The organism is Burkholderia sp. BCC0398, assembly GCF_902833245.1.
GTDB classification, from domain to species: Bacteria; Pseudomonadota; Gammaproteobacteria; order Burkholderiales; family Burkholderiaceae; genus Burkholderia; species Burkholderia sola.
In genome coordinates this window covers 170597-214299 of sequence record NZ_CADFEM010000014.1, presented here as the reverse complement: position 1 = coordinate 214299, position 43703 = coordinate 170597, and the positions used below count along the sequence as shown (strand labels likewise).

Here is a 43703-nt window from a genome sequence, read left to right as displayed (position 1 = left end):
GCGACGTCCTGTTCGCCATGCTGCGCGACGGCACCATTTACCAACCCAAGTCAGCCCCTAACGCTTGACGAAACACATAGGGGCACCCCCCGGTCAGGCCGTCGCCGCGCGCACCGCGTCGGCGATCGTCTCCGCATGGCGCACCGCATCGGCCGCCTGCCGTGCTTCGACCATCACGCGCAGCACGGGCTCCGTGCCCGATGCGCGGATCAGCACGCGGCCGCTGCCGGCGAGCGCGGCTTCGGCGGCATCGATCGCCGCACGAATCGACGCGCTGCCCTTCCAGTCGGCACCCGGTTTCATCCGCACGTTGATCAGCTTCTGCGGGAACAGCGTGACGCCGTCGAGCACCTGCGCAAGGGTGCGGCCGCTGCGCTTGAGCGCGGCCAGCACGAGCAGCGCCGACACGATGCCGTCGCCGGTCGAGTGCCGGTCGAGCGACAGGATGTGGCCCGACCCTTCCGCGCCGAGCTGCCAGCCGTGCTCGCGCAACTGCTCGAGCACGTAGCGGTCGCCGACCGCCGCACGGACGAACTTCACGCCCTCGCGCTGCAGCGCGACTTCGACGGCAAGGTTCGTCATCAGCGTGCCGACCGCGCCTTCGACCTTGCCGTCGGTCGCGATCCGGTCCTTCACGAGCACGTAGAGCAGCTCGTCGCCGTTGTACAGGCGACCGGTCGCGTCCACGACCTGCAGACGATCGGCGTCGCCGTCGAGCGCGATGCCGAGATCGGCATGGTTCGCCCGCACCGCGCGCACCAGCGCGTCGGGCGCGGTCGCGCCGACGCCGTCGTTGATGTTGAAGCCGTTCGGCGCGACGCCGATCGGAATCACGTCAGCGCCGAGCTCGTGGAACACGTGCGGCGCGATCTGGTACGCGGCGCCGTGCGCACAATCGATCACGAGCTTCAGCCCGCGCAGGTCGAACGCGGCCGGGAACGTGCTCTTGCAGAACTCGATGTAGCGGCCGGCTGCGTCGTCGAGGCGGCGGGCCTTGCCGAGGCCGTCCGACGGCGCGCATTCGAGCGGCTTGTCGAGCCACGCTTCGATCGCGGCCTCGGTGTCGTCGGGCAGCTTGTTGCCGTCAGCCGAGAAAAACTTGATCCCGTTGTCGTGATACGGGTTGTGCGACGCGCTGATCACGACACCGGCCGACAGACGCAGCGCCCGCGTCAGATACGCGACGCCGGGCGTCGGCATCGGGCCGGCCAGCATCACGTCGACGCCGGCCGCCGAGAATCCGGCCTCGAGCGCGGCTTCGAGCATGTAGCCCGATACGCGCGTGTCCTTGCCGATCAACACGGTCGGACGCGAGCCCGCCGCGACGTCGGCCGAGCCGGCCAGTACCTTGCCGGCCGCATAGCCGAGGCGCAACACGAAGTCCGGCGTGATGGGCGCTTCGCCCACCGTGCCGCGAATGCCGTCCGTGCCGAAATATCGACGTCCCATGGGGTCCTTCCTCCTTCGTCTTTCGTCTTTCGTCTTTCTGACTTGCTTATCGTTGCCGCGCGGCTGCGCGCACGGCATTCCATACTTTCAGCGCATCGACCGTCGCCGCGACGTCGTGCACGCGCACGATCGCGGCGCCCCGCTCGACCGCGCATAACGCGGCCGCCACGCTCGCCGCGACGCGCTCCATCGGCGGCTTGCCTCCGATCACCGCGCCGAGCATCGACTTGCGCGACATGCCCGCGAGAATCGGATAAGCGCGCCCGTCGGGCCGCGCGGGCGCCGTGTCCGGCAACGCGGCCAGCAGCGCATAGTTGTCGTCGACGACCGCCTTGCCGAACCCGAAACCGGGATCGACGCAGATCCGCTCCGCCGCCACCCCCGCGTCGCGCAACGCCTGCGCGCGCGCGGCGAGGAAATCGCGCACGTCGGTCACGACGTCGCCGTAGCCGGGCTCGCCGACCTGCATCGTCTGCGGCTCGCCGAGCATGTGCATCGCGCACAGACCGCTATTGCCGTCGCGCACCGCGTCGATCGCGCCCGGCTGGCGGAACCCCCAGATATCGTTGATCAGGTCCGCGCCGGCGGCCAGCGCCGCGCGCATCACGGCCGGCTTGTACGTATCGATCGACAGCGGCACGTTCAACGGCCGCAGCGCCTCGACGAGCGGAATCACGCGCGCGAGCTCCTCGTCGAGCGGCACCGGCGGCGCGCCGGGGCGCGTCGATTCGCCGCCGATGTCGATGAGGTCCACGCCGTCGGCGATCATCCGCTCGGCCTGGCGCAGCGCATCGTCGCGCGCGAGGAAGCGGCCGCCGTCGGAGAACGAATCGGGCGTGGCGTTGAGGATGCCCATCACGAGCGGGCGTTCGAACGTCAGTTCGAAGCGGCCGCACCGGAGCGGCGCGGGAATGAACGGGGACACTGCGGAATCGGACACGAGCAACGGGCGTGGATGAATGCAAAACGGGCCGGTGTGAAGCCACACCAGCCCGTGAACGGTGCTAAAGCGGAGATTATGCCGCCGGCGTCGCCGGCGCCGGCGCGCTGCCGGGCTTGACCTCGGCACTGCCGCCGCCCGACGAATCGCCGCCGACAGCCGGCGAGCTCTTCGGTGAGCGCGGCGGACGGCCTTCCATGATGTCGTTGATCTGATCGGCGTCGATCGTCTCCCACTCCATCAGCGCGGCCGTCATCGCCTCGACCTTGTCGCGGTTCTCCTCGAGCAGGCGACGCGCGAGGTTGTACTGATCGTCCAGCACGCGGCGGATTTCCGAGTCGACCTTCTGCTGCGTCGCTTCCGAGATCGTGCGCGTGAAGCCGCGGCCGAACGGCGACGCATCGTTCTCGTCGTCGACGTAAACCATCGGCCCGAGCGCGTCGGTCATGCCGAACCGCGCAACCATCGCACGCGCGGTCTGCGTGGCCTTGTTGAAGTCGTCCGATGCGCCGGTGCTGACCAGGTTCATGAACAACTCTTCGGCCACCCGGCCACCGAACAGGATCGCGAGGCGGTCGAGCAGATAATCCTTCGAATACGTCTCGTTGTCATGCTCCGGCAGCTGCCACGTGACGCCCAGTGCGCGACCGCGCGGGATGATCGTGACCTTGTGCACCGGGTCGGCCTTCGGCAGCAGCTTCGCGATCACCGCGTGACCCGACTCGTGGTACGCGGTGGCACGCTTCGCTTCCTCGCGGATCACCGCCGACTTGCGCTCCGGACCCATGAAGATCTTGTCCTTCGCGTCCTCGAAATCCTGCATCTCGACGATGCGCTTGCCGCGACGGGCGGCGAACAGCGCAGCTTCGTTCACGAGGTTCGCGAGATCGGCGCCCGAGAAGCCCGGCGTGCCGCGTGCGATGACCGCCGCGTCGACGTCGTTCGCGATCGGCACCTTGCGCAGGTGCACGCGCATGATCTGCTCGCGGCCGCGGATGTCCGGCAGGCCGACATAGACCTGGCGGTCGAAACGGCCCGGACGCAGCAGCGCCTTGTCGAGCACGTCGGAACGGTTGGTCGCGGCGATCACGATCACGCCCGAGTTCGCCTCGAAGCCGTCCATCTCGACCAGCATCTGGTTCAGCGTCTGTTCGCGCTCGTCGTTGCCGCCGCCCATGCCGGCGCCGCGATGACGGCCGACCGCGTCGATTTCGTCGATGAACACGATGCACGGCGCATGCTTCTTCGCCTGCTCGAACATATCGCGCACACGGGCCGCGCCGACGCCGACGAACATTTCGACGAAGTCCGAACCCGAGATGCTGAAGAACGGCACCTTCGCTTCACCCGCGATCGCGCGGGCCAGCAGCGTCTTGCCGGTACCCGGCGGGCCGACCAGCAGCACGCCGCGCGGAATGCGGCCGCCCAGTTTCTGGAATTTCTGCGGATCGCGCAGGAAGTCGACGAGCTCGGACACTTCTTCCTTCGCTTCGTCGCAGCCCGCGACGTCGGAGAAGTTCACCGCGTTGTTGTTCTCGTCGATCAGCCGCGCACGCGATTTCCCGAACGAGAATGCGCCGCCTTTGCCGCCTCCCTGCATCTGCCTCATCATGTAGAACCAGAACACGATGATCAGGATCGTCGGCCCGAGGTAGTACAGCGCGGACATCAGCGCGTTCGGCTCGTCGTCGGCCTTGCCGCTGACCTGCACGCCGTACTTCATCAGATCGCCGACCATCCAGATGTCGCCGGGCGACACGATCTGGTATTTCTGGCCATCAGCCGGAGTGACGGTGAGGTTGCGCCCCTGAACGATGACGTTCTTGACCTTGCCGTTCTTGGCGTCGTCCATGAACTGCGAATAGGACACGCCTTCCTGGACGCGGGGCTTGTCGAACTGCTTGAACACCGTAAACAGCACCAGTGCGATCACCAGCCACACCGCTGCCTTCGAAAACATATTGTTGTTCAAAGCACCACTCCTTCACTCGTAGACGAGCGCCTACATTTTCCTTGCGGCGCCCCTCGGTCATTCTAATCCAGTCCGACCACCCCTGCCATAAGCATTGACAACCGCCGCGATAGCGCTTCGCTTGTCCGGCAAGGGCCGGAGCCCGTTTGCGGCATCGCGTTCCGCATCAGCGCGGATGCTTCAGCTGCCGACCCAAAATGAACGTTTCGGACGATTTGTCGCGGGATGCCTTGGGCTTGCGCGGCGCGACAACCTTAAACTGCTGTTTGAACTTCTCGACGATCTGGCTGTAGCCGCTGCCGTGAAAGCACTTCACGAGCAGCGCACCGTCCGGCTTCAGATGGTTCTGCGCGAATTCGAGCGCCAGATCGCAGAGATGCTCGATGCGCGCCGCGTCCGCCGAGGCCACGCCGGAGAGGTTGGGGGCCATGTCCGAAATAACAAGGTCCACCGCGCGGCCTTCGAGCACTTCCTCGAGCTGGTGGAGGACGTCGTCCTCGCGGAAGTCGCCCTGCAGGAAGTGGACGTCGGCGATCGGCTCCATCGGCAGGATGTCGAGCGCAACGATCGTGCCGTCGATGCCGCCTTCGCGCTCCGCGTCGCGCTTCCTGCCCTGCGCGAGCTTGTTGCGGGCATACTGGCTCCAGCTGCCCGGCGTGGCGCCAAGATCGACGATCACCTGGCCCGGACGGATCAGCTTGTCCTGCTCGTCGATTTCCTTCAGCTTGTACGCGGCGCGCGCGCGATAGCCCTCCCGCTGCGCCATTTTGACGTACGGGTCGTTGATGTGGTCGTGCAGCCAGTGCTGGTTGAAGCGGTTTTTTGCCATTCGAGAGAGAGATTGCTGCCCATTGCTTCGTGAAGCCGCGCTTTTAGCGGATAATACGCGTCTTCTTCGCGCGGCTGCGGCCCCTTTTCAGGCCCAAGCCGCGATTTTACGTGGTTTCGGCGCACGGCTGACGCGGTAACGTCCCGCGATCGCTTTTCAGTCAGCGCGCCCTTATTTAGATTTCGACATTTCCATGCCCGCCCTTTCGCTTTCTCCCGCCGAGCGCTCCGCGCTGCGCTCCCAGGCCCATGCGCTCAAGCCCGTCGTGCTGATCGGCGCCGAAGGGCTGACCGACGCCGTGCTGAAGGAAATCAAGGTGCACCTCGACGCGCACCAGCTGATCAAGATCCGCGTGTTCGGCGACGAACGCGACGAACGCATCGCGATCTACGACGAGATCTGCGACCGCCTGAACGCGGCGCCGATCCAGCACATCGGCAAGCTGCTGGTGATCTGGAAGCCCGAGGCCGCGGTGGCGGCCCCGTCCCGCGGCCGGCGTGCCGGCGCGCTGCCGAGCGCGGCCGAAGCCGTCGACGACAAGAAAGGCCGTGCACCGCGCACCGTCAAGGTCGTCAAGGTGTCGCCGAACGCGAGCCCCGTGCGCCGCCCGAGGCCGGTCAAGGTCACGGTGCGCGGCAACGAACGCGTGACGGCAGGCGGCACCGTGAAGCGCGCGAAAAAGCGCCAGGCCAGCACGAAGCGGCCGTTCCAGGACAAGTAAAACGCCCGTGCGGCACGGATTCCCGTGCCGCCCTGCCCGTCGTCGCGCAACGCGCGGCGGCGCGGCGCTCAGGCGTCGCGCGCCGGCAGACGCCAGACCAGCATCAGCCCCAGCACGCTTTCGACGAGATAGAACACGCTCGACACGCCGTGCAGCATCCCGAAGCGGCCCGCATACGGCGAATTCGCGATATCGGTGCCCGCATCCATCGCGGCCACCCGCAGCGCGTTCATGAACGGCTGCAGCGCAAAATACCCGACCAGCACGCACACGACCATCGCGGCGACGATCCAGCGGACGCGGCGATATTCGGTGCTGCCGCGCCGCACCTGCTGATTCGACAATGCGAGCAGCAGCACGCCGCACACGACGCCGAGGATCGCCTCGATGCGGAACAGCTGGGCGGCGACCGAACCGGCCGTCATCCGCTCCAGCGTCTTGAACAGGACAGGCGCGACCGCATACCCGATCGTCAGCAGGCTGCCGACCCACACGGCCGACAGCAGACGGAACACGCGATGCGGCATCACGTCGCCCCGCTTCAGATGTAGCTGACCGAGATGATCTCGTACTCGCGCACGCCGCTCGGCGCCTGCACGGCCGCGACGTCGCCTTCGGACTTGCCGATCAGCGCGCGCGCGATCGGCGAGCTGACCGAGATCAGGCCGTGATCGATATCGGCTTCGTCGTCGCCGACGATCTGATACTTGACGGTGTCGCCCGATTCGAGATCCTCGAGTTCGACCGTCGCGGCGAACACCACGCGGCCATCGGCGTCGAGCACCGTGGGATCGATGATTTGCGCGGCGGACAGCTTGGATTCGAGTTCCGCGATGCGGCCCTCGATAAAGCCCTGCTTTTCCTTCGCGGCGTCGTATTCGGCGTTTTCGGACAGATCGCCCTGTGCGCGGGCCTCCGCGATCGCGTTGATCACGGCCGGCCGCTCGACGGACTTGAGGCGCTGCAATTCATCGCGCAGTTGCTCTGCGCCACGCTTTGTCAACGGAATGGTGCTCATAAACGGCTCAATCGCTAAAAACGGCTATAAAAAAAATCACCGCGATTAAGCGCGCTTCCGATGCACTGGAAACACCGCCTAATCGCGGCACGTGTTGCTTCGACAGGTAACTGACTGCTTAGTTTAGGCGAGCGTGAAGACCTTGTAAATCATAGACTTCCAGATCCTTCAGGTAGCGCAAGCCTTCGACGGCCGCGCGCGCGCCCGACATCGTCGTGTAGTACGTGACCTTGTGCGCCTGCGCGCTCATGCGGATCGAACGCGAATCGGCGATCGCCTGGCGCGTCTCGTCGACCGTCGTGAACACGAGCGCGATCTCGCCGTTCTTGATCATGTCGACGATGTGCGGACGGCCGTCCTTCACCTTGTTCACGACCTTCACCGGCACGCCGGCCGCTTCGATCGCGGCAGCCGTGCCCTTGGTCGCGACGATCGGGTAACCGAGGTCGTGCAGCATGCGCGCGACTTCGACGGCCTTCGGCTTGTCGGCGTCCATCACGGTCAAGAGCACCGTGCCCGACTCCGGCAGGCGCGAACCGGCCGCGAGCTGCGACTTGAACAGCGCTTCGCCGAACGTCTGGCCGACGCCCATCACTTCGCCGGTCGAACGCATTTCAGGCCCGAGGACCGGATCGACGGTCGGGAACTTGACGAACGGGAACACCGCTTCCTTCACGCTGAAGTACGGCGGCTCGACTTCCTTCGTCACGCCCTGCTGCGCGAGCTTCTGGCCGACCATCGCGCGCGCCGCGATCTTCGCGAGCGGCAGGCTGGTCGCCTTCGACACGTACGGCACCGTGCGCGATGCGCGCGGGTTCACTTCGAGCACGTAGATGATGTCCTGCTTCGACCCGTCGGCCTGCGGCACCTGCTGGATCGCGAACTGCACGTTCATCAGGCCGACCACGTTCAGCGCCTTCGCCATCGCGCCCGTCTGGCGCTTCAGCTCGGCCACGGTTTCCTTCGACAGCGAGTACGGCGGCAGCGAGCATGCCGAGTCGCCCGAGTGGACGCCCGCCTGCTCGATGTGCTCCATCACGCCGCCGATGAACACCGCTTCGCCGTCGCAGATGCAGTCGACGTCGCACTCGATCGCGTCGTTCAGGAAGCGGTCGAGCAGCACCGGCGAATCGTTCGACACCTTCACGGCCTCGCGCATGTAGCGCTCGAGGTCGCGCGGCTCGTGGACGATTTCCATCGCGCGGCCGCCGAGCACGTACGACGGACGCACGACCAGCGGGTAGCCGATTTCGTCGGCCAGCGCGAGCGCTTCGTCTTCGGCGCGGGCGGTGCGGTTCGGCGGCTGGCGCAGGCCGAGGTCCTGCAGCAGCTTCTGGAACCGTTCGCGGTCTTCGGCCGCGTCGATCATGTCCGGCGACGTGCCGACGATCGGCACGCCGTGCGCCTCGAGGTCGAGCGCGAGCTTCAGCGGCGTCTGGCCGCCGTACTGGACGATCACGCCGACCGGCTTTTCCTTGTCGACGATCTCGAGGACGTCTTCGAGCGTCAGCGGCTCGAAGTACAGGCGATCGGACGTGTCGTAGTCGGTCGACACCGTTTCCGGGTTGCAGTTGACCATGATCGTTTCATAGCCGTCCTCGCGCATCGCGAGCGCCGCGTGCACGCAGCAGTAGTCGAATTCGATACCCTGGCCGATCCGGTTCGGGCCGCCGCCCAGCACCATGATCTTCTTGTTCGTGGTCGGCTGCGCCTCGCACTCATCCTCGTAGGTCGAGTACATGTAGGCGGTTTTCGTCGCGAATTCGGCCGCGCACGTGTCGACGCGCTTGTAGACCGGGCGCACGTTCAGTTCCACGCGGCGGCGGCGCACGTCTTCCGGCGTCGCGCCGAGCAGTTTCGCGAGGCGGCGGTCGGAGAAGCCGCTCTGCTTCAGGTAGCGCAGCTCGTCGAACGTGAGCGACGCGAGCGTGCGGCCCGACAGCGCCTTCTCTTTCAGGATGATCTGCTCGATCTGCTCGAGGAACCACGGGTCGATCGCGGTTTCCGCGAAGATTTCCTCGGCCGTCATGCCGATGCGGAACGCATCGCCGACGTACCAGATGCGGTCCGGGCCCGGCTCGTGGATCTCGATCGCGATCTCGTCGCGGTTGGTCGACTTCTCGTCGAGGCCGTCGACACCGACTTCGAGGCCGCGCAGCGCCTTCTGGAACGATTCCTGGAACGTGCGGCCGATCGCCATCACTTCACCGACCGACTTCATCTGCGTGGTCAGGCGCGAATCGGCTTCGCGGAACTTCTCGAACGCGAATCGCGGGATCTTCGTGACGACGTAGTCGATCGTCGGCTCGAACGACGCCGGCGTCTGGCCGCCGGTGATTTCGTTCTTCAGCTCGTCGAGCGTGTAGCCGACCGCCAGCTTCGCGGCGACCTTCGCGATCGGGAAGCCGGTGGCCTTCGACGCGAGCGCCGACGAACGCGACACGCGCGGGTTCATCTCGATGACGACCATGCGGCCGTCCTTCGGGTTGATCGAGAACTGCACGTTCGAGCCGCCCGTGTCGACGCCGATCTCGCGCAGCACCGCGAGCGACGCGTTACGCAAGATCTGGTATTCCTTGTCGGTGAGCGTCTGTGCCGGCGCGACCGTGATCGAGTCGCCGGTGTGCACGCCCATCGGGTCGAGGTTTTCGATCGAGCACACGATGATGCAGTTGTCGGCGCGGTCGCGCACGACTTCCATCTCGTATTCCTTCCAGCCGAGCAGCGACTCTTCGATCAGCAACTCGCGCGTGGGCGACAGGTCGAGACCGCGCTTGCAGATCTCCTCGAACTCTTCGCGGTTGTACGCGATGCCGCCGCCCGAGCCGCCGAGCGTGAACGACGGACGGATCACGACCGGGTAGCCGCTGCCGCCGGTGAGCGCCATGATCTCGGCGTGCACCTGGGTCGCCTCTTCCATCGAATGCGCGACGCCCGACTTCGCGGAGCCGAGACCGATCTTGGTCATCGCATCCTTGAACTTCTGGCGGTCTTCGGCCTTGTCGATCGCTTCCGGCGACGCGCCGATCAGCTCGACGCCGAACTTCTCGAGCACGCCGTGGTGGTGCAGGTCGAGCGCGCAGTTCAGCGCGGTCTGGCCGCCCATCGTCGGCAGGATCGCGTCCGGGCGCTCCTTCTCGATGATGCGTGCGACGACTTCCCACGTGATCGGCTCGATGTAGGTCACGTCGGCCGTGTTCGGGTCGGTCATGATCGTCGCCGGGTTGCTGTTGACGAGAACGACCTTGTAGCCCTCCTCACGCAACGCCTTGCAAGCCTGCGCGCCCGAATAGTCGAACTCGCACGCCTGGCCGATGATGATCGGGCCGGCGCCGATGATGAGGATGCTCTTGATGTCTGTGCGTTTTGGCATGGCTTGTGAATTCAATAAGTAATCGTTGTCGTGGGTCGGCCGGCGGCGCTCAGCTCAGGGTCGCGAGCGCCAGCTTCACCGAGAAACCGATGAACAGGCCGCCCACGCTGCTCGCCGCGCCTGCCGCGAGCTTGCGGCGGCGGCGGAAGTGCTCGGCGAGCCGCGCGCCCGCGAAGATCAGCGTGCTCAGGTACAGGAAGCTCGCGCATTGCGCGATCGCCCCGAGCACGACGAACGACAGCGCGGGATGCGGGAATGCCGGGTCGACGAACTGGATGAAGAACGAGATGAAGAACAGGATGGCCTTCGGATTCAGCAGGCTCACGATCAACGCCTTGCGGAACGGACGTTCGCCGTCGACCGCCTGCGGCGCCTCGACCGGCGCATCGCCGCGCGCGCGCAGCTTGCTCCACGCGCTGCGCAGCATCCCGGTGCCGATGTACAGCAGGTACGCGGCGCCGCCGTACTTGACGACGGAGAACAGCAGCGGGTTCGCCTTCAGCAGTGACGCGACGCCCGCGGCCGACAGTATCATCAGCACGGTATCGCCGACGAACACGCCGCAGGCCGCGCGATAGCCGGCCTTCACGCCGCGCTGCGCGGCGAGCGACAGCACGTACATCGAGTTCGGCCCCGGCAGCAGGATGATGAAGATCACGCCGAACACGTAGGTCCAGATATCCGTGATGCCGAGTGCGTGGCCGAACATGATGCGAATCTCCGGTTCTTCGGTTGCGTCGATGACGTTAAGCGGTGCGCTGCTTCGCCGCGTCCATCAGCGCGGTGAAACGGTCGAACAGGTAGCCGATGTCGTGCGGGCCGGGCGACGCTTCCGGGTGGCCCTGGAAGCAGAACGCCGGCTTGTCGGTCAGCTCGAAGCCCTGCAGCGTGCCGTCGAACAGCGATACGTGCGTCACGCGCGCGTTGGCCGGCAGCGAATCGGCATCGACCGCGAAGCCGTGGTTCTGCGACGTGATCACGACACGGCCGTCGCCGAGATCCTTCACCGGATGGTTCGCGCCGTGGTGGCCCGTCTTCATCTTCAGCGTCTTCGCGCCGACCGCGAGGCCCATGATCTGGTGGCCGAGGCAGATGCCGAAGGTCGGCACGCCGCGCTCGATGAATGCCTTGGTGGCCGCGATCGCGTAATCGCACGGCTCCGGATCGCCGGGGCCGTTCGACAGAAAGACGCCGTCCGGATTCAGCGCGAGCGCATCTTCCGCACTGGCTTGAGCCGGCAGCACCGTCACGTGGCAGCCGCGCTCCGCGAGCATGCGCAGGATGTTGTACTTGACGCCGAAGTCGTACGCGACGACGCGGTACTTCGGCGACTCCTGCATGCCGTAGCCGCCTTCGAGACGCCATTCCGTCTGCTTCCACTCGAACGGCTTGGTGGTCGACACGACCTTCGCGAGATCCATGCCGGCAAGGCCCTCGAACGAGCGCGCGAGCTCGATTGCCTTCGCTTCGTCGTCGGAGCCCGTCAGGATGCAGCCGCTCTGCGCGCCCTTGTCGCGCAGGATGCGGGTCAGCTTGCGGGTGTCGATGCCGGCGATCGCGACGACGCCTTCGTCGCGCAGGTAATCGCCGAGCGTGCGGTCCATGCGGAAGTTCGATGCGAGCGTCGGCAGATCACGGATGATCAGGCCGGCGGCATGGACTTTCGTGGCTTCGACGTCTTCGGCGTTGACGCCGACGTTGCCGATATGCGGATAGGTGAGCGTGACGATCTGGCGCGAGTAGCTCGGATCAGTCAGGATTTCCTGATAGCCGGTGATCGCGGTATTGAACACGACTTCGCCGATCGTATGGCCTTCGGCCCCGATCGAATAACCACGAAAGACCGTGCCGTCGGCGAGTGCAAGCAAGGCGGGAGAAAAAGACGGCAACACGGGAGGCTCCTTGGGGAACACCCTGCTGCCGACCTGTTTACCCTGCCGCGCAAGCGCCGCGCTGCGTGGGCGCGCGCGGTCGCTAGCTGGACGCGGCCTGCGTTGTCGAGACGCGAACCCGGCGCGTGGCGCACGAGGCTTCGCGGCATCGCCCGGCAGGCGGCGTGCGGCGGATGAACGGGATGAATGAGGTAGGCGCTAGGGTGCGAGGTTGATCAGCACAAACTTTCAAATTATAGCCTGAAAATGGGCCTATCTTCAATGGATATGGCCATCCGATCGTGTGTGCGCCGCGTCCGGCGGCGCAGCGCACCGTGCTACGGCCCCGTTTCCGCGGCCGCCCTACCCGCCAGCGTACCGCCGGATCAGTGCGCTTGACCAGTCCCGCGCGCGGGCCACACGTACCACACCGCGCTCGCGAGCTGCAGCGCGAGCAGCACGCCCCACGCGGTGAAGTGCGCGGCCGCCGGATAACGGCCGTCGACCGCCGGCCAGTGCGACAGCACCGCGCCGACGCCGATCTGGAACGCAAAGATCAGCAGGAAGATCACGAGCGTGAGCGTGGTGTTCGCGCGGCCGATCAGATGGGCGGGAAAATGTCCGGCCATCACCGCGTAGGTCAGGATGCCCACGCCGCCAAACGTTCCATACGCGGCCCACAGCATCGCGGGCGACAACGGCACGCGCGCGACGATCGCGAGCTGCGTCGCGACGAACAGCGCCATGCCGATGCCGCAGGTGGCGTAAACCGACACGCCGCGCCGCTCGAGCACGCGCGCCGCCGCGCCAAAGCCAACGCAGCCGGCCATCATCGCGAAGCCGAGCACCGACACGAGGCGTGCGGCATGCGGCGCGTCGAACCCGCCGACATCGCGCAGATACGGCCCGACCCACAACGATTGCATCGCGTAGAACACGCCCTGCGTGACGACGGAGAACGACGCAATCTTCCAGAACGCGCGGCTCGTCAGGATGTGCCACGTGCCCTTGAACTGGCTGACGAGCCCGCCCTGGTGGCGCGCCTGCTGCGCGTCGGGCGCGCCGAAGCCGATCGACGCCGCGACGATCACCGTCAGCACCGCGAGGCCGAAACAGATCGCGCGCCAGCTCGCCCAGCCGAGCAGCCAGGTCAGCGGCGAGCCGACCATCACGCCGCCGAGGCCGCCCACGGCCATCACGAGGCCATTGACGAGCGGCAGCCGGCCGACCGGGAAATGCTGCGCGAGCGCCTTGAACGCCGCGCCGAGACACACCGACACGCCGACACCAATCAGCAGCCGGCCGACCATCATCATGCCGATGCCGTGCGCCGCGCCGAACACGGCCGCGCCGGCCGCCGCGAACAGCAGCATGCCGGCCGTCACACGGCGCGGGCCGAAGTGGTCGAGCATCACGCCGGCCGGAATCTGCGCGCCCGCGAAGCCGAGGAAATACAGGCTGGTGAGCAGGCCGAGATCGGCGGCCGACAGCCCGAGCTCGTGCGTGACGAACGGCGCGAAGCCCAGATTGACGCCGCGAAACACGTACGACACGAAATACCCGACCGAAAACAGCGCGAGCACCCTCACCTGCACCGACGACATCGCTTCTCCTTGTTGGATGAAGACGCGCGACGCAGCGCCGACGCGCCGCGCACAAACGAAAACGCCGTCACCTCGGTGACGGCGTTTCGTCGAATTCGTCGGATGATAGCGCAATCGTCCGGGCCTCACCGGCCGCTGCGTCGCGCGCGACGGCCGCGCTTACTTCTTCTTGCCCTTGTGCGCGGCGGTCTTGGCCGGCGCGGCTTTCACAGGAGCGGCAGCCTTCGCCGACTTCGCCGACGACTTGGCGACGCTGCGCTTGCCACCATGCGACTTGCCGCCCACCGCCAGGCTCGCGCGCTCGATGTGCGCACCGGCGGCTGAGGTCGCGATCCGCTCCGGACCGGGTTCCGCCGGCACCGAACGGCCGACCGGCACGTGCAGCACGAGCGCCTGGCCCGGCATCACGAGATCGCGGTGCGTACGGTTCCACGCCTTCAACTGGCCGACCGACACGCCGTAGCGGCCGGCGAGCGCCGCCATCGACTGCTTGCGACGCACGCGGATCAGCATCTTGCGCGTATCGGGAACGTCCGGCTCCATCGCGAGCGCGCCGTTTTCGGCGACGTCGGCGCTGATGTCCTCGTCGTCGTCATCGCCGCGCGGCACGACGATCGTCGAGCCCGGCTTCAGGCGCATGCCGGCCGGAATCTTGTTGACCGACATCAGCGTATCGGCGTCGACGCCGATCTTCTCGGCGATCGCGGCCGGGCGCGCACGCTCGCTGACCGTGTAGGTGGTCCACGACGACAGCTGGCCGTTGTAGGCTTTCAGGCTCTTCTCGAACGCGGACGCGTTGTCGAACGGCAGCAGGATCTGCGGCTCGGTCGCGCCGAGGATCACGGGCTTCGAGAACGACGGGTTCAGCGAGCGGAATTCGTCGAGCGGCAGGTTCGCGAGCTTCGCGGCCACCGCCACGTCGATGTCGCGCGACGTCGTGACCGTCACGAAATACGGATGGTTCGGGATATCGGGCAGCGCGAGGCCGTACTGCTGCGGGCTCGCGATGATGTTCTTCACCGCCTGCAGCTTCGGCACGTAGTTGCGCGTCTCGTTCGGCATCCGCAGGCTCTGGTAGTCGGTCGGCAGGCCGGCCGCCTGATTGCGCGCGATCGCGCGCTGCACGTTGCCTTCGCCCCAGTTGTACGCGGCCAGCGCCAGATACCAGTCGCCGAACATGTCGTGCAGGCGGGACAGGTAGTCGAGCGCGGCGCTCGTCGACGCGAGCACGTCGCGGCGCTCGTCCTGCCACATGTTGCGCTTCAGGTTGTACGTGCGGCCGGTGCCGGGCATGAACTGCCACATGCCTGCCGCCTTCGCGACCGACAGCGCCTGCGGGTTGTACGCGGACTCGATGAACGGCAGCAGCGCGAGCTCGGTCGGCATGTGACGCGCCTCGAGTTCCTCGACGATGTGGTACAGGTACTTCTGCGAGCGCTCGGTCATGCGCTGCACGTAATCGGGACGCTGCGTATACCAGGTCGTCTGCATGTCGACCAGATCGCTCTGCAGGTCGGGCATCTGGAAGCCGCGGCGGATGCGCGCCCAGAGATCGGAGTCTGCCGTGGTCAGGTCGCCGACGGATTGCTTGTCGACGTCGACAGTTTCTTTGGCGGTGGCTGATTTACGGAGGTAGTTGGACGTCGCCTGCGGATCGGCGGCGGTGTTGGCGACAGGGGGCTGGCTCGCACAAGCGGCGAGTAGCAGCACCACCATCGCACTCAATATAAGTCGCATGAAAATCTCTGCTTCCGACGGCTGGAAATTGCAGGCGATACTACGGAAGTGCGTGCTTCACGTCAATAAAAACACCGAAAACTCAGCGAAATCCTACATTTGGAGCAATTTTTACAGACACCGCTTGAGCTTTGGAGTCCTCCGAAAAACGTTACCGGAACCGGTTTTTCCATTCGCGCATCAGCGTGAACGCGGCCAGACGATCCGTCACCGTTTCGTGCAGCTCGGCCTCGAGCGTCGCGTGGATCGCCGCGCTGTCGGCCCGCATGAACGGGTTGACCGCGCGCTCGTGCGCGATCGTCGTGGGCAGCGTCGGCACGCCGCGCGCACGCAGCGCCTGCGCGTCGTCGCGCCACGCGGCGAGCGCCGCATTGCAGGGCTCGCACGCGAGCGCGAAGCGGATGTTCGACAGCGTGTATTCGTGTGCGCAATGCACGCGCGTGTCGCCCGGCAGCGCCGCGAGCGCGTCGAGCGACGCGAGCATCTGCGCGGGCGTGCCTTCGAACAGGCGGCCGCAGCCGCACGAGAACAGCGTGTCGCCGCAGAACACGTGCGGCTCCGCGTTGCCCTGCCCGGCCGCGCCTTGACCGGCCGTCTGAAAATACGCAATGTGGCCGCGCGTATGCCCCGGCACGTCGAGCACGTCGAACGCGACGGCCGGCGCGTCGAGCGTCACGCGATCGCCGCCCGCCAGCGGCCGCGTGACCACGCCGATCGCTTCGGCGGCGGGACCGTAAACGGGGAGGGGAGCATCGTCCGGTTGGCTATTACGCAGCGCGTCGACACCGCCGACGTGGTCGGCGTGGTGGTGCGTGAGTAAAATAGCGGTCAACCGCCATCCGCGTTCGGCAAGAACCCGGCGTACGGGCGCGGCTTCACCCGGATCGACGGCGATCGCATCGCGGCCGTCCGAGACGAGCCAGATATAGTTGTCTTCGAATGCCGGAACCGGCACGTATTCCAGCTCGTTCATGGGCGCGCAATCATCGTTATGTCCGATCCACAAATTATAGACTGGCCCGCCTGGACCGACTCGCCGCCCGGCCGCTACGTGCTGGGCTGGGAACAGGCGCAGCTCGACCGGATCGTGTCCGACGTCTTCGGCTTCCACGCGCTGCAGCTCGGCCTGCCGCAGCTCGACGCGCTGCGGGAGAACCGCATGCCGTATCGCGGCCTCGTGCTCGACCCGGCGAGCGGCGCGAGCGCGCCGTATCAGTATCCGTGGGCGCGCGAAGCGCACACGGCGGGCCATGCGCCCGCCGATCGCAGCACGACCTGGTGCGACCTGCTCGACCTGCCGTTCGAGTCGCAGAGCGTCGACCTGATCGTGATGCCGCACACGCTCGAATTCACGTCCGACCCGCACCGCCTGCTGCGCGAGGCCGAGCGCGTGCTGATGCCGGAAGGCCAGCTCGTGATCACCGGCTTCAATTCGCTGAGCCTGTGGGGCATGCGGCAGTCGTTCGGGCGCATGGCGAACCGCCCGTTCGTGCCGGCCACGCGCGACCAGATCGCGTTCATCCGGCTGAAGGACTGGATCAAGCTGCTCGGTTTCGACCTCGAACGCGGCCGCTTCGGCTGCTACCGGCCGCCGCTCGCCACCGACCAGTGGCTGGCCCGCTACGGCTTCATGGAGGCCGCCGGCGACCGCTGGTGGCCGATCTTCGGCGCCGTCTACATGGTGACGGCCGTCAAGCGCGTGCGCGGCATGCGCCTCGTCGGCCCGATCAAGATGAAGAAGCCCGTGCTCGCACCGGGCCTGACGCCGGCGGCCTCCCCGACCACTCACCAAGAACGTTCATGACAATCGACACCATCGACATCTATACCGACGGCGCCTGCAAGGGCAACCCCGGCCCCGGCGGCTGGGGCGCGCTGCTGCGCTACGGCGACAAGGAAAAGGAACTGTTCGGCGGCGAGCCGAACACGACCAACAACCGCATGGAGCTGATGGGCGTGATCGCCGCGCTCGAAGCGCTGAAGCGGCCGTGCCGGGTGATCGTGCATACCGACTCGCAATACGTGCAGAAGGGCATCAGCGAGTGGATCCACGGGTGGAAGAAGAAAGGCTGGGTCACCGCGGCGAAGACGCCGGTGAAGAATGCCGACCTGTGGAAGCGGCTCGACGCGCTCGTCGTGCAGCACGAGATCGAATGGCGCTGGGTCAAGGGCCATGCAGGTCATCCCGAAAACGAGCGCGCGGACGCGCTCGCGAACCGCGGCGTCGAATCGCTGGCCGCCTGAACACCGGCCGCCCTCTCCCGTTTTTCCTGCTTTTCCCGACATGCGCCAGATCATTCTCGATACCGAAACCACCGGCCTGAACGCCCGCACGGGCGACCGTCTCATCGAAATCGGCTGCGTCGAGCTGCTGAACCGGCGGCTCACCGGCAACAACCTGCACTTCTACGTGAACCCCGAACGCGACAGCGATCCGGGCGCACTGGCGGTGCACGGCCTCACGACCGAATTCTTGAGCGACAAGCCGAAATTCGCGGAAGTCGCCCCTCAGATCCTCGACTTCGTGAAGGACGCCGAGCTGATCATCCACAACGCGCCGTTCGACCTCGGCTTTCTCGACGCCGAATTCGCACGGCTCGGCCTGCCGCCGTTCACCGAGCATTGCGGCGGCGTGATCGACACGCTGGTGCAGGCCAAGCAGATGTTCCCCGGCAAGCGCAACTCGCTCGACGCGCTGTGCGACCGTTTCGGCATCAGCAACGCGCACCGCACGCTGCACGGCGCACTGCTCGACTCGGAGCTGCTCGCCGAGGTGTATCTCGCGATGACGCGCGGCCAGGACAGCCTCGTGATCGACATGCTCGACGACGCGGGCGTCGGCGGCGGTGCGGCGAACGGCCAGCGCGTGTCGCTCGCCGCACTCGACCTCGCCGTGGTGGTCGCGAGCGACGACGAGCTGGCCGCGCACCAGGCTCAGCTCGACGAGCTCGACAAGTCGGTCAAGGGCACCTGCGTGTGGCGCCAGTCCGCCGACACGGATACCGCCGAAGCGGCGTAATACCCGCGACCCGCGTGGCGGCCGCGCTCATGCGCGCGGCTGCAGCGCGATGACGGCCATCCCGCCGAGCGCGAGCACCGCGCCGGCCACGTCCCAGCGGGTCAGCGCGACGCCGTCGATCACCCGCAGCCAGATCAGCGCCACCGCGATGTACACACCGCCGTACGCGGCATACGTGCGCCCCGCCGCGCTCGGGTGCAACGTCAGCAGCCACGCGAACAGCGCGAGCGACAGCGCGGCCGGCACCAGCAGCCAGGCCGGGCGCCCGGCCTTCAGCACGAGCCACGGCAGATAGCAGCCGACGATTTCGGCCAGCGCGGTAGCGGCGAACAGCGCCGCGATCCTGATCAGTTCGGTCATCCGGTTCCTCGCGAATTCAGCCCCGTCGCGGCGGACGGCTCGGCCGCGCCGCGCGCCGCCGATCATACCCGAGCGGGCCGCGCCGAATGCCCCGCCAGGCGGGCGATTCCGCGCAATTTGCACGATCGTCCGTCATCGTGCTATCATGTCGCCTGTTTCAACATTCAATCTCTGTCTTTTCGATTTTGAGAGAAGTCCGTCCGCACGCTGCGGGCCGGTGCCTCGATCGAAATTGCATCCACAGGAAAGCCCGCCCGACAGGCCCGCTTTTCTCGTTTCGTTGCCCCTCCGGGGCGTTGCCGGAACACCGGACATCTCGTCCGCACCGGCATCTGCCGCTCGCATCACGCGGCCCATTCTTCATGAGCGCACTGTCGCGACGGCCCATCGGGCCCGCGTCGAAGCAACCCCTTGGCCCTTTGCTGCCCCCTGCGCAGTAAGTGCTTAAAGGTCTGCCCCGACGCGCAGCACACGACACCGCGCTCGCCGGCAAACCGTGTCGGACGGCCCTGCCCGTTCCGGCGCTGTCAAAGGAGTGCATGACCTTGACCGCAACACACGTCAGCCCGACCGCTGTCTCTTCCACCGCTTCGCCGTCCGGCGAAGCCCCGCTCGCCGCGGATGACATCACCGTCGTCGACCAGAGCCTGCTCAAGCGCGCCGTCAGCGCGATGGCCATCGGCAATGCGATGGAATGGTTCGATTTCGGCGTCTACAGCTATATCGCCGTCACGCTCGGCAAGGTGTTCTTCCCGTCCAGCAGCCCGTCCGCGCAGTTGCTCGCGACCTTCGGCACGTTCGCGGCCGCGTTTCTCGTGCGTCCGCTCGGCGGCATGGTGTTCGGGCCGCTCGGCGACCGCATCGGCCGCCAGCGCGTGCTCGCCGCGACGATGATCATGATGGCCGTCGGCACCTTCGCGATCGGCCTGATCCCGAGCTATGCGTCGATCGGCATCATGGCGCCGATCCTGCTGCTCGTCGCCCGCCTCGTGCAAGGGTTCTCGACCGGCGGCGAATACGGCGGCGCGGCGACCTTCATCGCCGAATTCTCGACCGACAAGCGTCGCGGCTTCATGGGCAGCTTCCTCGAGTTCGGCACGCTGATCGGCTATGTGCTGGGCGCGGGCGTCGTCGCGCTGCTCACCGCGTCGCTGTCGCAGGACGCGCTGCTGTCGTGGGGCTGGCGCGTGCCGTTCCTGATCGCCGGGCCGCTCGGCCTGATCGGACTGTACATCCGGATGAAGCTCGAGGAAACGCCCGCGTTCAAGCGCCAGGCCGAAGCGCGCGAAGCGCAGGACAAGGCCGTGCCGAAGACGCGCTTCCGCGAGACGCTGCTGCGCAACTGGCGTGCACTGCTGCTGTGCGTCGGCCTCGTGCTGATCTTCAACGTGACCGACTACATGGTGCTGTCGTACCTGCCGAGCTTCATGTCGTCGACGCTGCACTTCGACGAATCGCACAGCCTCGTGCTGGTGCTGCTCGTGATGGTGCTGATGATGCCGATGACGCTGTACGCCGGCCGCCTGTCCGACAAGGTCGGCCGCAAGCCGGTGATGCTCGCCGGCTGCGTGGGCCTGCTGGTGCTGTCGATCCCGTCGCTGATGCTGATCCACACGGGCACCACGGCATCGGTGTTCGGCGGCCTGCTGATCCTCGGCGTGCTGCTGTCGTGCTTCACCGGCGTGATGCCATCGGCGCTGCCCGCGCTGTTCCCGACCGAGATCCGTTACGGCGCGCTCGCGATCGGCTTCAACGTGTCGGTGTCGCTGTTCGGCGGCACGACGCCGCTGGTGACCGCATGGCTCGTCGACGTGACGCACAACCTGATGATGCCCGCGTACTACATGATGGGCGCCGCGCTGATCGGCATCGTGTCGGTCGTCGCGCTCGCCGAAACCGCGCGCCAGCCGCTGAAGGGCTCGCCGCCGGCCGTCGCGACGCGCCGCGAAGCGCACCAGCTCGCGCGCCAGTTGCGCGAGGACGACGACGAATCGGACATCTACGGCGTCGCGACGCCCGCCCGCGCGTGAGCGTCGCCCAATGAAAAAGCCCCGGCCGAAGCCGGGGCCCGATCGAACCCGATCCGCCCGACCGGCTTGCGCCGGCCGGGCTTTTTTCATTCAGTCGGCGTGCGCGTTCATGCGTGCGCTTCGCAGTGACGGCAGAAGATCAGCGCGCGCGACCGTGACACGGCTGCCTGCGCACCGCGCGCCGCGACGATCATCCCGACCTGGCCGAGATTGAAATCGCGCTCGACCATCAGCTGCGTGAGCCCGGCAAGCGCCAACACGACGGACGGGTGGTACAGGCTCGATTCAATCAGGGCTTTCATCATCGGCTCCATCTGGCAATGCGTGATTTGATGGAGTGGATTCTAGGGATCGGTCGCGTCCGGATAAACAGCGCGAATGCGAAGTCACTTGTCAGCGGCCGAGAACAATCGGCAGCGGCTTGCCGGACAACGGCGAGCGGCGCCTGACAGCGGCGTGCGGCAGCCCGGCGAACCGCTTCAAAAGCTACGCGAGCGGCGTATCGACGAAGGCCGGCAGCGCTTCCGCCCGCGCGGAATGGGCGGCGAGCGCCGGATAACGGGCCGGATCGATCCGCGCCAGCGCCGGGTAGTCGGCCGCCATGAACTGCGTGAAGCGCCACGCCACCGCGACCGTCACGTCCGACTGCAGCAGCCGCGCGCCGCCGAACCAGCCGTTCGTGGCCGCGACCAGCGGCTCCAGTGCGCCGTATGCGCCTTCGAGCTGGCTCAGCACGCGTTCGACCCACGGTTCGTGCTGCTTGTCCGACGGCCGCAGTGCCTGCTCGTAGACGAACTGCACGGTTTTCTCGGCGGCGGCCAGCGCGAACCCGATCGGCACCAGCGCGCGCAATCGGGCATCGACGGCGTCGGGCAGCAGGCGCCGCTCCTGCGCGGCGAGATGATCGAGATAGTCGACGATCAGCGACGAATCGATCAGCGTCGCGCCGCCGTCGGTCACGAGCGTCGGCGCCTTGACGACCGGGTTGAGCGCCCTGAACCGCTCGACATGACGGAATACCGAGATCGACTCGTGTTCGAACGGCAGGTCGAGCAGCTTCGCCGAAATGGCGACCCGGCGCACGAACGGCGAATCCAGCATACCGATCAGTTTCATCGCAAACGCTCCGTTTCGAGGGAATGGGACCGACGACTGTAGCAGTGTCGCGCGGCAGCGCCTAGCGTGCGCGTGATGCAGATCAGCCGCCCGCACATCCGCCTCCCGCTGCGCGGCCACAGTGACCATAATGGATATTCACGCTCCTTCCGCCCCAGGGTCCGCCATGTGGTACGCCGTCGTCGAGCAGCAGCGGGAATGGATGCGCGCATGGCGCGCGGCGACGCGGTACGCGTTCGATGCCTGGCCCGCGGCGTCGCTGCCGCATGCCGCGTCGTCGTGCTACGACGACCTGTTCGAACCGCTGCTCGGGCCGCAGGCCGCGCCGCCGGGCTTCGATCTCGCGTGGCCCGACGTCGGCGAGCAGGTGGTCGCGCACACGCCGTTTTGCGACTTGCGGCGCTTCGCGCACGCCGACGCGCGCCGCACCGTGCTGCTGTGCGCGCCGCTCGTCGGGCACGCGGCCGTGATGATGCGGGAAACCGCCGAAACGCTGCTCGCCGATGGCGACGTTTGCGTGACCGACTGGCGCAATGCGCGCGACGTGCCGCTCGCGGCAGGCCGTTTCGGGCTCGACGAATACGTCGCGATGCTCGACGGCTTCGTCGACGCGCTCCAGCACGACGATCGGCCGCTGCACGTCGTCGCCGTGTGCCAGGCGACCGTGCCCGCGCTCGGCGCACTCGCGCTGCGGGCCGCGCGCGGCCTCGCTCCGCCCGCGAGCATCACGCTGATCGGCGGCCCGCTCGATGCGCGGCTGAACCCGAGCGCGCTCGGCGCCGCGGCGGCCGCCCATTCGCTCGACTGGTGCCGGCGCCACCTGATCGACATCGTGCCGCCCGGGTTCGCGGGGCATGGCCGCCGCGTGTTCCCGACCTATCTGCAACAGGGCGAGATCGCGCTGATGTATCCGCAACGCTTCCTGGCGCTGATCGAGACCTACGCGCTGGCAGCCTCCCGCTTCGACATGGCCGGGCTTGCCGACGCCCGGCGGGCGCTGCGCGAATACACCGCGCTGCTCGACATGCCGGCCGATTATTTTCTCGATACGGTCGACGTCGTGTTCCAGCGCATGCTGCTCGCGACCGGCGCGTGGCGCGTGCGTGGCCGGCGCGTCGAACCGGCCGCGTTGCGCGACGTCGCGCTGCTGACCGTCGAAGGCGCCCGCGACACAGTCACGGGCGTCGGCCAGACGCATGCGGCGCTCGGCCTGTGCAGCGGCCTCTCGGCCGACGCGCGCCATCGCGTCGACGTCGACGATTGCGATCACTACGGACTGTTTACGGGGCCACGCTGGCACGGCAACGTCCATCCGGCGATGCAACGCGTGTTCGCGCTGGCGGAAGCCGGCCGACCGCGCCCGCGCCGGAACCGTCGGACGTGACGACGCGTCAGGGGCGCGCCGCGTCGAGCAGCGCGCGCACCTCGTCGTCGCTCGTCTGCTCGAAGTGCGCGTAGAACTGGCTGATCCCGAAGAGCCGCGCCGGCTGCGACACCGCGACGAATGCATCGGCCAGGCCGTCGAACGCATGCGCCGCGCCCGCCGGCGCGACCGGCACCGCCGCGACGATGCGCGCCGGACGGCGCTCGCGCAGCGCCTGCAGCGCGACGCGCATCGATGCGCCGGTCGCGACACCGTCGTCGACGACGATCGCGATGCGTCCATCCACCGCCAGCGGCGGCGCCGCGCCGCGATACAGCGCCTCGCGGCGTTGCAGTTCGGTCGTCTCGCGCGCGATCACGTCGGCGAGTTGCGCATCCGATACGTCCATCGCGCGGATCACCGAACGCTGCAGATGGGTCGCGCCGCCCGTCGCGATCGCGCCCATCGCGAGCTCGGGGTCGAACGGCACGCCGAGCTTGCGCACGACCAGCACGTCGAGCGGCACGCGCAGTGCGCACGCGACCGGATACGCGACGGGCACGCCGCCGCGCGGCAGCGCGAGCACGACGACGTCGGTTCGCCCTGCGTATTCGCGCAACGCGTCGGCCAGCTGGCGGCCGGCATCGGCGCGATCGGCAAAACTGCTTTCGGTCACGATCGGCTCCCTGCCGTTGCGCCGGGCGCGCGCAACCCGCGCCGACGCCTGTCAACGAGCATGGTTCATCGGTCGCGCCGATGCAAGCAGGGTCATACCGGTGCGCGACGCGCCGCGGGAAAGGGTCAGAGGCCGGCGGCCTGCCGGTACAGCCGCCAGAACGACTGCGCGTAGGACTGCGCGAGTTCGGGCGCGCGCCGGAACACGTTCACCGTGTCGGCGTGCTCGGCCGCGCCGTCGGACAGCGTCGTCAGCGCGACGCTGTCGTCGACGATCGCGAAGCGCGACGCGGGGCCGCCGTGCCGCGAATCGATCGCGACGTCGATGCCTGCGGACTTCAGATAGCCGGCGCCGCTGGTCTTGCCCGCGCGCGGCGAACGCACGAGCACGACGCGCACCTCGATCCCGCGCGCGCGGGCCGCCCGCAGCGCGCTCGCGACCGTCGGCGGCACCTGCGTATAGCCGGCCAGCAGCACGCGGCGCTGCGCCTGTTCGATCAGATCGACGGTCGCGTCGGCCGCTGCGTTGTCATACGAAAAGTACGTGCCGACCGATGCGGCGTCGGACGGAATCTGGCTGGCGTGGACGCTCGTCGCGCAGCAGAACGCGGCGAGGAGGAAGGCGGCTGGTCTCATGGCGGGCGCCATTGTAGCGACGCCAATTCGCGTGACAAGAGGCGGCTGCGACGCTGCTGCGCCGACGCAACACACAGTGCGGAACGGGTGCCCGGCCGCTGTGTTTCGGGCCGGGTTTCGCCCCGCCGATCAGCCGGCCGCGACGCGCGCGAGCCAACGCGTCACGCCGTCGACGGAACGGAAATCCGCGAGGCTGCGCGCGGGCAACGCGGGATACGCGCCACCGGCCATCTCGGCCAGCGCGCGCCCGGGGCCGAGTTCGAGAAACGCGGTCGCGCCGGCCTCCACGCACGCGGCGAGACAGGCCGCCCATTCGACCGGCTCCGCGATCTGCCGCGCGAGCTTGTCGAGGCCCGTGTCGACATCGAGCACGGACGCGCCATCGATCCCCGAGAACAGCCGGGTGCCGGCCAACGGCCGGCGCACGCGCGTCGCGGCCAGCGTCGCGCGGAAGGCCGGCACGGCCGCCGCCAGCCGACGCGTATGCGACGCGATCCGCACGCAGACGGGCGCGACACGCAGCGCGCCGGCGCGCGCCGCGTCGTCGGCCACGGCATCGACGTCGGCGTGCCGCCCCGCAACCACGAACGCATCGCCGGGGTTCGCGATCGCGATAGCCGCGTCGCGACCGTCGCAGAACTGCGCCAGTTGCGCGCGTGTCAGGCCGCGCACGAACACCATCCGCTCGTCGCCGCCGCTCGCGGCATCCATCTCGCGTGCACGCGCATCGGCCAGATCGAGCGCCTCGTGCGGGTCGATCCTTCCCGCGACGCTCCACGAGCCGACCTCGCCGACGCTGTAGCCCGCGACGCAGCGCCGGCGTGGCCACACAGCGTCGAGCAGCGCGGCGGCCGCGAGCGCCTGGACCGTGCAGAGGATCTGCGCGGCCCGGTTTTCCTGCAGCGCGTCGGGGCCGGCCTGTCGGACCCACGTGCGCGGATCGTCGCCGAGCAGCCGGCCCGCATGCGCGAACAGTGCGTCGGCCTGCGGCGCCGATCCGGTCAGATCGAACATGTCGGCGCGCTGCGCGCCTTGCCCCGAACACAGGATGGCCAGCGTCATCGCGCGTGCCCTTCGGCTTCGAGCGCATCGACGAAGACGCTCATCGCGAGCAGGTCGGCCGCGCCGCCCGGACTCAGCCGGCGCGCGACGAACGCACGATGCGCGGCCGCCGCGCGCAGCCGCCAGTCGCGCGCCCGCACGCCGCCGCGCGCGACGAACGCACGGGCGGTCGCGCGGGCGAAATCGAGGCCGTCCTGCCCGCCCCGGTGCAGCAGATTCGTGTCGTCGAGCGCGGCGATCAGCGCGAAGCACGCGGCGACGCGCGCGGCTTCCGGGTCGCCCGGCAGGTCGCGCCGCGCGCGGCGCAGCGCGGGCAAGCCGATCGCATACACGGTCGGGAAGCCGTCGGCCGCCTCGCGACGTGCGCCGCCGACACCGTAGCGGCGGCTCGCGCGCTCGCCGTGACTGTCCGGCACACGTGGACCGCCGAGGATCTCGACGCCCCAGCGGCACGACACGAACGCACCGAGCGTCGTCCCGGCCGGCAGCGCGCCCGGTATCGTGCGCCGGCCGGCGGCCGCGCACAGCAGCCCGAGCCCGAAGATCGCACCACGATGCGTATTGACGCCGCCGGTCGCGGCGAGCATCGCGTGCTCGGCACGCAGGCCGATCTTGCGCAGCACGGCCATGTCGGCGTCGCGGGCGCCCGCGTCGGCGAGTTCCGCGAAGTACGGCCGCAGCACGACGGCGCTGCGCGTGAACGTCGCGGCATCCATGTCCGCGTGACTGCCGGTGTCGACGTGACTGACGAGGCCCGGCTTCGGGTAGGTGTCGATCTCGAGCACGAGGCTGCGCTCGGCCAGCGCGGCGATGCGCTCGGCCTCGGACGGCGCCGCGACGCGGCAGGCAGCCGCGGCGTTCATTGCGCGCCCCCGATGAACGCATCGGCGCGCATCAATTCGACGGTAGTCGCGGTCTTCACCGCGACTTCGGGCAACCGCGCGTGCAGTTCGCGCCAGTTGGCGCCCGCGCCGTCGTCGCGCAGCAGTTCGCCGTCGATGCGCATTGGCGCGCGCGCATCGATCGTCGCGAGACCGTCGAGCAACGGCGCGAGCGACGCGGCGTCCGGCAGCGGGAACACGATGTCGAGATCGGACGATGCGCTCAGGTACGGCTCGCCGGTCAGCGCCTGCCAGGCGAGGCTGCCGAACACGCGGCCCTGCACGCCGCAGCGCGCGCCGAGCGCATCGAGCTCGCGCAGCGGCGCATGCCACGCGGCGGGCGCTCCGGAGCGTACGTCCGCCAACGCCGGCAGCGGGCCGACCGTCGCGAGCGCGTGGGCGGCCACGTTCAGCGCGATGCGCCGCTTGCCCGCCGGCGGCGGCAGCGGCAGGCCGAGCGGCACGCGGCCGGCATCGGCTTCATCCGGCGACGCGCGACGCACGATCAGCGGCCAGCCGCGTTCGGCCCATGCGCGCACGAGCGGATCGCCCGCGAGCGCGGGGTCGTGGGCAAAGGCCGCGCCCCACCCGCCCGCCGTCAGCGTGACGAGCGTGTGGCGGCGCAGCGGCAGCTCAGCGTGCGGCACGCGCAAGGGCCTCGACGCGGGCGGCGACGTCGGTCGCGACCGGCCGGCCGCGCGCCGCGCGCCGGTCGACGCGCTCGGCCGGCTTGCCGAGCCATTCGCCGACCTGCGCGTCGAGCGCGCGGGACGGATCGAGCACGGCGTCGACGGCGCCCATCTTCACGAGGTTGTCGAGCCCCGGCGCGAACACCGGGGTCGAACGCGCCATCTCCTTCAGCACGTCGATCGGCAGCTTGGTCACGCGCGACATCGACGGCAGGTCCATCACCTCCGGCTCGGCACCCGGCACCGCGAGCAGCGTGCGGGTCGCGAGCGCGGTCGCGATGAACGCCCCCGCGGCCGTGTGGCCGTACAGCACGCCGATCGTCCGGTGTCCGGCGAGATCCGCGTGCATCAGGCACTTCGCGAGATGCGACAGCCCTTCGTTCAGGCCGAGCAGTTCGTCGCGCTTGCTCATCCGCTGGCTGTCGCTGTCGACCAGCACGACGATCGGCGTGTCGCCGCCGCGCGCGACCGTGTCGAGCACGCGCGACGCGAGCGTCAGCGCCTCGTCGAGGCCGAACGGCAAGCGGTCAGCAACGCCGATCACGTCGACGCGCGTGCCGGCCAGTTCCGCGTGGCCCGTCAGCAGGCCGCCATTGCGCACGATCGAATGGCCGTTGGGGAACAGCGAGGTCAGTACTTCATCGAGCGTCATGCTGCGGCTCCTGTAACTGGTCGGCGAGCTTCGCGAATGCTTCGTCGGGCATGCCGGGGATCGCTTCCGGCTCGGTGGCCCCGAGCGCGCGCCACACGTCGAGCGCATCGTTGCAGCCGCCGAACCGTTCGACCCGCGCTTCGAGACGCGCCTGTTCCGCGCGCAGCATCGCCGCATCGAACGTCGGCGCGCGACCGATCAGATCGAGCGCCGCCGCGCGGAACGCGTCGGGCGTATCGGCCACGTAGCGATCGGCGCCGCCGATCAAGCGCCGGTGCTTGCCGCCCATCGTGCGCCAGATCAGCGCGCGATCCTTCGAGTCGAATTCCTCGACGCCGCGATTGGTCTCGATCACTTCGGGGCCCGACACGCTGATGCGCCCCTGCTCCGACACCGCGAGCGCCGAACAGCACGCGGCGAGCAACCCGCCGCCGCCATAGCAGCCCGCGCGGCCGCCGATCAGCCCGATCACCGGCACGCCGGCCGCACGCGCTTCGACGAGCGCACGCATGATCTCGGCGATCGCGAGCTCGCCCGCGTTCGCTTCCTGCAGCCGCACGCCGCCCGTATCGAACAGGATCAGCACCGGCTTGCCGACTTCGCGCGCGGCGCGCAGCAGCCCGGTGAGCTTCGCGCCGTGCACTTCGCCGAACGCGCCGCCCATGAAGCGGCCTTCCTGAGCGGCGACGAACACCGGCCGGCCGTCGAGCCGGCCGTGGCCGACCACCATCCCGTCGTCGAACTGCTGCGGCAGGCCGAACAGCGGCAAGTGCGGGCTCGTCATGCGCTCGGCCGGCCCGAGGAATTCGCTGAAACTGCCCGCGTCGAGCAGCCCGTCGATGCGCTGCCGCGCCGATGCTTCGTACCAGCTCGCCGCATTCGCGACGAACGCCGGTGCGTCGTGGATCACGTCGCTCATCATGCATCTCCCTCGATCGCGCGCACGGCCTGCGCGAGCCGCAGCGACACCATGTCGGGTCGCGCGCCGCCGTCGTTGATCGACAGCTTCAGGCCGCCCGGCGTGCGCCGTTCGACGAAATCCGACACGACCGCCTGCCACACCGCGCCGAACCCGACCGCCGCGGTGCGGATGTCGATTTCGCATTCGTTGCCCGGCAGCACGCGCTCGACGAGCACCTCGAGATTGCCGGACGCGACCACGCCGACGAGCGCCGCGGCCTGCTCGCCCTTCGCGCGTTCGCGCGCGGTGAAGCGATAGTTCAACTGTTCCATGCCCTCTTCCTCACCAGTTGCGAAACCGGGCCGGCGGCGCATAAAGCCCGCCCGACCAGTGCACGAGATCCTTGATCGACCGCGCGGCGAGCCAGCGGCGGTCGGCGTCGAGCGGATCGATGCCGAGATCCTCCGGGCGGCGGATCACGCCGCGCTCGCGCAGCCGCTCCACCATCTTCCGGTCGCGGCCGCGGCCGACGTCCGTATAGCCGGCCACGCCGCGGATCGCGTGCTCGCGTTCGTCCTTGTCGCGGCACATCAGCAGGTTCGCGATGCCCTCCTCGGTGACGATGTGCGTGACGTCGTCGCCGTAGACCATGATCGGCGCGAGGTCGAGCTGCAGCTTGTCCGCGAGCTTCAGCGCATCGAGCTTCTCGACGAACATCGGCACGTTCTTGTCGCCGAACGTCTCGCCGATCTGCACGACCAGCTTGCGCCCGCGCCGCAGCGCCGCCGGCGTGTCGGGATCGGCCTCCGCGCCCGCCTTCAACCACGGTTCGCTCGGATGGCGCCGGCCGCGCGCGTCGCTGCCCATGTTCGGCGCGCCGCCGAAACCGGCGATCCGCTCGGCGGTGACCGTCGACGAATGGCCGGACAGGTCGATCTGCAGCGTCGAGCCGATGAACATGTCGCACGCATAGAGCCCGGCCGTCTGGCAGAACGCGCGGTTCGAGCGCAGCGACCCGTCGGGGCCCGTGAACCATACGTCGGAGCGCGCGCGGATGTAGTCGTCCATCCCGACTTCGGAGCCGAAGCAGTGGATCTGCTCGACCCAGCCCGATTCGATCGCGGGAATCAGCGTCGGATGCGGATTGAGCGCCCAGTGCGTGCAGACCTTGCCCTTCAGCCCGAGCTTCGCGCCGTAGGTGGGTAGCAGGAGCTCGATCGCGGCCGTGTTGAAGCCGATCCCGTGGTTCAGGCGCTTGATCCCATACGGCTCGTAGATGCCCTTGATCGCGAGCATCGCGGTGAGGATCTGCGTCTCGGTGATCGCGGCCGGATCGCGCGTGAACAGCGGCTCGACGTAGAACGGCCGGCCGGCCTCGACGACGAAATGCACGCGATCGCCCGGGATGTCGACGCGCGGCACCTTGTCGACGATGCGGTCGACCTGCGCGATCACGATGCCGTCCTTGAACGCGGTGGCTTCGACGACGGTCGGCGTGTCTTCGGTGTTCGGGCCCGTGTACAGGTTGCCGTCGGCGTCGGCGCTCACGGCCGCGATCAGCGCGACCTGCGGCGTGAGGTCGATGAAGTAGCGGGCGAACAGTTCGAGATAGGTATGCACCGCGCCGAGCGCGATCTTGCCGCCGAACAGCAGCTTCGCGATGCGCTGCGACTGCGGGCCCGAATACGCGAAGTCGAGACGCGTCGCGATGCCGCGCTCGAACACGTCGAGGTGCTCGGGCAGCACGACGCCCGACTGCACCATGTGCAGGTCGTGGAGCTTCGCGCTGTCGACGTCGGCGAGCGCGGTGGCGAGCAGATCGGCCTGCTTCTGGTTGTCGCCTTCGAGGCACACGCGGTCGCCTGGCCGCAGCACCGCTTCGAGCAACGCGACGGTGTCGCGCGCGTCGACCCGCTTGCCCTGCGCGTACGCCGCGCCGGCCGCGACGCGTGCATCGCGCGCCTGCCGCGCGTGATTCCATCCGGTCATGAACAGTTCTCCGCTTCGAGGATTCAGCGGCATTCTAAGCCTGGCGCCGCTGCCGATTGATGATGTTGCAGAATGCGACTCAGAGGACGCCGCGATGGATGCGGCCCGCGCGCGGGCCGCGTCGCATCGCCCTACGCGCCGACCAGCGCGCGCGTCGTGAAGAACAGCAGCGACGGCCCGAGCAGGCAGCCGACGCCGGTATGGAACGTCGCGACCAGCGCGCCGTACGGCACGAGCCGGCGGTCGGTCGCGGCAAGGCCCGCGCTCACGCCGCTGACGGTGCCCGCGAGCCCGCCGAAGATCATCGCCGAGCGCGGCGTCTTCAGTCCCATGAAGTTGGCCGCGACCGGCGTGCCGACCATCACGATGATCGCCTTCACGAGCCCCGTCGCGATGCTGAGCGCGATCACGTCGGAGCTCGCACCGATCGCCGCGCCCGTGACGGGCCCGACGATGTAGGTGACGGCGCCCGCCCCGATCGTCGTCATGCTGACCGCATCGGTATAGCCGAACGCGCGCGCGACGCACGCGCCGACGATGAACGGCAGCACGGTGCCGAGCAGCAGCGACACGACGCCGACGAGCCCGGCCTTGCGCGCCTCGGTCGGCTGCACTTCGAACGCGGTCGCGACGATCGCGAAATCGCGCAGCATCGCGCCGCCCATCAGGCCGATGCCGGCGAACAGCTTGACGTCGGCCAGCCCCTTCTCGCCACCGGTGAACGCGCCGCCGACGTAGGCGAGCACGAGGCCGATCACGATCGCGATCGCCGAGCCGTGCACGCGGCCGAACGTGAGCTTGCGCGACGCGATCGAAGACAGCCACATGATCAGGCCGACCAGCGCGAACGACGCGACGAGCCCGTTGTGGGCGACGGTTTTTTCGAGCATCTGCAGCATGGCGGCCTCCGTTATTGTTCTTCGAATTGCGGCACGCCCGCGAAGGCCGTGTCGTCGCGGCCCGTGCGCGCGAGTACCGCGATGCAGCATGCGCAGATCGCGACCGCGCCGACCGCGGCCAGCAGCGCGACCGGCCCGCCCTTCAGTGCGGCGACGACGTTCTGGTTCGCGGCCATCGCGACGACGACCGGGATGTACATCGCGCCCCAGAAACCGACGCCCGCCTCGGTCTCCTTCGGCAGCCAGCCTCGCCGGTGCAGCCACAGGCGCAGGCAGATCAGCAGCAGCATCGCGATGCCGACGCCGCCGACGTTGGTTTTCACGCCGATCGCGCTGCCGAGCAGGTCGCCGAGGAACAGTCCGGCCAGGTGGCAGAACGCCAGCAGCGCGGTTCCGTAGATGATCATGAGTCGTCTCCAGTCTCTTCGTGACGGGCGCCTGACGCGTGCGGGAGCCAGGCCCGCACGCCGATCCCGGGCGGACTGTCTGTCTCCTGCGGCGGGGCGCCGCGGCCCGGCGGCTCGTCGTGCGAGCGCGTTCTCGGGGGTCGATGGGATGATGCGGGTTCGGGCCGGACGCCGGATGGCTTAGACTGATTGGTGCAGCCGGCGGCGCGACACGGGCTACGCGTCCGATGCCCCTCGTTTGCGGAGGCCGCACTGGCGCGTGATCCGATACTAGCGCCGCAAAATCCGGCCATTTATGAAGTTGTCGAAACCGATTCAGTGGATTTAGCAATGCGTCCGTTACCGCCCGAATTGCTGCGCAGCTTCGTCGCCGTCGCCCAGTCCGGCAGCTTCACCGCCGCGTCCGAGCGCGTGAACCTGTCGCAGTCGACTGTCAGCCAGCATATCCGCCGGCTCGAGGAGCTGCTCGACCGGCCGCTGTTCGAGCGCGACACGCGCAACGTGCACCTGTCGCAGCACGGCGACGCGCTGTTCCGCTACGCGGTGCGCATCCTCGAACTGATGGACGAGGCCGTCACGTCGGTCTGCGGGCCGCCGCTGTCGGGCAAGGTGCGGCTCGCAATGTCGGAGGATTTCGCGTCGGCGCACCTGACGGCCGCGCTCGCGAGCTTCGTGCAGCGCAACCCGGACGTCGAGCTCGCGATCTCGACCGGGCTGTCGGGCGACCTGTTCGACGCGCTCGACGAGGGCCGGCACGATCTCGTGTTCGCGAAGCGCATCGCCGGCAGCCGGCGCGGCCGCGTGATCCGCAGCGAACCGCTGTACTGGTGCACCGGCCCCGATTCGCGGATCACCGGCCACGAGGCCGTGCTGCCGCTCGCGATGCATCCGGAGCCGAGCGTGTCGCGCCGCCGCGTGCTCGAATCGCTCGAGGCCGTCGGGCGGCCGTACCGGATCGCCGTCGTGAGCAGCAGCATCGCGGTGCTGCGGGCGGCCGCGAGCGCGGGGCTCGGCGTCAGCGCGTTCGCCGGCTACGTGATCCCGGCCGGGCTCGCGCGGCTCGATGCGGGGCTGCCGGAACTCGGCGAACTCGAATACGTGATCGATCGCCCGGCGGCCGCGTCGCGCTCGACGCTCGCGCTCGAAGCCACGCTGATCACGGCGGCGGCCGAGTTGTAACGGCACGGCGGGCACCGCACGCGGGCGCGGTCGCATCCAGCGGCACCTGACAGCTTTGCCCGGAACGCGTCATCGTCCGCGCAGCACCCGCTCGCGACAATGGGCCCCATCCGAACGCACCGCGCATCGCCGCGCGCGTCCGGCACCCCATCCCCTTGATCGGAGCCCGCCATGAAGAACGTCCTGCGATTCGCCGTCGCGACCACTGCAGCCGCCTTGCTGTCCCCCGCCTTTGCCCAGACCGACGCGTCGGCCCCCGCACAACAAGGCCTGACACGCGCGGAAGTCATCGACCAGCTCAAGCAGGCCTATCTCGACGGCGAACTGCCGACCAACGACGGCAACTACCCGCCGAACGCCGCGACCCGTGCGCGCAACCGCGAACTCGTGCAGGCCGTGAGCCCCACGTGGCTGGCTCACACGCCGCCCGCCAGCCAGGCGATGTCGCAGCAATGACCGGCGCCGCCACTGCGCTGGCGCGACCGGATGAGGATCAGGGCAGGAAGCTGCGGCGCCGCGCGTCGATCAGCTCGACGAGCAACCGGTCGCGCTCCGCCGCCAGTTCCTGCATCGAGCGCTCGCCCTGGATCGCGCGCAGCTCGTCGGTCAGCTTGCGATCGACTTCCGGATCGAACGACGGCGTGCCGAGGTCGTCCCACCAGCTCGTGATCGGCCCCGACAGGTGTTCGAGGAAATGCGCGATCCCGCCCGCGCCGCCGCCAAGGTGATAGGTCAGACACTGCCCCATTAGTCCCCAGCGCAGGCCGGGGCCCCACGCGACGGCCTTGTCCGCATCGGCGACGCTCACGACGCCTTCGCCGACGAGGTGATACACCTCGCGGAACAGCGCGGCCGCGAGCCGGTTGGCGACGTGGCCGGTCATCTCCTTGTTCAGCACGATCGTCTGCTTGCCGAGCGCATCGTAGAACTGCTTCACGCGCGCGATCACGTCCTGGCCGGTCGCGTCGCCGCCGACCAGCTCGACGAGCGGAATCAGGTGCGGCGGATTGAACGGATGCGCAATCAGGCAGCGCTCCGGATGCTTCGCGCACGCGGTCTGGATCTCGGACATCTTCAGGCCCGACGAGCTCGATGCGATCGGCACGTGCGCGGGCAGCACGTCGTCCATCTGGCGGTAAAGCGCGCGCTTCAGGTCGAGCCGCTCGGGGCCGTTCTCCTGCACGAAGTCGACGCCGTCCAGCGCGCGCACGAGATCGGCGTCGAACGACAGCCGCGCGGAAGGTTCGGCGGCCCGCTCGCCGAGGAAGGCGGCGAGCGCGTCGCGCAGCCGCGCGTCGGCTTGCGGCGCCGGGTCGGTCGCGACGACGTCGAAGCCTTGCGTCAGGTAGAAAGCGGCCCAGCTCGCGCCGATCACGCCGGCGCCGACGATCGCGATACGTCGAATGTCCATGGTTGTCCCGTGTGGTTGGTCTGCGGATATGTCGCGGCGATTGTCGCATCGAATCCCCTGCGCACGCGTCGACGCCGATTGCAAATTCCCTCTTGAAATGCGCGGCGGCGGCCACTAATTAAGCGTCGTCGGGCAGTGCCGCATGCAACGCACCGCCCCCGTTATCGACCCCGTGGAGCCACCCGTCGCGCCCGCCGCAGGCGTCGCGCCGTCACGTCTCCCGCGTTCCCTGTTCAGGAGGACCAACATGAGCGGTATCCATCACGGCTACGACTTGTTCGACGAATTCGCCCGCGTGCAGCGGCAGATGGCGAGCCTGCTCGGCGAACGGCCGTCCGGCATCCGTGCGGGGCGCGCCGGCGCGTTTCCCGCGCTCAACGTCGGCGCCACCGACGATGCGATCGAGATCGTCGCGTTCGCACCCGGCATGGCCGCGGCCGACTTCGACGTGTCGATCGACAAGGACCTGCTGACGATCAGCGGCGAGCGCAAACCGGCGCCGCGCACCGAAGGCGACGACGTGCGCACGTATGCGCAGGAACGCTTTCACGGCGCGTTCCGCCGCGTGGTCGAACTGCCGCGCGACGCGGCCCCCGAGCAGGTCAGCGCCCGCTACGAGAACGGCTGCCTGCTGATTCGCGTCGGTCGGCGCGAAGCATCGAAGCCGCGTGCGATCACCATTCAGTAATCTTCAGGATACCGACATGAACACGAACCCGACCCTGGCCGAACGCCACCCGAGCACCGTTCACGCTGCCGCCGCCGAAGCCGCGCGCCGGCCCGCGATCACCCCGTCCGTCGACATCGTCGAGGACGCGCGCGGCGTCACGCTGCGGGCCGACCTGCCCGGCGTGCCGCGCGAGAACCTCGACGTGAAGGTGCACGACACGACGCTGACGATCGAAGCCGCGACGCAACTCGACACGCCGGCCGACCTGCGCGTGCGACACGCGGAAGTGCGCGCGACGCGCTATGCACGGTCGTTCGTGCTGAGCGCCGATCTCGACACGTCGCGGATCGACGCGAACCTGCGCGACGGCGTGCTGACGCTGACGATCCCGCGCCGCGAGGAAACGCGCCCGCGCCGCATCGACGTGACGGCCGGCAATGCGTAAGGGTCGACGCGTGTGCTGACGCGACGCGCATGAAAATGCCCCGCTCCGGCGTGATGCCGGGCGGGGCTTTTTTGCATCGGGCCGTGCGCGCTCAAACGCACGGACTTCAGATTCAATCGAAATCGAACAGGTCGAACACCGACTTCTTGCGGCGCCGGCCGTCGTGCCGGTATCGATCGTCGTGCGAGCGGCCGTCGCGGCCCCAGCCGTCGTCGCGCTCGCGCGACGCGTGCGCGTCGTGCTGCGCCGGCGCGGCATCGCGGCGAGCCGGCGCGTCGCCGGTCTCGCGTGCGATCAGCTTGTCGAGCTCGCCGCGATCGAGCCACACGCCGCGGCAGGTCGGACAGTAGTCGATCTCGATCGACTGGCGCTCGGCCATCAGCAGGTCGGGCGTCTTGCAGACAGGACATTTCATCGCGTTTCTCCTTTCCGTGCGAATTTCATCCGGATTCCGTACGAGGCGCGCGAACCGGCCGCCGCGGCGGCCGGCATCCCGCGCGCCGGCTCAGTCGCGCGCCACGTGCGCCGCACGCTTCGCCTTCGCGCGCCGCGCCAGCATGTTCATGCCCTCGACGAACGCCGAGAACGCCATCGCCGCATAGATGTCCCCCTTCGGCACGTGCGAACCGAACCCTTCGGCGATCAGCGTCATGCCGATCACGACCAGGAACGACAGCGCGAGCATCACGATCGTCGGGTTGCGGTCGATGAAACGCGCGAGCGGCTGCGCGGCGAACAGCATCACGCTCACGGCGACGATCACGGCGACGAACATGATCGGAACGTGCTCGGTCATGCCGATCGCGGTCACGATGCTGTCGATCGAGAACACGATGTCGAGCATCACGATCTGGCCGATCGCGGCCCACATCGTCAGGCCGGCCGCGCCGGCGGCGCCGCCCGCGCCGTCACCGTCGTGCGACACGTGGTGATGGATCTCGGTGGTCGCCTTCCACACGAGGAACAGGCCGCCCGACAGCAGGATCATGTCGCGCCACGAAAACGCATGATCGAACAGCGTGAACACGGGTTCGGTCAGGCTCGCGATCCACGCGACGCTACCGAGCAGCGCGAGGCGCATCACCAGCGCGAGCGCGATGCCGAGGCGCTGCGTGCGGGCGCGCTGCGCTTCGGGCAGCTTGTTGCTGAGGATGGAGATGAAGATCAGGTTGTCGATGCCGAGCACGACTTCCATCACGACGAGCGTCAGGAGCGCGGCCCAGACGGCGGGGTCGGTGGCAAGCGTCAGCAGGTAGTCCATGGGATGGGCCGATACGAAAGTGGAAAGCCCGATGATATGCCGCCCCGTACTTCGGAAAAATCAGCGAGAATCTGACTTTGAGTTCGGTTTTTTCGATATATCGCGCGCCGATGCTGAATTTTCGCCATCTGTACTATTTCTGGGTCGTCGTGAAGGAAGGCGGCTTCGCGCGCGCGGCCGGCCGGCTGGACATGGCCGTGCAGACGATCAGCGCGCAGGTGCGCGAGCTGGAGAAAGCGCTCGGCCACCAGTTGCTGCGCCCGGCCGGGCGCGGCGTCGCGATGACCGACGCCGGGCAGGCCGCCTTTGCGCGCGCGGAAATCATCTTCGAGATGGGCCGGCTGATCCCCGACGACGTGCGCGCGGCGGCCAGCCAGCCGACCGTGCGGCTCGCGGTCGGCCTCGCGGACGGCATCTCCAAGCTCGCCGCGCACGCAATCCTGGCCCCGGTGCTCGACACGCCCACGCTGCGGCTGCTGTGCCACGAAGGCGAGCACGACGCGCTGCTCGCGGAACTCGCGCTGCATCACCTGGATCTCGTGCTGGCCGGGCAAGGCGCGCCATCGGGGTCGAACCTGCGCGTGACGAGCGAGCGGCTCGTCGCGTCGCCGGTCGACTGGTACGGGCCCGCGGCGCTCGTCACGCCGGCCGCGCGGCAGCGCTATCCGCACTGCCTGGCCGAGCTGCCGGTGCTGCTGCCGACTGCGCATTCGGCATTGCGCGCGCGTCTCGACCTGTGGCTGGAAAGCGCGCGGATCGTGCCGCGCGTGGCCGGCGAGTTCGAGGACAGCGCGCTGATGGCCGTGTTCGCGGCGCGCGGCCTCGGCGTGTTTCCGCTGAGCGAACTCGGCGCGAACGATGCGTCGCTGCTGCGCGGGCTCAGGCGGCTCGGGCGCGCGGGCGACGTGACCGAGGAGATCCACGCGATCCGCTCCCGGCGCGGCGAACATCATCCGCTGACGGCGCAATTGCTGGCCGCGGCGCGCGGCGCGCCGGCCGACTGAAGCGAGCGCGACACCAAACGAAACTATAATGTCGCCCCGGCCATACGAGATGTGCGCCGCATCAATCCGGGCACTCCCCTTGCGCCGCCTCTCGCCGAGCCTTCTGAAAGACGCCATGCACAACCGATTTCGCCTGTTTTCCGTTTCGTGCGCGCTCGCGGCCGCGGCCGTGCTGGCGGCATGCTCGTCGCCGCCCAAGCCGATCTACCAGCAGGAACAGTTCGACGCGACCAGCAGCCCGTATGCGCATACGTTCCACTCGAAATCCGACGCGGCCTGCGAGGCCGCCCGGCGCGCGCTGCTGAGCCAGGGCTACGTGGTGTCGTCGTCGCGCAACGACGCGGTCGACGGCAGCAAGAATTTCCAGCCGAGCAACGACATGCACGTCGTGATCGAGTTTCACGTCGTGTGCGCGGACGCGACGGCGGACGGCGCGTCGAGCATCGCGTACGTGAACGCGGTGCAGGACCGCTATACGCTGAAGAAATCGAATACGTCGGCCAGCGTGGGCTTGAGCGTGTTCGGCTCGCTGTCGCTGCCGATCGGGTCGAGCGACGACGCGCTCGTCAAGACCGCGAGCGAGACGATTCCCGCCGGCGTGTTCTATGAACGCTTCTTCACGCTCGTCGACCATTTCCTGAAGATCGACCCGGCGCGCCGCGACCGCGCGACCGTGAAGGCCGCGGAGAAGGAGCCCGTCGCGCCGCTGCCCGAGCCCGCGCCGACGCCGCAGGGCGAACCGATGAAGATGACGACGCCGGTCGTGCCGACGCCGCCCGCGGCGCCGGTGCCGCTGTCGGCGACGGGTGTCGCGCCGGGGTCGGGCGCGAATGCCGTGCCGGCCGCGGCATCGGCCATCGCGGCGCCGGCTGCGATGCGCGCCGCGGCGCCGACGGCGGCGTCCGGGCCGGTGCCGGCCTCGGGGGCGGCACCCGCGGCCGCTTCTGCGCCTGCGCCTGCGCCGGCTTCGGCTGCCGGCCCGGCGCCTGCATCGACCCCGGCTCCCGCTCCCGCTTCGTCTGCTGCGCCAGCTTCGGCGCCTAAGCCGGTTTCCGGTCCGGCAACCGCGCCGGCACCTTCGTCGACCTCCGGTTCGACGGCCGCGCCGGTTTCCCCGCCCCTGGCTCTGTCGGAGCCGGCAACAGCCGCGGCCACCGCTACGCCGTCGTCGTCCTCGGCCGCGCCTTCGTCAGCGGCATCCACGCCCGCATCGGCATCGGCGCCGTCAAGCGCATCGCCTGCGCCGGCTACCGCCAACCCCGTCGCATCGTCCACGCCGTCCGGCGCGAGCGCACCCATCGCGAATTGATCGCGCTCCCGTATCGTCGCGCCCGGCCGCATGCGGCGCGGCGCGACGACACGCCCCCCTTCCGCAACGTTCCTGAAGTCGTTTCCGCCCATCCGGCCGTGCGTCGACCGCGCATGGTCGCGCGGGATTGACGGTAAGGCAACGTCGACGCGTGGCGGTTCGCCATGCACGCGCCAGACCCGCCGTCACCGCGCGCGACAATCGCAAGCAATCCGCCGTCTCGCGAGTGCGCTGCTCACCCGCGCACTCGCCTACCGCAACGTCGCGCGCAGCGTCTGCAGATCCTCGGCGGTCGTGGCCACCCCGCCGCAGACGATCACGGCGATGTCCGCGGCCGACGCGAGCACCCGCACCGGCCGCTCCAGCGCGGCCAGCGCCGCGCCGCACGCGGGCTCGACGACGATCCTGTGTTCGTCGAGAAACCGCAGCGACGCCGCCACCGCGTCGGCGTCGGACACGACGACCGGATGGATCGCGTGGCGTGTCGCCCATTCGACCGCCGCGTCGCACGGCCGCTTCGCGCCGAGCGTCGTCGCGATGCTCGAGATGGCCGCCAGTTCGACCGGACGCCCCTGCGCGACCGAGCGCGCATAGCAGTCGGCGCCTTCCGTCTCGGCCGCGACGACCGGCACGTCGTGCCAGCCGTTGCGCGCCAGCCCTTCCAGCACGCCGCACAGCAGACCGCCGCCGCCCACAGCAAGCACGACCGCGTCGGGCTTCGGGCCGGCCGCCGCCATCTCGTCGATCATCGTCGCGTGGCCCTGCCACAGCACGCGATCGTCGAACGGATGCACGAACGCGTCGTGCGCGTCGAGCGCCGACTGCGCGAACGCGTTCGCCTCGGCCCAGCTCGCGCCGTGCACGACGAGTTCCGCGCCTTCGACGCGGATCAACTCGCGCGCCCGCGCCGACGTGCTTTCCGGCACGACGACGCGCACCGGCACGCCGAGCTCGCGGCCGCAGTACGCGACCGCGATGCCCGCGTTGCCGCCCGACGACGACACGAATCGCCGTGCGCCGGCGGCGTGCCGCGCCTCGCAGACGGCGCCGATGCCGCGCAGCTTGAACGAACCCGACGGCTGCAGCGCCTCGAGCTTCAGCCGGATGGTCGTGCCGAGCCGGCGGGATGCGATCGGCGAGCGGATATAAGGAGTCGGGATATGAAGCGGCATGGGACGGAACGCAATGAGGACGGAGGAAACGCACACGACGCGCAACGACGCGCATTCGGCAATGACGGTCATCGTACGGCAGGCCTGCCATGCTTTCCAATACCATCGAATGGCGTTTGCTATGCTTCACAGGCATATCCACACATCAGACCCCACACCGCATGCGCCAGATCGAACTGCGTCACCTGCGCTACTTCGTCGCCGTCGCCCAGGCCGGCAGCGTGATGGCCGGCGCCCGTGCGGCCGGCATCGTCCAACCCGCGCTGTCGCGACAGATCCGCGAACTCGAGGACGCGATCGGCACGCCGCTGCTGATTCGTCGCGCGACGGGCGTCACGCTCACGGCGGCCGGCACGAGCTTCCTGCACGATGCGACCGGCCTGCTCGCGATGCTGCAGGACAGCCGCGAGCGCGCGCTGCGCAGCGCGGCCGGCCAGCTCGGCGAACTGCGGCTCGGCGCGCTGCCGAACTGCCTGCCGCTGCCGGTCGTCGCGAACGTCCTCAAGGCGTTTCGCGATGCGTGCCCGGACGTGAAACTGTCGATCGCGCCGATGCTGTCGGCCGAACAGGCGAGCGCGCTGATGCGCGGCCAGCTCGACGCCGGGATCATGGCGTGGCGTCGCGAGGAAGCGCCGCACCTGACGGGCGTGCGGCTGCTGAGCGACCGCTTCGTGCTCGCGATGCCCGCGCCGCCGGGCGGCCGCTTCGTCGCGCCGCGCACGCTGGCCGACGTCGCGAACGAGCCGTTCGTCTGGTTCGATGCGCAGCGCTCCGCCGCGCACCACCGGTTCCTGATGACGCAGTGCGAGCAGGCCGGCTTCACGCCGCGCATCGCGCAGGTCGGCAGCGACATCCCGACGCTGATCGGCCTCGTCGCGGCCGGCATGGGCTGCGCGTTCGTGCCGGAAAGCGCGTCGCCGACCTGCCCGCGCACGGTCCGGCTCGTCGCGCTCGACGCGCTCGCGAGCCGCTTCGACATCGAGTTCGTGTTCGACGGCGCGGCGGCAGCCCCGTCGCCCGTCGTGGCGCGGTTTCTCGCGGCGGTCCGCGACGCGGCCGGCGAACCGGGCTGAACGTACGCCGGATGCCTCGCCGCGCGATCGGGCGATGCAACTTGCAGCGCCGGCCGCTGGACGGAATCGCCCTCCGCGATCTCGCCGTTTTCGCCGTTTTCGCCGTTTTCGCCGTTTTCGCCGTTTTCGCCGTTTTCGCTGTTTTTGAGCACTGAACGACGCCGCCGTGCCACCGAAAAATCTTTCAGAACGCCGACGGACGGCGTCACGACGCCGCTATTTTCAAATTGACACCAAAAACGGCCGTTTAACGCCGATTCGAATCGTCCTGGCCCGAAATATACTGCCCGCGCATCCAATTCCTCGTGCCAAAGAGAGGATGCGTTTCCGCCCCGGCCACGGACCCCCTGTGGTCGGGGCTTTTTTCCTGTTGCGCGTCGAGTCACGCCCCACACACGCCGCATTATTGACATGAAATCAAGATAATTTCGTCCGGATGCGGCTTTTTCCGCAAAAGTAATGCAGGCACACTTCGGGCTGTCCTCAATGGCTTCGTGCCGTTGTCCCCCGCTTACAGGAGCCCGCCGCGTGAACCCCACGACTTCCTCTCCGTCCCGTCCGGGCGGCAGCGCCGCGCTGCCGCTGCTGGCGCTCGCCGCCGGCGCGTTCGGCATCGGCACCACCGAGTTCTCGCCGATGGGCCTGCTGCCCGTGATCGCCGACGGCGTGCACGTGTCGATTCCGCAAGCCGGCATGCTGATCAGCGCGTATGCGATCGGCGTGATGGTCGGCGCGCCGCTGATGACGCTGCTGCTCGCGCGCTGGTCGCGCCGCTCCGCGCTGATCGCGCTGATGTCGATCTTCACGATCGGCAACCTGCTGTCGGCCGCCGCACCGGACTACACGACGCTGCTGCTCGCCCGCCTCGTGACGAGCCTCAACCACGGCGCGTTCTTCGGGCTCGGCTCGGTGGTCGCGGCGAGCCTCGTGCCGCGCGACAAGCAGGCCAGCGCGGTCGCGACGATGTTCATGGGGCTGACGATCGCGAACGTCGGCGGCGTGCCGGCCGCGACCTGGCTCGGCCAGATGATCGGCTGGCGCATGTCGTTCGCGGCGACCGCGGGCCTCGGCCTGGTCGCGATCGCCGGCCTGTTCGCCGCGCTGCCGAAGGGCGAAGCCGGCAAGATGCCGGACCTGCGCGCCGAACTCTCCGTGCTCACGCGCCCGGTCGTGCTCGGCGCGCTCGCGACGACGGTGCTCGGCGCCGGCGCGATGTTCACGCTCTATACGTACGTCGCGCCAACGCTCGCCCACCTGACGGGCGCCACGCCCGGCTTCGTGACCGCGATGCTCGTGCTGATCGGCGTCGGCTTCTCGATCGGCAACATCGCGGGCGGGCGCCTCGCCGACCGCTCGCTCGACGGCACGCTGATCGGCTTCCTGTTGCTGCTGATCGCGACGATGGCCGCGTTCCCGCTGCTCGCCGCGACCCACGCGGGCGCCGCCGTCACGCTGCTGGTCTGGGGGATCGCGACGTTCGCGGTCGTGCCGCCGCTGCAGATGCGCGTGATGCGCGCGGCCCATGAAGCGCCGGGCCTCGCGTCGGCCGTCAACATCGGCGCGTTCAACCTCGGCAACGCGTTCGGCGCCGCCGCCGGCGGTGCGGCGATCTCGGCCGGGTTCGGCTACGCGGCGGTGCCGCTCGTCGGCGCGCTGATCGCCGCCGCCGGGCTCGCCCTCGTCATGCTGCAGGTCACGCAGCGCCGCCGCTCGCCGGCCACCGCGAATTCGTAAGCGCGGGGAAGCCCGGACTACCGGGAACCGTCCGCACGCATTTTTACGGCCGCGCCATGCGGCCGTTGTCGTTTCCGGCGCGCGGTCCGGTTCCGACGGCCCGATCAGCGTCCCGCGGCGAACCTGCCGAAGAACGCGCGCGCGTTCGCCTCGAGACTCTCGAGGTGATAGCCGCCTTCCTGCACGATCACCGTCGGCAACCCGAGCGCGCCGATCGCGCGGCCGAGCCGGCCGAACCCGTCGGTCGTGACC

The 43703-nt window shown here is 68.8% G+C and carries 45 protein-coding genes (1 of these 45 cut by a window edge); 14 read left to right on the top strand and 31 right to left on the bottom strand.

The window, feature by feature from the left end; genetic code table 11:
- Positions 1-93: 93 nt before the first annotated feature.
- The 4 genes from glmM to HWX76_RS28110 all read right to left on the bottom strand — a co-directional run bounded on the left by glmM (position 94) and on the right by HWX76_RS28110 (position 5190).
- Entirely contained in the window at positions 94-1449 is a 1356-nt protein-coding gene (gene glmM, locus HWX76_RS28125; RefSeq protein ID WP_124557397.1) for a phosphoglucosamine mutase, read from the bottom strand.
- Between the two features lie 46 nt (positions 1450-1495).
- On the bottom strand, positions 1496-2437 hold the full coding sequence (folP, locus tag HWX76_RS28120) for a dihydropteroate synthase (protein ID WP_176016676.1): 942 nt from the start codon (positions 2435-2437) through the stop codon (positions 1496-1498).
- A 28-nt stretch (positions 2438-2465) separates the two neighbouring features.
- Positions 2466-4361: an ATP-dependent zinc metalloprotease FtsH gene (ftsH, locus tag HWX76_RS28115; protein ID WP_050015209.1), complete on the bottom strand. Its 1896-nt coding sequence runs from the start codon at positions 4359-4361 to the stop codon at positions 2466-2468.
- 166 nt (positions 4362-4527) lie between these two features.
- Entirely contained in the window at positions 4528-5190 is a 663-nt protein-coding gene (locus HWX76_RS28110; protein ID WP_050015207.1) for an RlmE family RNA methyltransferase, read from the bottom strand.
- A 193-nt stretch (positions 5191-5383) separates the two neighbouring features.
- On the opposite strand from HWX76_RS28110, the gene HWX76_RS28105 reads away from it, so the two are divergent.
- Positions 5384-5911: a YhbY family RNA-binding protein gene (locus HWX76_RS28105; protein ID WP_089467132.1), complete on the top strand. Its 528-nt coding sequence runs from the start codon at positions 5384-5386 to the stop codon at positions 5909-5911.
- A gap of 68 nt (positions 5912-5979) precedes the next feature.
- On the opposite strand, the gene HWX76_RS28100 is transcribed toward HWX76_RS28105, so the two are convergent.
- From HWX76_RS28100 to gloB, 8 genes are all read right to left on the bottom strand, one after another.
- A complete protein-coding gene (locus tag HWX76_RS28100) occupies positions 5980-6438 on the bottom strand; it encodes a DUF4149 domain-containing protein (RefSeq protein WP_124654796.1) in 459 nt (152 codons plus the stop codon).
- A gap of 14 nt (positions 6439-6452) precedes the next feature.
- Positions 6453-6929, bottom strand: a complete 477-nt coding sequence (greA, locus tag HWX76_RS28095; RefSeq protein ID WP_006476345.1) for a transcription elongation factor GreA — start codon at positions 6927-6929, stop codon at positions 6453-6455.
- Between the two features lie 118 nt (positions 6930-7047).
- Positions 7048-10302 carry a carbamoyl-phosphate synthase large subunit gene (carB, locus tag HWX76_RS28090; protein WP_050015201.1) on the bottom strand — a complete coding sequence of 1085 codons (3255 nt, stop codon included), beginning with the start codon at positions 10300-10302 and terminating at the stop codon, positions 7048-7050.
- Between the two features lie 49 nt (positions 10303-10351).
- Positions 10352-11011: a leucine efflux protein LeuE gene (leuE, locus tag HWX76_RS28085; protein ID WP_176016675.1), complete on the bottom strand. Its 660-nt coding sequence runs from the start codon at positions 11009-11011 to the stop codon at positions 10352-10354.
- Positions 11012-11048: 37 nt separating this feature from the next.
- The gene (carA, locus tag HWX76_RS28080) at positions 11049-12194 is read right to left on the bottom strand and encodes a glutamine-hydrolyzing carbamoyl-phosphate synthase small subunit (protein ID WP_050015197.1); all 1146 of its coding nucleotides are present in this window, start codon (positions 12192-12194) and stop codon (positions 11049-11051) included.
- Positions 12195-12559: 365 nt separating this feature from the next.
- Positions 12560-13777 carry an MFS transporter gene (locus HWX76_RS28075; protein ID WP_176016674.1) on the bottom strand — a complete coding sequence of 406 codons (1218 nt, stop codon included), beginning with the start codon at positions 13775-13777 and terminating at the stop codon, positions 12560-12562.
- Between the two features lie 159 nt (positions 13778-13936).
- Positions 13937-15514 carry a transglycosylase SLT domain-containing protein gene (locus tag HWX76_RS28070; protein ID WP_050015195.1) on the bottom strand — a complete coding sequence of 526 codons (1578 nt, stop codon included), beginning with the start codon at positions 15512-15514 and terminating at the stop codon, positions 13937-13939.
- 151 nt (positions 15515-15665) lie between these two features.
- Entirely contained in the window at positions 15666-16487 is an 822-nt protein-coding gene (gloB, locus tag HWX76_RS28065) for a hydroxyacylglutathione hydrolase (RefSeq protein ID WP_176016673.1), read from the bottom strand.
- A gap of 18 nt (positions 16488-16505) precedes the next feature.
- Here gloB and HWX76_RS28060 point away from each other — a divergent pair, with 18 nt between their 5' ends.
- Genes HWX76_RS28060 through dnaQ form a run of 3 tightly spaced genes read left to right on the top strand, consistent with a single transcriptional unit; the run spans position 16506 to position 18533 of the window.
- Entirely contained in the window at positions 16506-17318 is an 813-nt protein-coding gene (locus tag HWX76_RS28060; protein WP_050015191.1) for a class I SAM-dependent methyltransferase, read from the top strand.
- Positions 17315-17758, top strand: coding sequence for a ribonuclease HI (gene rnhA, locus HWX76_RS28055; RefSeq protein ID WP_050015189.1), 444 nt, complete (start codon positions 17315-17317; stop codon positions 17756-17758). Before HWX76_RS28060 ends, rnhA begins: the two co-directional genes overlap by 4 nt.
- A 40-nt stretch (positions 17759-17798) precedes the next feature.
- On the top strand, positions 17799-18533 hold the full coding sequence (dnaQ, locus tag HWX76_RS28050) for a DNA polymerase III subunit epsilon (RefSeq protein ID WP_176016672.1): 735 nt from the start codon (positions 17799-17801) through the stop codon (positions 18531-18533).
- Positions 18534-18560: 27 nt separating this feature from the next.
- On the opposite strand, the gene HWX76_RS28045 is transcribed toward dnaQ, so the two are convergent.
- Positions 18561-18893, bottom strand: coding sequence for a YnfA family protein (locus tag HWX76_RS28045; protein WP_050015244.1), 333 nt, complete (start codon positions 18891-18893; stop codon positions 18561-18563).
- Positions 18894-19432: 539 nt separating this feature from the next.
- Between HWX76_RS28045 and proP the strand changes: the two genes are divergently transcribed.
- On the top strand, positions 19433-20923 hold the full coding sequence (gene proP, locus HWX76_RS28040; RefSeq protein WP_050015187.1) for a glycine betaine/L-proline transporter ProP: 1491 nt from the start codon (positions 19433-19435) through the stop codon (positions 20921-20923).
- A 107-nt stretch (positions 20924-21030) separates the two neighbouring features.
- Here the strand turns inward: proP and HWX76_RS28035 are convergent, their stop codons facing one another.
- A complete protein-coding gene (locus HWX76_RS28035; protein WP_050015242.1) occupies positions 21031-21228 on the bottom strand; it encodes a hypothetical protein in 198 nt (65 codons plus the stop codon).
- Between the two features lie 181 nt (positions 21229-21409).
- Positions 21410-22039 (bottom strand): glutathione S-transferase, encoded by a 630-nt coding sequence (locus HWX76_RS28030; RefSeq protein WP_050015185.1) that lies wholly within the window; start codon positions 22037-22039, stop codon positions 21410-21412.
- A gap of 166 nt (positions 22040-22205) precedes the next feature.
- Between HWX76_RS28030 and phaZ the strand changes: the two genes are divergently transcribed.
- Positions 22206-23423, top strand: a complete 1218-nt coding sequence (gene phaZ / locus HWX76_RS28025) for a polyhydroxyalkanoate depolymerase (RefSeq protein WP_176016671.1) — start codon at positions 22206-22208, stop codon at positions 23421-23423.
- A 7-nt stretch (positions 23424-23430) separates the two neighbouring features.
- On the opposite strand, the gene HWX76_RS28020 is transcribed toward phaZ, so the two are convergent.
- From HWX76_RS28020 to madL, 11 genes are all read right to left on the bottom strand, one after another.
- Entirely contained in the window at positions 23431-24078 is a 648-nt protein-coding gene (locus HWX76_RS28020; protein ID WP_176016670.1) for a phosphoribosyltransferase family protein, read from the bottom strand.
- A 125-nt stretch (positions 24079-24203) separates the two neighbouring features.
- A complete protein-coding gene (locus tag HWX76_RS28015; RefSeq protein WP_050015179.1) occupies positions 24204-24725 on the bottom strand; it encodes a phospholipase D-like domain-containing protein in 522 nt (173 codons plus the stop codon).
- A gap of 117 nt (positions 24726-24842) precedes the next feature.
- Positions 24843-25775: an acyltransferase domain-containing protein gene (locus HWX76_RS28010; protein ID WP_176016669.1), complete on the bottom strand. Its 933-nt coding sequence runs from the start codon at positions 25773-25775 to the stop codon at positions 24843-24845.
- Positions 25772-26638, bottom strand: a complete 867-nt coding sequence (mdcB, locus tag HWX76_RS28005) for a triphosphoribosyl-dephospho-CoA synthase MdcB (protein WP_176016668.1) — start codon at positions 26636-26638, stop codon at positions 25772-25774. The genes HWX76_RS28010 and mdcB overlap by 4 nt, the downstream gene beginning before the upstream one ends.
- Positions 26635-27303: a malonate decarboxylase holo-[acyl-carrier-protein] synthase gene (gene mdcG, locus HWX76_RS28000; RefSeq protein WP_176016667.1), complete on the bottom strand. Its 669-nt coding sequence runs from the start codon at positions 27301-27303 to the stop codon at positions 26635-26637. Before mdcG ends, mdcB begins: the two co-directional genes overlap by 4 nt.
- A complete protein-coding gene (gene mdcE, locus HWX76_RS27995) occupies positions 27290-27997 on the bottom strand; it encodes a biotin-independent malonate decarboxylase subunit gamma (RefSeq protein WP_176016666.1) in 708 nt (235 codons plus the stop codon). The genes mdcG and mdcE overlap by 14 nt, the downstream gene beginning before the upstream one ends.
- Positions 27984-28919, bottom strand: coding sequence for a biotin-independent malonate decarboxylase subunit beta (locus tag HWX76_RS27990; protein ID WP_050015173.1), 936 nt, complete (start codon positions 28917-28919; stop codon positions 27984-27986). Before HWX76_RS27990 ends, mdcE begins: the two co-directional genes overlap by 14 nt.
- Complete coding sequence (gene mdcC, locus HWX76_RS27985) at positions 28916-29230, bottom strand: malonate decarboxylase acyl carrier protein (protein WP_006485317.1); 315 nt, start codon at positions 29228-29230, stop codon at positions 28916-28918. Before mdcC ends, HWX76_RS27990 begins: the two co-directional genes overlap by 4 nt.
- 10 nt (positions 29231-29240) lie before the next feature.
- On the bottom strand, positions 29241-30887 hold the full coding sequence (gene mdcA / locus HWX76_RS27980; protein ID WP_050015171.1) for a malonate decarboxylase subunit alpha: 1647 nt from the start codon (positions 30885-30887) through the stop codon (positions 29241-29243).
- A 131-nt stretch (positions 30888-31018) separates the two neighbouring features.
- Positions 31019-31786, bottom strand: coding sequence for a malonate transporter subunit MadM (gene madM / locus HWX76_RS27975; RefSeq protein ID WP_027808885.1), 768 nt, complete (start codon positions 31784-31786; stop codon positions 31019-31021).
- Between the two features lie 11 nt (positions 31787-31797).
- Positions 31798-32193 carry a malonate transporter subunit MadL gene (gene madL / locus HWX76_RS27970; RefSeq protein WP_006485307.1) on the bottom strand — a complete coding sequence of 132 codons (396 nt, stop codon included), beginning with the start codon at positions 32191-32193 and terminating at the stop codon, positions 31798-31800.
- 330 nt (positions 32194-32523) lie between these two features.
- Here madL and HWX76_RS27965 point away from each other — a divergent pair, with 330 nt between their 5' ends.
- Positions 32524-33372 carry a LysR substrate-binding domain-containing protein gene (locus tag HWX76_RS27965; RefSeq protein ID WP_012328224.1) on the top strand — a complete coding sequence of 283 codons (849 nt, stop codon included), beginning with the start codon at positions 32524-32526 and terminating at the stop codon, positions 33370-33372.
- Between the two features lie 171 nt (positions 33373-33543).
- The gene (locus tag HWX76_RS27960) at positions 33544-33828 is read left to right on the top strand and encodes a DUF4148 domain-containing protein (protein WP_050015169.1); all 285 of its coding nucleotides are present in this window, start codon (positions 33544-33546) and stop codon (positions 33826-33828) included.
- 37 nt (positions 33829-33865) lie between these two features.
- Here HWX76_RS27960 and HWX76_RS27955 read toward each other — a convergent pair whose 3' ends face one another.
- Complete coding sequence (locus HWX76_RS27955; protein ID WP_124639052.1) at positions 33866-34783, bottom strand: 3-hydroxyacyl-CoA dehydrogenase NAD-binding domain-containing protein; 918 nt, start codon at positions 34781-34783, stop codon at positions 33866-33868.
- Positions 34784-35030: 247 nt separating this feature from the next.
- Between HWX76_RS27955 and HWX76_RS27950 the strand changes: the two genes are divergently transcribed.
- Positions 35031-35471: an Hsp20/alpha crystallin family protein gene (locus HWX76_RS27950; protein ID WP_050015166.1), complete on the top strand. Its 441-nt coding sequence runs from the start codon at positions 35031-35033 to the stop codon at positions 35469-35471.
- 16 nt (positions 35472-35487) lie between these two features.
- Positions 35488-35898 (top strand): Hsp20/alpha crystallin family protein, encoded by a 411-nt coding sequence (locus tag HWX76_RS27945; RefSeq protein ID WP_089488313.1) that lies wholly within the window; start codon positions 35488-35490, stop codon positions 35896-35898.
- Between the two features lie 112 nt (positions 35899-36010).
- Here HWX76_RS27945 and HWX76_RS27940 read toward each other — a convergent pair whose 3' ends face one another.
- A complete protein-coding gene (locus tag HWX76_RS27940; protein WP_089488312.1) occupies positions 36011-36313 on the bottom strand; it encodes a zf-TFIIB domain-containing protein in 303 nt (100 codons plus the stop codon).
- Between the two features lie 90 nt (positions 36314-36403).
- Positions 36404-37159, bottom strand: coding sequence for a TerC family protein (locus HWX76_RS27935; RefSeq protein WP_176016665.1), 756 nt, complete (start codon positions 37157-37159; stop codon positions 36404-36406).
- 110 nt (positions 37160-37269) lie between these two features.
- Between HWX76_RS27935 and HWX76_RS27930 the strand changes: the two genes are divergently transcribed.
- Both HWX76_RS27930 and HWX76_RS27925 read left to right on the top strand, forming a co-directional pair.
- Positions 37270-38163: a LysR family transcriptional regulator gene (locus HWX76_RS27930; RefSeq protein WP_089488310.1), complete on the top strand. Its 894-nt coding sequence runs from the start codon at positions 37270-37272 to the stop codon at positions 38161-38163.
- Between the two features lie 115 nt (positions 38164-38278).
- Positions 38279-39472 carry a DUF2242 domain-containing protein gene (locus tag HWX76_RS27925; protein WP_089488629.1) on the top strand — a complete coding sequence of 398 codons (1194 nt, stop codon included), beginning with the start codon at positions 38279-38281 and terminating at the stop codon, positions 39470-39472.
- Positions 39473-39723: 251 nt separating this feature from the next.
- Here HWX76_RS27925 and HWX76_RS27920 read toward each other — a convergent pair whose 3' ends face one another.
- Positions 39724-40644 carry a pyridoxal-phosphate dependent enzyme gene (locus tag HWX76_RS27920; RefSeq protein WP_089488628.1) on the bottom strand — a complete coding sequence of 307 codons (921 nt, stop codon included), beginning with the start codon at positions 40642-40644 and terminating at the stop codon, positions 39724-39726.
- A gap of 161 nt (positions 40645-40805) precedes the next feature.
- On the opposite strand from HWX76_RS27920, the gene HWX76_RS27915 reads away from it, so the two are divergent.
- Together HWX76_RS27915 and HWX76_RS27910 are read left to right on the top strand one after the other, a co-directional pair.
- The gene (locus HWX76_RS27915; RefSeq protein WP_050015155.1) at positions 40806-41717 is read left to right on the top strand and encodes a LysR family transcriptional regulator; all 912 of its coding nucleotides are present in this window, start codon (positions 40806-40808) and stop codon (positions 41715-41717) included.
- A gap of 528 nt (positions 41718-42245) precedes the next feature.
- Entirely contained in the window at positions 42246-43451 is a 1206-nt protein-coding gene (locus HWX76_RS27910) for an MFS transporter (protein WP_089488309.1), read from the top strand.
- Between the two features lie 104 nt (positions 43452-43555).
- On the opposite strand, the gene HWX76_RS27905 is transcribed toward HWX76_RS27910, so the two are convergent.
- On the bottom strand, positions 43556-43703 hold the 3' end of the coding sequence (locus HWX76_RS27905) for a histone deacetylase family protein (RefSeq protein ID WP_050015152.1). Its footprint extends 875 nt past the window's final position; the window shows 148 of its 1023 coding nt (coding positions 876-1023); its start codon lies beyond the right edge, outside the window; it ends in the stop codon at positions 43556-43558.

Coding starts and splice junctions, on each gene's coding strand:
- HWX76_RS27940 (WP_089488312.1), bottom strand. CDS start 36,313: ATGAAATGTCCTGTCTGCAAGACGCCCGACCTGCTGATGGCCGAGCGC.
- rnhA (WP_050015189.1), top strand. CDS start 17,315: ATGACAATCGACACCATCGACATCTATACCGACGGCGCCTGCAAGGGC.
- dnaQ (WP_176016672.1), top strand. CDS start 17,799: ATGCGCCAGATCATTCTCGATACCGAAACCACCGGCCTGAACGCCCGC.
- HWX76_RS28045 (WP_050015244.1), bottom strand. CDS start 18,893: ATGACCGAACTGATCAGGATCGCGGCGCTGTTCGCCGCTACCGCGCTG.
- proP (WP_050015187.1), top strand. CDS start 19,433: ATGACCTTGACCGCAACACACGTCAGCCCGACCGCTGTCTCTTCCACC.
- HWX76_RS27920 (WP_089488628.1), bottom strand. CDS start 40,644: ATGCCGCTTCATATCCCGACTCCTTATATCCGCTCGCCGATCGCATCC.
- HWX76_RS27935 (WP_176016665.1), bottom strand. CDS start 37,159: ATGGACTACCTGCTGACGCTTGCCACCGACCCCGCCGTCTGGGCCGCG.
- HWX76_RS27990 (WP_050015173.1), bottom strand. CDS start 28,919: ATGATGAGCGACGTGATCCACGACGCACCGGCGTTCGTCGCGAATGCG.
- HWX76_RS28105 (WP_089467132.1), top strand. CDS start 5,384: ATGCCCGCCCTTTCGCTTTCTCCCGCCGAGCGCTCCGCGCTGCGCTCC.
- carB (WP_050015201.1), bottom strand. CDS start 10,302: ATGCCAAAACGCACAGACATCAAGAGCATCCTCATCATCGGCGCCGGC.
- mdcE (WP_176016666.1), bottom strand. CDS start 27,997: ATGACGCTCGATGAAGTACTGACCTCGCTGTTCCCCAACGGCCATTCG.
- HWX76_RS27930 (WP_089488310.1), top strand. CDS start 37,270: ATGCTGAATTTTCGCCATCTGTACTATTTCTGGGTCGTCGTGAAGGAA.
- HWX76_RS28070 (WP_050015195.1), bottom strand. CDS start 15,514: ATGCGACTTATATTGAGTGCGATGGTGGTGCTGCTACTCGCCGCTTGT.
- madL (WP_006485307.1), bottom strand. CDS start 32,193: ATGATCATCTACGGAACCGCGCTGCTGGCGTTCTGCCACCTGGCCGGA.
- glmM (WP_124557397.1), bottom strand. CDS start 1,449: ATGGGACGTCGATATTTCGGCACGGACGGCATTCGCGGCACGGTGGGC.
- mdcB (WP_176016668.1), bottom strand. CDS start 26,638: ATGAACGCCGCGGCTGCCTGCCGCGTCGCGGCGCCGTCCGAGGCCGAG.
- HWX76_RS27925 (WP_089488629.1), top strand. CDS start 38,279: ATGCACAACCGATTTCGCCTGTTTTCCGTTTCGTGCGCGCTCGCGGCC.
- leuE (WP_176016675.1), bottom strand. CDS start 11,011: ATGTTCGGCCACGCACTCGGCATCACGGATATCTGGACCTACGTGTTC.
- HWX76_RS28100 (WP_124654796.1), bottom strand. CDS start 6,438: ATGCCGCATCGCGTGTTCCGTCTGCTGTCGGCCGTGTGGGTCGGCAGC.
- HWX76_RS28075 (WP_176016674.1), bottom strand. CDS start 13,777: ATGTCGTCGGTGCAGGTGAGGGTGCTCGCGCTGTTTTCGGTCGGGTAT.
- gloB (WP_176016673.1), bottom strand. CDS start 16,487: ATGAACGAGCTGGAATACGTGCCGGTTCCGGCATTCGAAGACAACTAT.
- HWX76_RS27915 (WP_050015155.1), top strand. CDS start 40,806: ATGCGCCAGATCGAACTGCGTCACCTGCGCTACTTCGTCGCCGTCGCC.
- HWX76_RS28030 (WP_050015185.1), bottom strand. CDS start 22,039: ATGAAACTGATCGGTATGCTGGATTCGCCGTTCGTGCGCCGGGTCGCC.
- HWX76_RS28035 (WP_050015242.1), bottom strand. CDS start 21,228: ATGATGAAAGCCCTGATTGAATCGAGCCTGTACCACCCGTCCGTCGTG.
- HWX76_RS27950 (WP_050015166.1), top strand. CDS start 35,031: ATGAGCGGTATCCATCACGGCTACGACTTGTTCGACGAATTCGCCCGC.
- HWX76_RS27960 (WP_050015169.1), top strand. CDS start 33,544: ATGAAGAACGTCCTGCGATTCGCCGTCGCGACCACTGCAGCCGCCTTG.
- mdcA (WP_050015171.1), bottom strand. CDS start 30,887: ATGACCGGATGGAATCACGCGCGGCAGGCGCGCGATGCACGCGTCGCG.
- HWX76_RS28010 (WP_176016669.1), bottom strand. CDS start 25,775: ATGACGCTGGCCATCCTGTGTTCGGGGCAAGGCGCGCAGCGCGCCGAC.
- phaZ (WP_176016671.1), top strand. CDS start 22,206: ATGTGGTACGCCGTCGTCGAGCAGCAGCGGGAATGGATGCGCGCATGG.
- mdcC (WP_006485317.1), bottom strand. CDS start 29,230: ATGGAACAGTTGAACTATCGCTTCACCGCGCGCGAACGCGCGAAGGGC.
- HWX76_RS27955 (WP_124639052.1), bottom strand. CDS start 34,783: ATGGACATTCGACGTATCGCGATCGTCGGCGCCGGCGTGATCGGCGCG.
- HWX76_RS27945 (WP_089488313.1), top strand. CDS start 35,488: ATGAACACGAACCCGACCCTGGCCGAACGCCACCCGAGCACCGTTCAC.
- HWX76_RS28110 (WP_050015207.1), bottom strand. CDS start 5,190: ATGGCAAAAAACCGCTTCAACCAGCACTGGCTGCACGACCACATCAAC.
- HWX76_RS28015 (WP_050015179.1), bottom strand. CDS start 24,725: ATGGCGCCCGCCATGAGACCAGCCGCCTTCCTCCTCGCCGCGTTCTGC.
- HWX76_RS27965 (WP_012328224.1), top strand. CDS start 32,524: ATGCGTCCGTTACCGCCCGAATTGCTGCGCAGCTTCGTCGCCGTCGCC.
- greA (WP_006476345.1), bottom strand. CDS start 6,929: ATGAGCACCATTCCGTTGACAAAGCGTGGCGCAGAGCAACTGCGCGAT.
- HWX76_RS28060 (WP_050015191.1), top strand. CDS start 16,506: ATGTCCGATCCACAAATTATAGACTGGCCCGCCTGGACCGACTCGCCG.
- madM (WP_027808885.1), bottom strand. CDS start 31,786: ATGCTGCAGATGCTCGAAAAAACCGTCGCCCACAACGGGCTCGTCGCG.